Annotated in this window: 49 protein-coding genes and 2 tRNA genes (2 of these 51 cut by a window edge); 32 read left to right on the top strand and 19 right to left on the bottom strand. The window is 40.8% G+C overall.

Annotated features, from left to right (window positions below):
* A protein-coding gene (locus ACQ96U_RS07905) for a glycosyltransferase family 4 protein (RefSeq protein WP_431720702.1) crosses the window boundary here: on the top strand, positions 1–344 show its 3' end. It extends 853 nt beyond the left edge of the window; only the last 344 of its 1,197 coding nucleotides appear in the window; its start codon lies beyond the left edge, outside the window; its stop codon occupies positions 342–344.
* A gap of 5 nt (positions 345–349) precedes the next feature.
* Here the strand turns inward: ACQ96U_RS07905 and ACQ96U_RS07900 are convergent, their stop codons facing one another.
* From ACQ96U_RS07900 to ACQ96U_RS07880, 5 genes are all read right to left on the bottom strand, one after another.
* Entirely contained in the window at positions 350–700 is a 351-nt protein-coding gene (locus tag ACQ96U_RS07900) for a chaperone modulator CbpM (RefSeq protein WP_431720701.1), read from the bottom strand.
* The gene (locus tag ACQ96U_RS07895) at positions 701–1,660 is read right to left on the bottom strand and encodes a DnaJ C-terminal domain-containing protein (protein WP_431720700.1); all 960 of its coding nucleotides are present in this window, start codon (positions 1,658–1,660) and stop codon (positions 701–703) included.
* Positions 1,661–1,792: 132 nt separating this feature from the next.
* Positions 1,793–2,878, bottom strand: a complete 1,086-nt coding sequence (locus ACQ96U_RS07890; RefSeq protein ID WP_431720699.1) for a hypothetical protein — start codon at positions 2,876–2,878, stop codon at positions 1,793–1,795.
* Positions 2,879–2,885: 7 nt separating this feature from the next.
* Positions 2,886–4,586: a GNAT family N-acetyltransferase gene (locus tag ACQ96U_RS07885; protein ID WP_431720698.1), complete on the bottom strand. Its 1,701-nt coding sequence runs from the start codon at positions 4,584–4,586 to the stop codon at positions 2,886–2,888.
* A gap of 13 nt (positions 4,587–4,599) precedes the next feature.
* Entirely contained in the window at positions 4,600–6,078 is a 1,479-nt protein-coding gene (locus ACQ96U_RS07880) for a lipopolysaccharide biosynthesis protein (RefSeq protein WP_431720697.1), read from the bottom strand.
* Positions 6,079–6,845: 767 nt separating this feature from the next.
* Between ACQ96U_RS07880 and ACQ96U_RS07875 the strand changes: the two genes are divergently transcribed.
* From ACQ96U_RS07875 to ACQ96U_RS07865, 3 genes are read left to right on the top strand one after another with little or no spacing between them, the layout of a single operon-like run.
* Complete coding sequence (locus ACQ96U_RS07875) at positions 6,846–7,976, top strand: sugar-transfer associated ATP-grasp domain-containing protein (RefSeq protein ID WP_431720696.1); 1,131 nt, start codon at positions 6,846–6,848, stop codon at positions 7,974–7,976.
* Between the two features lie 53 nt (positions 7,977–8,029).
* The gene (locus ACQ96U_RS07870) at positions 8,030–9,343 is read left to right on the top strand and encodes a putative O-glycosylation ligase, exosortase A system-associated (protein ID WP_431720695.1); all 1,314 of its coding nucleotides are present in this window, start codon (positions 8,030–8,032) and stop codon (positions 9,341–9,343) included.
* A 55-nt stretch (positions 9,344–9,398) separates the two neighbouring features.
* Entirely contained in the window at positions 9,399–10,370 is a 972-nt protein-coding gene (locus ACQ96U_RS07865; protein WP_431720694.1) for a polysaccharide deacetylase family protein, read from the top strand.
* Between the two features lie 92 nt (positions 10,371–10,462).
* Here the strand turns inward: ACQ96U_RS07865 and ACQ96U_RS07860 are convergent, their stop codons facing one another.
* Both ACQ96U_RS07860 and ACQ96U_RS07855 read right to left on the bottom strand, forming a co-directional pair.
* On the bottom strand, positions 10,463–12,298 hold the full coding sequence (locus ACQ96U_RS07860; RefSeq protein WP_431720693.1) for an asparagine synthetase B family protein: 1,836 nt from the start codon (positions 12,296–12,298) through the stop codon (positions 10,463–10,465).
* Between the two features lie 954 nt (positions 12,299–13,252).
* A complete protein-coding gene (locus tag ACQ96U_RS07855; RefSeq protein ID WP_431720692.1) occupies positions 13,253–13,537 on the bottom strand; it encodes an oligosaccharide flippase family protein in 285 nt (94 codons plus the stop codon).
* Positions 13,538–14,132: 595 nt separating this feature from the next.
* Between ACQ96U_RS07855 and ACQ96U_RS07850 the strand changes: the two genes are divergently transcribed.
* The gene (locus tag ACQ96U_RS07850) at positions 14,133–15,959 is read left to right on the top strand and encodes a GNAT family N-acetyltransferase (RefSeq protein WP_431720691.1); all 1,827 of its coding nucleotides are present in this window, start codon (positions 14,133–14,135) and stop codon (positions 15,957–15,959) included.
* Between the two features lie 167 nt (positions 15,960–16,126).
* Here the strand turns inward: ACQ96U_RS07850 and ACQ96U_RS07845 are convergent, their stop codons facing one another.
* Positions 16,127–16,801: a tetratricopeptide repeat protein gene (locus ACQ96U_RS07845; protein WP_431720690.1), complete on the bottom strand. Its 675-nt coding sequence runs from the start codon at positions 16,799–16,801 to the stop codon at positions 16,127–16,129.
* Positions 16,802–17,620: 819 nt separating this feature from the next.
* Between ACQ96U_RS07845 and ACQ96U_RS07840 the strand changes: the two genes are divergently transcribed.
* Positions 17,621–18,682 carry a GNAT family N-acetyltransferase gene (locus ACQ96U_RS07840; RefSeq protein ID WP_431720689.1) on the top strand — a complete coding sequence of 354 codons (1,062 nt, stop codon included), beginning with the start codon at positions 17,621–17,623 and terminating at the stop codon, positions 18,680–18,682.
* Positions 18,683–18,756: 74 nt separating this feature from the next.
* On the opposite strand, the gene ACQ96U_RS07835 is transcribed toward ACQ96U_RS07840, so the two are convergent.
* Together ACQ96U_RS07835 and ACQ96U_RS07830 are read right to left on the bottom strand one after the other, a co-directional pair.
* Positions 18,757–19,374 carry a tetratricopeptide repeat protein gene (locus ACQ96U_RS07835; protein WP_431720688.1) on the bottom strand — a complete coding sequence of 206 codons (618 nt, stop codon included), beginning with the start codon at positions 19,372–19,374 and terminating at the stop codon, positions 18,757–18,759.
* Positions 19,375–19,597: 223 nt separating this feature from the next.
* Entirely contained in the window at positions 19,598–20,278 is a 681-nt protein-coding gene (locus ACQ96U_RS07830; protein ID WP_431720687.1) for an N-acetyltransferase family protein, read from the bottom strand.
* A gap of 375 nt (positions 20,279–20,653) precedes the next feature.
* Here ACQ96U_RS07830 and ACQ96U_RS07825 point away from each other — a divergent pair, with 375 nt between their 5' ends.
* From ACQ96U_RS07825 to ACQ96U_RS07810, 4 genes are all read left to right on the top strand, one after another.
* Entirely contained in the window at positions 20,654–20,899 is a 246-nt protein-coding gene (locus tag ACQ96U_RS07825; RefSeq protein ID WP_215818093.1) for an acyl carrier protein, read from the top strand.
* A 30-nt stretch (positions 20,900–20,929) separates the two neighbouring features.
* Positions 20,930–21,769, top strand: coding sequence for a hydrolase 2, exosortase A system-associated (locus tag ACQ96U_RS07820; protein WP_431720686.1), 840 nt, complete (start codon positions 20,930–20,932; stop codon positions 21,767–21,769).
* Positions 21,766–22,644 carry a hydrolase 1, exosortase A system-associated gene (locus ACQ96U_RS07815; protein WP_431720685.1) on the top strand — a complete coding sequence of 293 codons (879 nt, stop codon included), beginning with the start codon at positions 21,766–21,768 and terminating at the stop codon, positions 22,642–22,644. The genes ACQ96U_RS07820 and ACQ96U_RS07815 overlap by 4 nt, the downstream gene beginning before the upstream one ends.
* 445 nt (positions 22,645–23,089) lie before the next feature.
* Positions 23,090–25,564 (top strand): hypothetical protein, encoded by a 2,475-nt coding sequence (locus ACQ96U_RS07810; RefSeq protein WP_431720684.1) that lies wholly within the window; start codon positions 23,090–23,092, stop codon positions 25,562–25,564.
* Positions 25,565–25,676: 112 nt separating this feature from the next.
* Here the strand turns inward: ACQ96U_RS07810 and ACQ96U_RS07805 are convergent, their stop codons facing one another.
* Both ACQ96U_RS07805 and ACQ96U_RS07800 read right to left on the bottom strand, forming a co-directional pair.
* Positions 25,677–26,906: a pyridoxal-dependent decarboxylase, exosortase A system-associated gene (locus tag ACQ96U_RS07805; RefSeq protein ID WP_431720683.1), complete on the bottom strand. Its 1,230-nt coding sequence runs from the start codon at positions 26,904–26,906 to the stop codon at positions 25,677–25,679.
* The gene (locus tag ACQ96U_RS07800; protein ID WP_431720682.1) at positions 26,906–28,492 is read right to left on the bottom strand and encodes an acyl-CoA ligase (AMP-forming), exosortase A system-associated; all 1,587 of its coding nucleotides are present in this window, start codon (positions 28,490–28,492) and stop codon (positions 26,906–26,908) included. The genes ACQ96U_RS07805 and ACQ96U_RS07800 overlap by 1 nt, the downstream gene beginning before the upstream one ends.
* 200 nt (positions 28,493–28,692) lie before the next feature.
* On the opposite strand from ACQ96U_RS07800, the gene ACQ96U_RS07795 reads away from it, so the two are divergent.
* Complete coding sequence (locus ACQ96U_RS07795; RefSeq protein ID WP_431720681.1) at positions 28,693–29,487, top strand: S1 family peptidase; 795 nt, start codon at positions 28,693–28,695, stop codon at positions 29,485–29,487.
* Between the two features lie 7 nt (positions 29,488–29,494).
* Here the strand turns inward: ACQ96U_RS07795 and ACQ96U_RS07790 are convergent, their stop codons facing one another.
* The gene (locus ACQ96U_RS07790) at positions 29,495–29,767 is read right to left on the bottom strand and encodes a hypothetical protein (RefSeq protein ID WP_431720680.1); all 273 of its coding nucleotides are present in this window, start codon (positions 29,765–29,767) and stop codon (positions 29,495–29,497) included.
* A gap of 391 nt (positions 29,768–30,158) precedes the next feature.
* Between ACQ96U_RS07790 and ACQ96U_RS07785 the strand changes: the two genes are divergently transcribed.
* Positions 30,159–30,521 carry a hypothetical protein gene (locus ACQ96U_RS07785; RefSeq protein WP_431720679.1) on the top strand — a complete coding sequence of 121 codons (363 nt, stop codon included), beginning with the start codon at positions 30,159–30,161 and terminating at the stop codon, positions 30,519–30,521.
* 144 nt (positions 30,522–30,665) lie between these two features.
* Here ACQ96U_RS07785 and ACQ96U_RS07780 read toward each other — a convergent pair whose 3' ends face one another.
* The 4 genes from ACQ96U_RS07780 to ACQ96U_RS07765 form a co-directional block, all read right to left on the bottom strand.
* Entirely contained in the window at positions 30,666–32,072 is a 1,407-nt protein-coding gene (locus ACQ96U_RS07780) for a TIGR03013 family XrtA/PEP-CTERM system glycosyltransferase (RefSeq protein WP_431720678.1), read from the bottom strand.
* Positions 32,073–32,304: 232 nt separating this feature from the next.
* Positions 32,305–33,222: a DMT family transporter gene (locus ACQ96U_RS07775; RefSeq protein WP_431720677.1), complete on the bottom strand. Its 918-nt coding sequence runs from the start codon at positions 33,220–33,222 to the stop codon at positions 32,305–32,307.
* Positions 33,223–33,357: 135 nt separating this feature from the next.
* The gene (gene gspD / locus ACQ96U_RS07770; RefSeq protein WP_431720676.1) at positions 33,358–35,700 is read right to left on the bottom strand and encodes a type II secretion system secretin GspD; all 2,343 of its coding nucleotides are present in this window, start codon (positions 35,698–35,700) and stop codon (positions 33,358–33,360) included.
* 3 nt (positions 35,701–35,703) lie between these two features.
* Complete coding sequence (locus tag ACQ96U_RS07765) at positions 35,704–36,429, bottom strand: type II secretion system protein N (protein ID WP_431720675.1); 726 nt, start codon at positions 36,427–36,429, stop codon at positions 35,704–35,706.
* Positions 36,430–36,874: 445 nt separating this feature from the next.
* On the opposite strand from ACQ96U_RS07765, the gene gspE reads away from it, so the two are divergent.
* From gspE to ACQ96U_RS07710, 11 genes are all read left to right on the top strand, one after another.
* Complete coding sequence (gene gspE, locus ACQ96U_RS07760) at positions 36,875–38,446, top strand: type II secretion system ATPase GspE (protein ID WP_431720674.1); 1,572 nt, start codon at positions 36,875–36,877, stop codon at positions 38,444–38,446.
* Between the two features lie 14 nt (positions 38,447–38,460).
* Complete coding sequence (gspF, locus tag ACQ96U_RS07755; protein ID WP_431720673.1) at positions 38,461–39,678, top strand: type II secretion system inner membrane protein GspF; 1,218 nt, start codon at positions 38,461–38,463, stop codon at positions 39,676–39,678.
* 27 nt (positions 39,679–39,705) lie between these two features.
* A complete protein-coding gene (gspG, locus tag ACQ96U_RS07750) occupies positions 39,706–40,146 on the top strand; it encodes a type II secretion system major pseudopilin GspG (RefSeq protein ID WP_431720672.1) in 441 nt (146 codons plus the stop codon).
* A 3-nt stretch (positions 40,147–40,149) separates the two neighbouring features.
* Positions 40,150–40,710: a type II secretion system minor pseudopilin GspH gene (gspH, locus tag ACQ96U_RS07745; RefSeq protein ID WP_431720671.1), complete on the top strand. Its 561-nt coding sequence runs from the start codon at positions 40,150–40,152 to the stop codon at positions 40,708–40,710.
* On the top strand, positions 40,682–41,080 hold the full coding sequence (gene gspI / locus ACQ96U_RS07740) for a type II secretion system minor pseudopilin GspI (RefSeq protein ID WP_431720670.1): 399 nt from the start codon (positions 40,682–40,684) through the stop codon (positions 41,078–41,080). Before gspH ends, gspI begins: the two co-directional genes overlap by 29 nt.
* Positions 41,077–41,802: a type II secretion system minor pseudopilin GspJ gene (gspJ, locus tag ACQ96U_RS07735; RefSeq protein ID WP_431720669.1), complete on the top strand. Its 726-nt coding sequence runs from the start codon at positions 41,077–41,079 to the stop codon at positions 41,800–41,802. The genes gspI and gspJ overlap by 4 nt, the downstream gene beginning before the upstream one ends.
* Positions 41,802–42,971, top strand: a complete 1,170-nt coding sequence (gene gspK / locus ACQ96U_RS07730; protein WP_431720668.1) for a type II secretion system minor pseudopilin GspK — start codon at positions 41,802–41,804, stop codon at positions 42,969–42,971. The genes gspJ and gspK overlap by 1 nt, the downstream gene beginning before the upstream one ends.
* A gap of 18 nt (positions 42,972–42,989) precedes the next feature.
* Entirely contained in the window at positions 42,990–44,333 is a 1,344-nt protein-coding gene (gene gspL / locus ACQ96U_RS07725; RefSeq protein ID WP_431720667.1) for a type II secretion system protein GspL, read from the top strand.
* A 16-nt stretch (positions 44,334–44,349) separates the two neighbouring features.
* Positions 44,350–44,838 (top strand): type II secretion system protein GspM, encoded by a 489-nt coding sequence (gene gspM / locus ACQ96U_RS07720; RefSeq protein ID WP_431720666.1) that lies wholly within the window; start codon positions 44,350–44,352, stop codon positions 44,836–44,838.
* A gap of 230 nt (positions 44,839–45,068) precedes the next feature.
* Positions 45,069–45,144 (top strand) — tRNA-Val (locus ACQ96U_RS07715).
* A gap of 38 nt (positions 45,145–45,182) precedes the next feature.
* Positions 45,183–45,259: transfer RNA gene (locus tag ACQ96U_RS07710), tRNA-Asp, on the top strand.
* Positions 45,260–45,688: 429 nt separating this feature from the next.
* On the opposite strand, the gene ACQ96U_RS07705 is transcribed toward ACQ96U_RS07710, so the two are convergent.
* Positions 45,689–46,714, bottom strand: coding sequence for an AraC family transcriptional regulator (locus tag ACQ96U_RS07705; protein WP_431720665.1), 1,026 nt, complete (start codon positions 46,712–46,714; stop codon positions 45,689–45,691).
* 115 nt (positions 46,715–46,829) lie between these two features.
* On the opposite strand from ACQ96U_RS07705, the gene ACQ96U_RS07700 reads away from it, so the two are divergent.
* From ACQ96U_RS07700 to ACQ96U_RS07690, 3 genes are all read left to right on the top strand, one after another.
* Entirely contained in the window at positions 46,830–48,854 is a 2,025-nt protein-coding gene (locus ACQ96U_RS07700; protein WP_431720664.1) for an FAD-dependent oxidoreductase, read from the top strand.
* A gap of 350 nt (positions 48,855–49,204) precedes the next feature.
* The gene (locus ACQ96U_RS07695; RefSeq protein ID WP_431720663.1) at positions 49,205–50,518 is read left to right on the top strand and encodes a hypothetical protein; all 1,314 of its coding nucleotides are present in this window, start codon (positions 49,205–49,207) and stop codon (positions 50,516–50,518) included.
* A 94-nt stretch (positions 50,519–50,612) separates the two neighbouring features.
* Positions 50,613–51,554, top strand: coding sequence for a 1-aminocyclopropane-1-carboxylate deaminase/D-cysteine desulfhydrase (locus ACQ96U_RS07690; protein WP_431720662.1), 942 nt, complete (start codon positions 50,613–50,615; stop codon positions 51,552–51,554).
* 20 nt (positions 51,555–51,574) lie between these two features.
* Here ACQ96U_RS07690 and ACQ96U_RS07685 read toward each other — a convergent pair whose 3' ends face one another.
* Entirely contained in the window at positions 51,575–52,567 is a 993-nt protein-coding gene (locus ACQ96U_RS07685) for a DUF1853 family protein (RefSeq protein ID WP_431720661.1), read from the bottom strand.
* A 237-nt stretch (positions 52,568–52,804) separates the two neighbouring features.
* Between ACQ96U_RS07685 and ACQ96U_RS07680 the strand changes: the two genes are divergently transcribed.
* The 6 genes from ACQ96U_RS07680 to pepN all read left to right on the top strand — a co-directional run.
* Positions 52,805–53,686, top strand: coding sequence for an NAD(+) kinase (locus ACQ96U_RS07680; protein WP_431720660.1), 882 nt, complete (start codon positions 52,805–52,807; stop codon positions 53,684–53,686).
* A gap of 16 nt (positions 53,687–53,702) precedes the next feature.
* Positions 53,703–54,692 (top strand): metallophosphoesterase, encoded by a 990-nt coding sequence (locus ACQ96U_RS07675; RefSeq protein WP_431720659.1) that lies wholly within the window; start codon positions 53,703–53,705, stop codon positions 54,690–54,692.
* A gap of 14 nt (positions 54,693–54,706) precedes the next feature.
* On the top strand, positions 54,707–55,594 hold the full coding sequence (locus ACQ96U_RS07670) for a rhomboid family intramembrane serine protease (RefSeq protein ID WP_431720658.1): 888 nt from the start codon (positions 54,707–54,709) through the stop codon (positions 55,592–55,594).
* Between the two features lie 134 nt (positions 55,595–55,728).
* On the top strand, positions 55,729–55,992 hold the full coding sequence (locus ACQ96U_RS07665; protein ID WP_431720657.1) for a YeaC family protein: 264 nt from the start codon (positions 55,729–55,731) through the stop codon (positions 55,990–55,992).
* A gap of 90 nt (positions 55,993–56,082) precedes the next feature.
* Entirely contained in the window at positions 56,083–56,943 is an 861-nt protein-coding gene (locus ACQ96U_RS07660) for a DUF2797 domain-containing protein (RefSeq protein WP_431720656.1), read from the top strand.
* Positions 56,944–57,023: 80 nt separating this feature from the next.
* Positions 57,024–57,671, top strand: the 5' end (the start) of a protein-coding gene (pepN, locus tag ACQ96U_RS07655) for an aminopeptidase N (protein ID WP_431720655.1). It continues 1,992 nt past the right edge of the window; 648 of the gene's 2,640 nt are visible here — the first part of the coding sequence; it begins with the start codon at positions 57,024–57,026; its stop codon lies beyond the right edge, outside the window.

Raw genomic sequence — 57,671 nt, 5'->3', positions numbered from 1 at the left:
AATACTATAATGCTGCTGATGTATTGGTTTTAGCATCTCGACGTGAAGGCTGTCCAAATGTAGTGTTGGAAGCGATGGCTTGTGGAACCCCTGTTGTTGCAACCACAGTAGGTGCTGTTCCAGATTTAATTGAACCACACGTCTCAGGATACCTTTTACCTGAAAGGTCAGTAAAGAGTATTGTGACAATGGTTAAACAGTGGCAGCAAAATCCATTGGATCGCGAACAGGTTCGTAAACACACCGAGCAATTTGGTTGGGAAACGGTCATTCACTCGTTGGAGCAAATATTTTTAAATGTGTTAACAACGTATCCTCATGAGTCAATGGTTGATACTCAATAACAACACTATTCCTGCTGCATGGTTTTAATATAATGCTGCAGTTGATTTATATCCTGGCGAAGTGTGTTAACTTCATCTAATAAATCCAGAGCAAAAGCCAGTCCTGATAGGTTGAGTGATAGATCGCGCTTTAAACGTAGCGCTTTTTGTAAGCGTAATAAATCACTTGCCATAAACCGCCATTGTTCGGGTACTTGATAGTCGTTATGGGGTTCTACAATGCCATAGCTGACCATGGCAATAATCAGCGCCTGATCCACGCCACACCGTTCACATATTTCAATAAGGTTAAAACGCGGAGATGCGTCAATAACTTCTACATCAGAAATGGTGATAGGGGGATGATGTGGACTCATTTAAACTCCCAGTTTTTGTCGAGGGTTAAAGTGGGACTCTTCCTGTGCAAGTTGTTGATAAAGGGCTTTGGCTTTGTCACTGTGATGTGCTGGCTGAGCTAATTGTAAAATAGCATAGTGGTCTCCAGGAGGGGTGCCAGGTAAGCCGCGTCCTTTTAATCTGAATCGTTGTCCTGATTGAGCACCTGCAGGAATTTTAAGTGAAACTTTGCCTCCTAATGTGGGAATGGTAATAGCGCTGCCCAGTGCTGCTTCCCAGGGAGTGACTGGTACATTCAGGAAAATATCCTTGCCCTCAGCATGAAATAATGGATGGGGAGCAAGTTCTATTTCCAAGAACAAGTCACCGTTTGGACCTCCGCCAATACCTGAAGCTCCCTGGCCTTTTAGGCGTATATGTTGGCCTTGAGTCACTCCAGCAGGAATTTTAACATTTAACGTTTTTGTACGATGTGTAATAAGCCCTTGATTATCAGCTTCAGGAGCTTGAAACTGCAAGGTGCGTTGACAACCTTTATAAGCTTCCTCCAAAAATAATCCGATACGGTGATGAATATCATCTCCGCGCATTTTTATGGTTTGTTGAAATCCTTGTGAGGAATAGTGTCTTCGGGCACTGCCATGCTGACCAAAAATAGCTTCAAAAAAATCACTGAACTGACTGTCACCATCAAATGCTTCATGGAAGTGACTGGCAGACTGCCAACCTGGTGGTGGCTGAAATGAGCCATCACGTCCTCTGGCACCGAGTTGTTTTAGTTGATCATATTCAGCGCGTTTTTCAGGGTCTTTTAGCACCTCATAAGCTTCACCTATCTCTTTAAAGCGGTTTTCAGCATTATCTTCTTTACTCACATCGGGATGATATTTTCGAGCTAATTTTCGATAGGCTTTTTTTATCTCATCGGTCGCTGCATTGTCTTTAACACCGAGGATTTTATAGTAATCTTTAAACTCCATGGCTATTGCCTATGCCTAACTGTATTTGAATTTGTCCTAAAAGTGCTTATCTATAGCGAAAAACCAATACAATATTACGTTCTATCACGTACTGGTTTGTGCTTCGCTAAAAAAGTAGTGTTATGTCGTTTATTATTTACCACGCCTTGCAGACAGAGATTCTTCTCGGTGACGAACTTGCTCAATATAGTGCTTTATTTTTATGGCAAAGTGTTTGAAATAACGATATAACTCACCAAAGCCATAGAGTTCTGCTTCAAACTCAACCTGGCTAATGTATTCGCCATCTAAGATTCTTTTTAATGCCATAAGTGGAGTGTCAGACCGATTCAGCCCGGCTTCACAAGTGGTTGCTGATTGGACTTTCGCCGCGCGTAACCAAGGCCAATGTTGTTTATGCCAAAAACCGCTGGGATAGCAAAAATGGTCATAGGCTTTTGGTAAGAGTTGTTCCAAAGCGTAACGGTTTTCCAGAATTTCCCGGGTGGTGAGCTGTTGATCAATGGGTAGCTGATGACGATGGGTATGAAGCTGAATGTCAATGTTGGGTGAAAAACTTGATTGAATTTGTTGATCATTCATTACAGTAAACAGTTTTTCTTGGGTGATCGCTTCATAGTCGATGGCTAATGCTTTCGCAATTTTTTGGGCTAGCAGCTCCCGTTCCTGTTGTGATAAATGATCTTCCCCAAGCTCAATCAATGCCCACATCAATTGTTGTCTATCAAAATGTGCTGCATGACTAAGCTGCTGACTGAAGGGTTCGAGCTCGGATAAGGCAGGGGTTCGATCTTCTGCTTGCCAAAACATGTATTGGACGGCAAGTGAAAAAATGGGGGTTTGTTTTTGTTGGTAATAGGTTGTGAGGTAAATGGTGGCAGGCATATTGAATTGATTGAGTATGGGAATACCCACATCAGCCACGCTATGAAACCCATCATCAATGGTAATGACTGCATTGTAACCATGTAACTGATTACGCTTTAACAGGTCAACACCTGTACTCAGCGGTAATACGTTATAACCCGCTTTTTTCAGTGCGGCGAGCCGTTTTTGGAATGTTTCCGCTTTAATAAATAGCTTAGGAAATGCCTGGCTTTCATCTTTTAATTCGTAGGCATGGTAACAAAGTATTAATAGCTTATTACGATTTAGAGGCTTTAATAGTTTAAAAACGCCAAATCCCCTGATGACACGTAACAGGAAGACTTTAAACATAATTGTGTTACACCGGTTGTGGATGGTAAATGCTCGGTAAACGGTTAGTTTTTTCTTCTTTTCTAAAACGACGGTGATAATACAGTGAGCCAATATACTCAAATCCGTATTTTTCAATCACATGTCGAGAGACATTATTCGTCGCAGTAACAACAATGAATAACTGTTTAGCTTGATGAATAGTGAATGCATCATGAATACGCTGTTGCATACTTAATTGATGTAGCCCTTGTCCTCGAGCAGGAGGGTGAGTATAAGAATCATATAGAACGGCTGATTGGGGGGGGAAAGACATACCCTGCTGTACTTCATTAAAAAATGCTTGTTTAGCATTTGGAATTAACCAAGCATAAGACAGTAAAGTAGATTGATCAGCATACGTATAAGGAATTTCTCCTTGGTCTATCCGTTGTAAGGCCTCTCTTGTAAAGCGGTGGCGGTCTTGCCAGCTATAGCAAGGTACATATTTTAGTAAGTCATCAAGGTTATTGGTTTTAAAAGGCGCTTCGGTCAGTTCTTCCGCAGTATCTTCTGTTAATTGATAAATACGCAGTTCAGTATCTTGCAGTAAATGCTGTTTGATCTTGCTAATGATGTCTGGAGATGCAGCACGGCGAATTTTATTGATCGTTTCTTTTGCCTGGTCAGGTGTAATATTGAAGTGGGCAAGTCCTTGTTTTATGTGGCCAAGGCCTTTATCCAGACAGGCAGCAATTGGTTTGTCCCGCTGATTTCGATAACGATAGAGCTCGTAAATCGTATCGAATGTGGTTGCAAAGCGGTTTTTCCATGGATCTCCACCTGGTGTTAAGTCAAAGCAGGTTACACCTTCCTGTGCCAATAATTCACATAGCATTAATAAGTGGATTTTACCTGGGGAGTGTGTGCTGTAAAAAGGTGAATAACAAAAAATAGCCAAATGAACTTTTTTATTGTGGATAAAGCCAAGGTGAGCGGCAACTAACTCATTGTTAATCCATAGTCCAGTCAAATGCAATAAGTGGCTGTGGTGTTGGCAAAGCGCTTGGTGAAAGTTATGCTTGGTATGATCATCAAGAAAAGGAAAACTTTGGTTTATAGCTCCTTGGCGAAAGTCATATAGAGGGATCATTTGTTTGAGCAAAGCGACTTGCGCTTCTGGTACTGTTACTCGTGCAAAATGTAAATCACCTTGTCTTTTCAGACGATTTATACGACTTTTGTTACTTTTCTTTTTTAACGATTGGGCTATGGTTGCAGGGTCTAATGTATTTAATGGTCGCTGGTGTGACGTAAGCTGTATTCGATCTTTATCTGCGATACGTTGAAGTTGATCAGTCACTAGCTCAGCAGGTAAATATTTAAGGTGTAAAGCATGCTCAGCATAATAGTGATCGAGTAAATCCAATAATTTTTGAAAAAAATCTGTAGCACCTTGTTCTTGGCAAAGCCAGCTTTGGTATTCTGCTTGATGACTACCAGCCGCTACAATATGCTGATTTCGGATAGCAAGGCATATTATGGCTTGTAATTGATTATGTTCATACTGATATACGATCAGTGGCGTATAGCTATGGGCATAGTGTTGGTACCATAGCTTAATGTATTCAGGTGCTTGGTAAGGTGTTGCATAGTCATTAAGTGTGTAAAGATTTTGCCACTGCTGGAAAAATTCTGGGTCATTGATAAGCTGCCAGGCATGTTGAGCCGATGCGTGTTTAAGATCCATGTCAGGTCCATTGCTAGCGGTTTAATTTACTTTTAACAAAATTCAGGATGATGGTTTCTGCACCTTTTGGCTTGGAAAAAATAGACCAAAACAAGTAGTGCATAATTAAATAAATAACAGAACATAACAATCCCATGCCAATGACACTGATTAAGTCAAGAAGGAGCTGTTCTTTTAATGGAACCCAATGAGTGAGTGTTACTATAGCAAACATTGTAATAGAGGCCGCGAGAAAGGTTCGTCCAATTGGCGCTAACATTTGCAATAGTGGAATAGCATGTATTCTGCTAATCGTGATCAAACTAACACATGTTCGTAATGCTGATGTAACCAGTAACGTGTACAGCGCTGCTTCCAGTTCTTTATTAGCAATAAAATAGAAGAATACAGGAAGCCGAATCGTGGCTAAAAATAGTGCAATCATTGAGACTATTTTGGGACGCCCTGTCGCAAAAAATACTGATGCTGTTGCCGCGCCGATCAGATTAAAGGCTCCAGCTAAACACATAATCCGCAGCATCCAGGCTGCTTCAAGCCATTGATCACCAAGAATAATATAAACTACATATTCATTGAAAAATGCAATCATCACTGCCAGTGGAACACCCACAAATGAAATAACAGACAGGCTTCCTAAAAAGTTATTCATTAGTGCTGTTGGATTGTTGGTCAGTTTGGAGTACCCAGGAAAAAGAGCACGTTGAATAGGCCAAACCAGCTCTGCAGTGGTCATTTCTGCGATATCTTTAATAACAGAAACATGACCTAGCACTTTAGAAGGGTAATAGGTACCAATGATGAGATTCATAAGACGAGTGTTAACAAAAAATAAGACATTGTTCATTAATAGCCATTTTGAAAAATGCAGTAGTGCTGAAGCACCTTTTAAGCTGAGTTTGGGTCGAAAGGGATGCATTATATAGCTAAGGATTGTGCCTCCAAGCTTGCCAACAACCATGCCTGTTAATAATGCCCAATACGATCGAAAATAAATTGCTGCGCTAACAGTGACAATAAACGCTAAGATTTTCTTACTCACTTCGTATTTGAATTCTTTGCGGAGCTCAAGTTCCTTCCGAAAATCAACAACGCCAATATTCGTGAGTCCTTCGAGAAAAGACATGATCGCCATCATAGGAAAAACATACATAAGTCTCGGTTCGTTAAATAAATCCGAAACATAAGACATGCTGGAGAATAAGATGATTGCGATCCCGATCGTCATCAGCAGGTTCATGGTCCAAGCTGAATTATAGTCATCTCGAGAAGCTTTCTGGTTTTGAATAAGCGCCATATCAAAGTTGAATGTCGTTAGTACATCCAAAATGGCGTAAAAGCTCATAGCGAGGGCAACCAGACCAAAGTCTGCGGGTACCAATAAACGTGCAAGGACTACAGTACTGACTAAGCCTATTGCACGCACACTTAGCTTGAGGCAAACCATCCAAACTGCCCCTGAAAACATTCGTTTACTAACCGTGGAAGCATCCATCTAGCTAATGGTCCTCTAAAAAATCTACAACCTATTGTTAAGCGTATAAATTTGACGCTCAATTTGGGCGGTCATCGCCTATGTCGTTGGAGAAAAGCAGCGCATTATATGAATAAAAAGGGGTTTTTTGTTATTCCCTTAAGTGTAGTCCTGCTATTTGTTGTGAGGTGTGTCACTATAGCTGAGCTGTATTGTTGCTTATTTGGCAGGTAGCTAAGCTCGTTCAGTATGATGTTGTTGCAATTATAACAGTTTGTTCTCAGCCTGCTCTAGTGGCGGTTTCTCATAGTTTTCCTTGGCAAGAAGCTGGACGTATTTTTGTGACAACTTTATTTGTCTCAAAAACTTCATATTGCCATTATGATACACGACGTTATAAGTATATAAAGATACCTTATACTAGCAGGTTATTTAGAGGTGCCCATACCTTTGTACACAACCTCTCATAACCTATTCGCGAAACCTTTTACCCTGCATTATATTTGTTTATGCCAGGGTGAATATGTCATTAGTTGCCATACTGTCAGGATCTCACAAAAACAGAGCTTTCGTTGATTTTGTGAAGGTAATAACACTTAACGTTGCCTTTTTAAGGAAGATATAAGCTATATTCTTCTTCCTTCAACATAGTGGTATTACAAACTATTCGTTTTGGTTTATACCGCTTCACGAAAAGTTTTTATTTGAATAGCGTGCAGCAATTGTGACGATTTGCTATTAAAACGTGTGGAATGAAGGTGATCAGGTAATGGATAGTGGAGTAGAGTGTGATAATTATTAAATTCGTTTCTCGGTCACTGTCTTTGCTTCGACAAGCTGTGCATGATGTTAATGTGCATAAACAAAAGCACTCACTTGTGGGCGGCAAGTGGTATCAACATTGGTGGCAGCAATGCAAGTTAATGTTTGCGAATGGTATTACCGCTGATGACTACTATTTGTATGGCCTGTTTAGACCCGAAGTCAGTTGGGCTGAAAAACTGACGTATATGGGATGTCATGAGCGCTGGCGATGGGTTGCACCGGTTTCTCCTGAGCACTATAAATTCCTGACAGAGAATAAACTGATCTTTTCTCATTATTTGCATGCTTCACAGATTCCTGTTGCGCGTGTGTATGGAACCTATGGTCCTAAAGGATTGAGTGATGATGGACAATTACTAAGAACACCACAGCAGTTCGAAAAATGGTTAATGCAACGAGACTTGGATAATCTTTTTATAAAGCCAGTAGCGGGCACTCGAGGTGTAGGGGTTTTAAGTTTAGGGGAAAAGATAGAACCTGGGCGCTGGCAGAAGTTACCACAGGGAGAGATATCTTTACCTGAGATACTTGCGCATTTTCAGGCTCAACCCCATTTAGATACGTATTTGATAGAAGAGCGACTTAACCCACACCAAGCATTGGCAAAATTTGCTCCCAATGTTTTACACACGGCAAGAATAATCAGCAGCTATGATGAAGATGTTTGTATTCATGCAGCGATGATGCGTCTTGCATCAGCGGATCAGGTTGCGGATAACACATCATTAGGTAATATGTCGGCAGCAATAGAGCTAGCAACAGGGCGCTTGCAACATGGCTCGGTTCGTCATAATGGTATTGCACAACCACAAGCCATTCATGAGAGTAGTGGGCTGGCTGTTGAAGGTTTTCAATTACCTGATTGGCAAGAGACTTTATCTCTTGTGCATCGAGCGTCACGATGTGTTCATTTCAATGGAGTTTTGGCATGGGATGTAGCATTGACGGATAAAGGACCTGTTGTCATAGAGGCGAACTCACTGTTTGATTTGCATTGGCAGGCAACAGCAAGTCGTGGTCTATTAAGTACAACATTATATGACTATATGTGTAAGCATCATTTGGAAAAAAGAATTGGTTTTCATCTCCACTGAGTGGTTAAGGTTTTTGCAGGACGACTGCCACAGCTAAGGAAAACACAGGCAAAATGCGTGATATACTTGTTCTATTAATTGTGCTTGTGGGGATTCCAAAAATTCTGATGAATCCTCATATTGGCGTGTATTTTTGGTCATGGATTAGTTATATGAACCCTCACCGGTTAAGCTGGGGGTTTAGTTATAGCTTTCCATATGCCATGCTGATAGCCGTATTAACGGTCATTTCTTTTGTTACTTCCAAAGAAACGAAAAAATTTCCAGTGACACCTGTTACTGTTACGTTAATTATTTTTATTATTTGGATGTCGATTACAACGTTTTTTGCCCTTTATCCTGAAGACGCAAAAATTGAATATATCCGTGTCATAAAAATACAGTTTTTTACAATGTTAACGTTAATTTTGATTAATAACCAAGAGCGTATTAAGACGCTGGTTTGGGTTATTGCGCTTTCAGTGGGTTTCTTTGGTATTAAGGGTGGAGTATTTTCGATTCTCAGTGGTTTAAATTTCCGAGTATGGGGACCTCCTGGTTCTTATTTTGAGGGAAATAATGAATTGGGGCTGGCCTTGCTAATGGTTTTGCCCATGTTTCGTTACATGCAAATGACCGTTGATAATAAGTGGATCAAGCGTGCTTTGTTGGGGGCGATGCTGCTCATTGGTGTATCTATTATTACAACGTATTCCCGTGGTGCCTTTTTGGGCGCTTTGGCAATGATGTTTTTCTTTTGGTTAAAAAGTCCAAATAAACTGCCAATAGGTCTGGCTGCCGTGCTTGCGATGGCTGTGATTTTAATGGCTATGCCAGGTAAATATTTTGAGCGAATGTCAACAATCCAGTCATATGAACAAGATGAGTCTGCGTTAGGTCGAATCAGTGCTTGGACAATGGCGTTTAATTTGGCAAAAGACCGCATTACGGCGGGAGGTTATGGACCATGGAAGGAAGAAGTTTTTGCGGTTTACTCAGATCCAACACGGGTGTTTGATGCGCACAGTATTTATTTTGAGGTAATGGGAGAACAAGGATTTATTGGACTGTTTATATTCCTATTGTTGTTCTTTTTAGCTTGGCGAACGGGTAGTTGGATTATTAAAAATACAAAGGATCGAGAAGATCTGGTATGGGCACTAAATTTGGCGCGGATGTTGCAGGTAGGTTTAGTAGCATATGCTACGGGTGGCGCCTTTTTAGGGTTAGCATACTTTGATTTGCCTTATCATATGGTTGCATTACTTGTTTTAACGCGTGTTTGTGTTGAACAAACTTTAGCTGAACCCAAAACAGTTAAAGATGAAGTTGTAAAACAAAATGAACCAACAGGCTCAACAAAGGTAAAATGGCGCTGGGAGCAATAAATTATGTAAAATAATTTAACATTTAATGAATTATCTGGCTGGGAAGTTTCGTCTGATGGTTATGCACGGTTTAAAAACATTAGGAACATGGCTTTCACGGACAGATCAACAGAGTAAACTCGCAATCCTTATTTATCACCGAGTGCATCCTGAACCCTATAATCGCATAGGTTTAGAAGTTGATGCACAACTTTTTGATCAGCAAATGGAGCTAATGGCTAAGTACTTTAATGTATTGCCTCTAGCCGATGCTGCTCAGTTATTAAAAAGTAATTCGCTACCACCACGTGCTGTTTGTATTACTTTTGACGATGGGTATGCCGATAACTGTGAAGTAGCATTACCTATTCTGAATAACTGGCAGTTACCTGCAACATTTTTTATTGCCTCAGATTTTTTAAATGGCGGTTGTATGTGGAATGATAAGGTGCTTGAAGCTGTTTTTCAGTCTCCTTTAAATGAGTTAATACTTAAGGAAATAACTGAGCGTCCGCTTGCCATTGATACCAAAGAAAATAAAGAGCGCACTGCGAACTATTTGTTAAGTCAATTAATCTACCTGCCTCATGCTGAGCGTGCTGAAAAAGTAGAGTATGTGCTTCAGCAGGCGAAAGTAGAAGCATCAGATAATTTGATGATGACTGTCGATCAGCTGTGTCATATGAAGCAACAGGGAATGGATATTGGTGGTCATACCTGTAGTCATCCAATACTAGCCCGACTCTCTGAGGCTGAGGCTGAGCAAGAAATTGCGAATAACAAAGCTTATTTAGAAAGTATTCTTGGTGAGCCTTTGCGAGTATTTGCTTACCCGAATGGTAAACCTGGCAAGGATTATCAAACGACACATGTTAATATTGTAAAAAAACTAGGCTATGAGTGCGCTGTTTCCACCGCGTGGGGCGTTTCTTCTCCAGAGGCTGATTGTTATCAGTTAGCTCGATTCACTCCTTGGGATACTTCTTCAGGGAGGTTTATGTTACGGCATGTCTTGAACTACCGAAATACGTTGCCTGAAGTGGTTTAAAAAACTGTAAAAAAGCAGTTTGATTACACGACCATAGCCAAGGTGTGTAATCAAGCTGCTTTTTTATTTATTTCAATAAAATAGCCTTGGCGTTATTCTTGTAAATGCTTTTTACACCATTGGCCGAGAGTCATTAATAGCCAAATTAATTCGCCATAATAATCACTATGCTGATGTTGATGCATATGCTTAGCATTGGCTATAAATTCTGGCCGGAAAAACCCAAGTGACGCAACATGGTCTAAAGACTGATATGCATATTCTTGTAAAGGTTTATGTTCCTTAGTCCAAATACCAAAGGGTAAACCGAAGCCATGCTTAGGTTTATTGATAATGGTTTCAGGTAAAAAGTTACGCATAGCATGCTTATAGATGTAGCGTAGCTTTTGAAAGTTAACTTTTTTGTGGGAAGGAATACTGCAGGTGAGGGCAACCAAGTCATCATCTAGCATTGGATACACAACATCTACACCTGCAAGTTGGCACATACGGTTAACTTTGGGTAAATCGTTATCGGCCAGTGTCCGCTTCCAATCCAGATAGAGCATGCGGTTGATATAGTCGCCTTGTTTAGGTCTATGGTAAACATCCCGCAGGTGGTTAATAGGTGCTTCAATATCAACTTTTTGTAAAAACTCAGCAGAAAATACTTCACTAGCGGGATGTTGGTGTAAAAAGTTATAGGTTTCAAGCCGATCGGGAAGAGGAGTAAGTGCTTGCTTAATGTAACTTTGCGCTTTACTACCCAGTGGTAAACGTGAAAAAACACCACGCATAAGAATGGGTTCTAAAAGTTTTTGCCGAGCAAGCAATGGGACTTTTTGGTAGTTTTCAAAAATTATTTGTTTTTGGTAACGAGTATTTCCTGCAAAAATTTCATCACCACCATCACCTGCAAGCATGGTTGAAACGCCATTTTCTTTAGCAAGTTTTGCACAAAAATAGGCAGGTAACACTGAAGAGTTACCAAAAGGCTCATCCAGTGCACCAATGATGAGGTCATAAGCCGCTAGAATATCTTCCGGCTGAATGAAATATTCATGTTGCTCTGTTTTGAAATGCTTTGAGGCGATACGTGCGTAATCAATTTCATTGTAGGCGGCAACAGGAAAGCCAATAGAGAATGTTTTTACGGGGTTAGAACTAACCTGACTAAAAAAGCCTGCTACTGTTGAACTATCAAGTCCTCCACTTAAAAATGCGCCAGGATTAGGCTGCTCACTGGCTCGGAGCACTGCACTTCGTAGTGTGTCATATACTAAATTACCTAACTCATCATCATTAAAGCTTGTATAGTCACTAAAATCAGGAAGCCAGTAGGTGTGGTGTGATAACTGACCATGTTGTATTTTGATATATTGAGCGGGTTCTAGCTTCCAAGTATCTTTATATACTGTGCCTGGACTTGGAATCATGTGGAAATAAAGGTAATTGAAAATAGCCTGTTCAGATAGTTGGCAATGGGTATTAGGGTGGCGCTTTATCATTGCAGCACTGGAGCCAAATGCCAATAAATGTTGTTCTGGTTGCCACTGATAATAAACAGGTTGACTGCCAATTCTGTCAGTACCCAAATAAGTTACTTGTTGGGTATGGTCAACTATGAGGAAATAAAACTGGCCTTGCAAGCGATGTAGGCAGGTAATACCGTCTCGCAGGTAGGCATGTTGTAGAGTATGTGCATGTGATGATTTTGAGGCATGAAGCGCTAGTTGTTCATCATTCCACCGAGGGTAACCGCCGACGAGTACTGTCGTGTTACTGTCTTGAACAAAAAAACTGTGATCTGTTTGGTTAACGGCTACCGCATGATGTGTGCCTAGCTGTCGTTCACAGGGATCAGTGCCCAGCATATGGTGTAAGATGTTGTCAGCTTCGTTGGCATTGAGTGGTGCATTTTCTTGTATCCAACCACAAAATGGAATCATGGCGTATCCTTCATTCGTGACATTTTTGTGTTCAAAAAACGACTGTTGCAAGTGTTAAAGCATCTGACAACGATACCTCTAGTGTAGAGGTTTGCTGTTCCTTTAAACGCTAGATTATAGTGTTTTCCCAACATTTACACATGTTTATAAAATGACATGTATTGTAGGCGTTCTTATAGAACGCACCAAATTTATAGCAACGTTGTAAAGCGTTGAGGACATCAGTAACGTACTATAGCTTTCGCTGTGGGATATCATGCATGAATTTCTGGAAAAAATCTTTGCAGTGTATAGAGTTATCAAGCTTTTTTACTTATTGTTTCGTGATGAAAAGTATATAGGCATTACTGGCAGGCGGGTATGCGTCTGCGTAAAAGTTGTATTAAAAGGGAGTTGGATGATTAGAACCTGGTCCTGGTTAATATTTAAGCTTTCTTGCTCAAGGATATACTTGTTTTAAAATGAGTGGGCTAATGTGTGTTTTGGTGTAATAGGTACTTTGATCGCTGTTATGAATTTTTGGGTTCATATGAATTAGTTTGTTTACTCTCCTTTATAGCGTACTGTTTCCGTTGTTTCTCCTAAATTGATATTTAATAACTGGTTTTTTTAAGCTTTGCAATGGATAATTTTTAGCGTAGGTTTGTTGAGTATGCTCATAGGCTTTATCGCACTGTTTTAATTTTAACTAGAATAAGCCGATATTTTAGTGCAGCTTGGGATTTTTCTAGGGCTTCTGTATATTTTTACTTTCAATTTATTAAACCGTCTTAAATATAAATCGCCTACATCTGGGCTGCATAAGAAATTTTCCATGTTTAATATATCAATATCTTCAGTGCTGATAATGAAGTATTTAAATGGGTATGAGTGGCTTTATTACATGATGGACAATGAGTGAATCCTGTGTACTGTTTAGTATCGGGAAATAAAGCTCAATTTAATTGGGGTTCATTAATCGGGCTTTCGATAGGATAACAACCAATCAGTAAGCTTATTGCGATGAGTACTCCTTAAGCTCCAGGCAGTATTGTAGTCGTCTTTGGTCGCTTGCTGATTTTGTAATAACGGTAAGTCGAAGGTAGTGACAACATTTACAATTGCATAAAAGCTCATAGCAAGCACAACAATTCCATAATCTTCAGGGGTAAGTACCCTTGTAATAATTAACAAACTAACAATGCTTAAGAGGTGAACACCTAGTCTTAGAGCTACTATCCAACCTGCCCCTATGTTCATTTTTTTGTAATTTTGCTGTTACTCATCTGTATATAAATATTTCATGTTGTCAGTTTTTATGGCTAAACGAAGTTTTGATAAACTATACACCTAGTATGAGTATTTTTTAGGTGAGCTCATCGAGCAATGAAGCTGTATAATCGTATAAATAATAGCTGCTTATAGCTAAAAGCGACGAAAATAAAATCTAAGAATAATGGGTTTTGGATATAACATAAGATTAATGTTTTATAGAGTATTAAGCATTATAGTAAATCCATACTATTCATTCCTTTACCTATTAATGAGTTGTTTCAGATAATAAATTTTTTCCTGATGTTTTTTCTGTTCGAAGGATAAAGTTAACTTCATCCCATCAGTCTATTTTTTATCTACTAATACTAGTTGTTATATAATAATTGGAGGAATAACAATTTTGTGTAATAGGTTCTAACTGTATTTTTTAACTTATTTTTATGATAATTTGTAACTTATGTGACTCCTGGTTGAGAGATACAAAAACTCTATCAGCAGGCTTCTCTAATACCAATTGCACTTATTGAAGGTGCGATATAAAGAAATTTAGTGTTATAAATATTAGTAAGTGAGGCTACCAATGCAACTGCAGGGGACTTCTAGTACAATAGAGGGAAAAAGAATATTAGTTTTACCTGGACAAGCATTAGGTAATATTGGAGTTATTCGTTCTCTTGGAACAGCGGGCTGCAAGGTATTTGTTGCTTCTTCCCAACCTCGAGCTTTGGGGTTCTACTCCAGTTTTGTTTATAAATCAACTGTTGCACCTGAGTTCAGTTCAGCAGGATTTATATCCTGGTTTTCCAGATACGTAAGCTATAACAATATCGAATTGGTTATGCCTTGTGAGTCACTAATCTTAGCGTTATTGCCTGATTGGAACTCTTTTAAACATTTGTTTGCAGTTCCCCATGATCAAGTTCTTTTAAAAAGGGCTTTTAGTAAAGCTCGAACAATAAAGCATTTTATAGATAGCGGTGTGAGTGAGAACCTGCCTGAGTCAAAAGTAATTTCATCTATAGACGCTCTGGTGTCAGATTCTGAGTTGGCACATTTTAGGTATCCTTGCTTTGTGAAAGTTGACGAAGTTGACCTAATTAAAAGCAGGTCTCAAACTGAAGATTCCAGTCTTGTACGGCGGTGTTCAACTTATGCCGATGTTGTTAATGTAGCTCGAAACTTTTTACAAACGCATAAGCATGTTTTGATTCAATCATTTGCTCCAGGGAAAGGGGCTGGTGTAAATGTATTGATATGGAAAGGTGAGGTTATTACAACACTTGTTAATGTTTGTGATCGAGAGTCACCCTATACTGGTGGGTTGGGTGCAATCAGATCAGTTATTAAACACTCTGAAATGGAGTCCGATGCTCTCGCTAAGCTGAAGGCTATGGATTGGCAGGGAGTTGCTATGGTTGAGTACCGACTAGATCAAGAAACAGGGAAATTCTTTTTTATAGAAGTTAACGCGCGTATTTGGGCTGCAATGCATTTGGCTTTGTTTGCAGGAGCTGACTTCCCAAGATTTCTGGCTGAGTGCCATTTTGGTGCGAAACCTGAAATACCAAGTCAATACCCTTTAGTTCGTTGTCGCTGGGATTACCCAGCCGATTTAGGGCATGTTGTATCTGTATTAAAGAGTAATGAATTCACTGTATGGCAAAAGTTGTGTTCTTTTTTATCCTTTTTTTATTTATATTTTGATCTAACATTACACCATGATTTAATCTTTCCAGGCGATAGAAAGCTGTTTTTGCGTCAAAAATGGGAAATTATTCGAAGCGGACGTTTAGGAAAACTGTATTTTCAAGGAGTTCAACTACTACATATTCTGTTGAAACAACCTGTATTATCATGGATTTTCCAGCGTCATGAGCTTGCGGTTTATCGCTTAGAGCTAACTAAGGAAAAAGCCAGCTTTCAAAGTACCTCAATTGTGAAACTGCTTAGTGAGGACGAGCTTCAGTTCCTTGAGGCTTGGGAGGATTGGCAAAATGTTGAGGAATTAAGACAAGATTTTCAAAAGCGTATGAGTGAAGGTGAATTAATGTTTGGAGTTATTGAGGATAATAAAATTATTGCATTTGCCTGGTTAATCCCTCAAGCAGAAACCTCAATATTTCCAATGGTCAAAAAGCATTTTCACTATCCTGAAGGCTCTGCAGTAATATACAACGTTTATACTTCTCCAATGGCTAGGGGAAGAGGTTTATACCGAGCGGTATTACATGCATGTATCTCCTATTCCATCAATAAACCCAACCTAAAATACATTTATCAGGCAATCGAACCCGCAAACAAAATACCAATAATGATGGCTGATAAAATTGGCTTTCAAGAGCAAAAACGATTTAACTACCTTTGTTTGTTGGGGGGCGAAACAGTTAAGGAAAGATCGCTAAATTAGCTTTACTGCAAGCTTGTCAATTGTAATGTGTCCCCTAGTAGAGTATGTAGAGCCAGAAAAATTAGCTTTACACGGTTGTCGAGGGGACATGGTATTATTACCGCCTGTTTAAGAGTGTCCTTAACTCGTGCTATTATGGATTTTGGGAATCATATGAATTAGTCTGTTTACTCTCCTTTATAGCTTACCGTTTCCGTTGTTCCCCCTAAATTGATATTTAATAACTGGTTTTTTAAGCCTTGCAATGGATAATTTTTAGCATAGGCTTGTTGGGCATGCTCATAGGCTTTATCGAACTGTTTTAATTTTAAGTATAATAAGCCGATATTATAGTGAATTTCAGCATTGCCAGGTTTATATTTTAGTGCTGTTTGGTATTTTTCAAGGGCTTCTGTATATTTCCCCCTTCTGTGTAAATAAATGCCATAGAGCATATGGACGATACCATCGTCAGGTTTAAATCTAAGCGCTCTTTCTAGAAAGCATTCGGCACTCCAATGGCGTGTTTCTTCATTCCTGATGTTTAATAACGTGTAATATCGAATTACGGTAAATAAAGCGCGATGGTGATTGGGAAAAGCACGTAACGTGTAGGTAAGGTCGCCCATAATATTACTTGACATTCCAGACTGAAGGTATTCGATATTTTCGTTAAAGTGATATTGTTCAACGATAGGTAAATTTTCTTGGTAGTGTTTCGGGTTTGTATAATCGAATGGACCATAGAAGTTTTTAAGATCACCACAGAATGACGAAGCCATAACGCTATTGATTAAAATGCTGCTATAGCCAATAAGAATAAATAAAAGTATATTGATGATGGTTTCTCTTTTTATAATCATAGTGATTGTCCTTAGACTGTAAAAATACTTTTTTCAGAAAAATAAGATGGTTTTTCTGGGTTAATAAATGCTTTGTTTTGTAGATGTTGTTGATGCCTGCTTAATAGTGTCCTTAACTTGCGGGCTGTTTTTGTGTTTAAAAATATTTAAAAATTATGTTTTGGTTTGGTGTTTATTAAGTTGGTTTGTGAAAAAATATCCTCTATTTTTAAGGAAGATTTATGGGGTTGTGAATTTCGCGCTTTCTTATAAAATCTGTTAATATAATTTGTTTTTTTGGAAATAAAGTGAAGCCTTTTAAGTTAATGTTTTTTTAATGGGTGGTTAAGCTGTAAGTATGTAACAGAGATATATCCATGGTTGTGCTGTGGTGGTGATATGTCCGTTTAATACAATTTAGCCCGGTTGTATTTATAACTTTATTTAAAAAAGTTGTTCTCTGGTAAACGCTGGGCGATAAACATTGAATTTTTCGAAAGGCATATCTGTGCTGTTGTAAATTATCCCAAATAATATTTTTGGATCGAGTTGAGTACGCGGTTTTTGTGATGTGATTCTTATTTGGGTGAGAATTTCTTCATTAGCAAAGGTGGATTGATTAGAATTAATAATGTGAATAGTAATAGAGTGCTAGTTTGGTGTTGTTGGTAAATTGTGGGCAATCAGCTAAATTAATTAGAATGATGAGATTGCTGAGAGGTATTCAATAAAGCGGTTAATGGTAAAGCTGATCTTGTGAATGCGTTATTGTATGTTATGAAAAAGTATAAAAGCTGTTAATAAGTATTTTTCATTTTGTTAGTAATTGAGTAGTAATTTATGAGTTTTACAGTTCAGGTTTTTTCAGCATTTGATGCTGTTCCCTCTCGCTTTCGCGAGTCAACTTCTTTTCGTACTTCATCTTGCTCATTGTTCTACTCCTGGGAATGGTTTGAAAACTTATTCAATAATGCTTTGGTGCATGAAACGGAAGAGCCGCGTTTTTATTTTGTGGTAGACAGTGATCAACGGCCGGTCGTTGCATTATTTTGTCTTGCTCAACCAGTGAACAGAAAATTAAGGAGCATGACAAACTTTTATTCATTAACTTATGGAACAGTTGTTTTGCAAAATGATCTGGCACAGCAAGCTACTTTGGCTTTGGTTGAGCATATAACAAAAGAACAACCACGCTGGCAAAAAATTGACTTAATGTTGACTCAAGCCCATGATCAAGCAACGACATGGTTTGTGAAAGCATTAAAAGCACAGCAGTTTTATACTAATACGTATTTTCAGTATGAAAATTGGTTTTTGAAATTAAAGGATGAAGATTTTTCTACTTACTATCAAAGCCTTTCTTCCAAGTTACGTAATACGATTAAACGTAAAGAAAAAAAGCTGGCAAAAGAACATAACTATGAAATTAAGTTGATCAAAGGTGGAGAAGAGCTTGAACAAGGGATTAATGGTTTTGTTTCTGTCTACAATCAAAGCTGGAAGAAACCAGAGCCATTTCCTAATTTTATGCCAAGTTTTATCCAGCTTTGTGCTGACTTGGGTATTTTACGGTTAGGCATTTTAACGATTGATCAACAGCCTGTTGCTGCACAATTGTGGATTACATTTCAGTCGACCTCCATTATTTACAAGCTGGCCTACGATGAAAACTATAAAGTTTTTTCTGTAGGCTCAATACTTTCTCATTTTATGTTTAAGCATACGATTGACGTCGATAAGGTAACACTCATTGATTATGGCATCGGTAGCGAAGCTTATAAGCGGGATTGGATGACTGAAGTGGAGAAAATTCAAGGCGTAGAAGCATTTAATATGAGAACGATGAAAGGGCTGGTGATGGCCTCTAAGCAAAAAGTCACTAGTTTGATAAAAAGCAAGTAAAAAATCATAGCGGAGTCAACGCTCCGCGCAGATAAAATTGACTCACTTGTATCTGTTATGGGTGAACAAACAGTTCATCGCCAGGCGTTAGCACGTACCAGTCGGTTTTTTAAGCCTTGTAGTGGATAGCCAGATTTATAAGCCTCATGGGCATGAGCCAGTGCTTTGTTATATTGTTGCATATCAGCATAAAGCAGGCCCATATTGTAATGTACTTCTGCTTTGTTCGTGCTTAGCTTCAAAGCGGTTTCATAGGACTTGAGCGCTTCATCGTATTTTTTTAGGCGGTGCAGATAAATACCGTAAAGCATATGGACAGTACCGTCACTTGGTTTAAAGCGAATCGCTCGATCAAAGAAGCACTCAGCAGAAAAGTATTTATGGGTGTTACTAGGTCGATTCACTTGTGTGTAATAACGAATCACTGTAAATAATGCACGGTGATGGTTCGGAAATGCTTTGAGTGTATAACTTACATCACCCATTGCAGCCCCAGTAATCCCATGTTTTAAAAACTCGACATCAGAGCTAAAGTGATGGCGCTCGACAATAGGCAGGCGTTTTTGGACATGAACGGGATTGGTATAGTCATAAGGACCATAATGGTTTTCTAAACTGCCACAGTCAGATTCGCCAAATGCTGTTATTGGTGTAATGAAAGCCGCATAAATGATAAACACAATGATGCGCATAGTGGTTATGCCCTCTGAGTATTAGATTACACAGTTAATGGGCAATATCTGGTAAGCATCTACTACTCATTTGTAAGAATTCTTACAAATGCCCCTTTCCTTAGGTTCATTAGCTGAGGGCATTACTACAGCACCACAGATATCGCATGTGATTATGAGTTTAAAATAACACAATAAATCTCTTTGCGAATAGTTTTTCCGTATTTACCTTGTGTCCTTGAAGTTAAGTAGCTGCTACACGGAGTCTTGGACCTTGTTTAAAAGAAATATAAATCCAAGGTGCGTGACTGGATAGCATTAATTGACATTTGCCTATACAAATAAACGTTGCTGAACCAACCCGTTTTGCGCCAAGCCGTTCATGAGCACGTATTGATTCTTTGTTGAATGCAGAAATACGACTTAACGTCCATTTTACATTATTGCTTCTGTGGTGAGCGCATAAGGTATCCCATAGTTTGGGAAATGCTAAACTCATACGGGCATGAGGAACAATATAAACATCAAAATCCCATACAGAAGTTTTTGCTGGAAGTGGCTCAAAGAAACATCGTACTTCATCTTCCTGATAGGTACCGGGTGTATACCAAATATAGCCTTGAAATTGATTATTTTTATAGGCTGCAAAGCATCGAGCATGTTGATTGAAACGATAATGTACAACACGTTCTGGACAGGGAAAATCCGGCCAGTGCTGTTGATCTGATGCGGTGATTTCTTGAATATTAAACTGTTTTCCTCGGCTCTCGGGGAGGAGGGCTTTGGTACTTATAGGTTGGCTGTAGAGGTAGTATTTAATAATTCGACACCGGCGGTGAAGCTTATTGATACCGCGGTGGACACTATAAAGAAATGCATTTAGCCAGCCTAATTCATGGACTAAAAGCTGAAATTTGCTGTACATATCCCATCCTGGTCATTAATAGCAAGGGTTTGCCATGGTAAGGCACGTTTTTACACAGGAGTGTGTTATTATCTAACTCATGTCCTAACATGTAATCCTGCGACTGTAGAAGTACTTGCTTCACTGGGTGTAATGCTTTTGCAACAGAAAAGCTATCAATCCTGTCGCAATGCTTTATTTTCAAAGCATCAGTTGATACTGACTGCCTGCTTAATAAAGCAAATGGAGTACCACGGTCATTTTTAATAGGGGTACTTAAGTACATCGTGCTGAAAGTACGCTAGTTTATAATGAACAGACGCACAACTAGTATAGTTAGTCTGTAAGTATACGTTAGTTTAAGTATATGTTGGTAAGTTCAATGGAGCACAGTGAATGGATGTTCTAAACGAGGTCAAACAGTTATTAGCATCTCAACTGCAACTGGATCAGCAGTTGGCCGCTGCCGATGAAAATACACCTTTGTTAGGCGCAATTCCTGAATTTGATTCTATGGCAGTGGTGTCTGTGATTACTGCCTTGGAAGAGCATTTTGGTTTTATGGTCGATGATGATGAGATAAGTGCTGAGGTGTTTGAAACGCTAGGCTCTTTAACTCAGTTTGTGCAACAAAAGCTCTGAAATTCTTCTAGGCAACATGTATCAAGCATCATGAATATTATACCGGCATTTATTCCTGCTGAGTCAGGTGATTTATTTTCTGTATGCTACAAGCCTACAACAGTTGTGGGACATATTTTATATGTTCCGCCATTTGCTGAGGAGATGAATAAATCTCGGCATATGATTACTAGGCAAGCATGCGCTTTGGCTGAGGCAGGATGGCAAGTGCTGGTATTTGACTTTCATGGGTGTGGAGATAGTCAGGGGCTTTTGGAAGAAGCTGACTTGTCTTTATGGCGATCGAACCTGCTAGCTGCATATCATCATTTAACTCAAGGTGATACACAACTTCCAGTTATGCTCTGGGGGCTTCGGTTAGGTGTTCCTATCGCTGTTGATTGGATGGTAAAACATCCTGAGTGTCCTGTGGCTCGATTACTTGCCTGGCAGCCTGTGACGAGTGGTAAACAGTTTATGCAGCAGTTTCTTAGACTCAGGTTAGCTGCAAGTATGGTAAGAAGTGATTCTCCGCGTCAGACTGTACAGCAGTTGAAGGAAATCATCACTAAAGAAGGCGTCTTGGAAGTCGCTGGATATAACTTACCCGCTTCATTACTCAATGATTTGGAAGGCTTAGACTTGTCAGCACTTATACCAAGTGCTGAGATGATGGTTGGTTGGATTGATGTTGTTAGGGATGAACAGGCTGGTGCTGCACCGGCTACGCGTAAAGTAGTGGACATTTGGCGAAAACAAGCTATTGATATTGATTTACAGACAATGGTTTGTGAGCCATTTTGGGCAACACAAGAGTTGGTTGATGTGCCTGACATTGTTGCTCTATCACTACAGTGGGTTTCGCGGGTTAAGGAGCAGGCAGTTGTATGAGTGTGAGTAGTGAAGTTCCTGTTATTTTCCCCTGCCATCAACAACGTTTGATGGGGATTATTCATAAAACAGCTGATGAAAGAGTTTCTCGTGGGGTACTCATCATTGTTGGAGGGCCTCAAACCCGGGTAGGAAGCCATCGGCAATTTGTGTTATTAGCGCGTTATTTAGCTGCAGCAGGTATACCTGTAATGCGCTTTGATTATCGTGGTTTAGGCGATAGTGAGGGTTCACGTCCCGGCTTTGAGTATATTAATGATGACATTCAAGCGGCTATTGATGTTTTCTATCAACAAGTACCTCATTTAAAAGATGTTGTGCTCTGGGGATTGTGTGATGCCGCTTCTGCGGCACTGCTGTATGGTTTTCAAGATAAGCGTATTGCTGGATTAGTACTACTTAATCCTTGGGTGCGTTCTGAGGCTGGTTTGGCCAAAGTTTATGTTAAGAACTACTATTTAGCGAGATTGATAAACCCTGACCTTTGGCGAAAAGTACTTTCAGGAAAATTTGGTTTTACACAAGCGTTTAGTGACTTGTGGAGTAATGTAAAACACGTTTTATTTCCAGAACAATCTTCTCCAACCACTAAGCCGAAAAGTAATGGTAATGCTGAGGCTGCAGTGGACTTTGTGACAGGGATGAGACTCGGTCTTGAGCGCTTTAAAGGGGAAATCTTAATTATTTTAAGTGGTAATGATCTAACCGCGGATGAATTTCGTGAGTTGTTAAATGCATCTAGCCCCTGGAAGCAAGTGATCAATCAACGTCATGTCGAGCGTTATGAAGTCAGTGGTGCGACTCATACTTTTTCCTCTGCTGCATGGCGAGATGAGGTGGCTGAGAAAACACTTACCTGGTTGAAGTCTTGGTAATGCTGGTTGAGACTTATTTTTTGATCAAAGGCTGATTAATCCCTTCTAACTTCTCATGCTAGCCCTTCATTCTATAGGGGGTAATATTCTATACACTACGTTTTGTATTGACTGAGTTGGCAACTGGCGTGTGTGTTTTGTCAGCTTTTTGCATCCCTCTTATTTGCTTTTTTGTTTTTTTGAATTAGCAGTTATAGCGTTGTAAATCTCCCTTTTAAAATAGCCTCTTTTGGAATACTCACTTCATTTTGCATTGTTTTTTAGCTGGTAGTGACTTGGCCTTAGCAATAATAAGTCAAAGTGAAGGTATACAGAGTGTCATAGGTGTTTCACCAAAGTGAATTAAGTATGTCGTTACACTTTGAATAACTGTGTGGTGCTGTAAATCCGGTTGTTTTATGAAAGGAATGTAGGGAACGACATGCAATATATAAAAGGATAGGGAATGGCTAGTAAAAAGAAACAGCGTGTTTTAAAGGGAAAACAGCCACGAAAGGGTGTTAGCGTTAGCTTAATTATTGTCTGCCTATTAACAACATTTGCCGTCATTGCTGATCAGTTGGCAAGCCACTGGCCTTTGGAGTTTTCACCAAAAGTGCTAAATGATGAGGTTGATCAGCGTAGTTTATTGGCAGGTGATTTAGTACAGGGAAAAGCTGCAACAAAACTTGATGGTCAATTAAAATCTCAGCATCCTCGAATTTTTTTGCCCTTTTTAGCAGGCTGGGATCCTGCAGCAGGCGTTCATCCTACTTTAAAAACACGTTTAGCCATCTTTAAACAGCGAAAAGTATCCTCAGTTAATCCTTGTGTTTACCAGCATGTCATGGCTCGTGCAGCCTGTTGGGTTTTGGCCCCAACCACGGAAAATGGCAATTTAATGGTTAAACGAATGTTTGATTTTTACCTAAAATCTCCTGAGGAGAGTGGTTACTATGGTAATGCTTGGAAGTTAGCATTTGCTTATGATCTCGCTGTCTTATATCCAGGGTTTTCTGCTGAGCAGCAACAAGAAATCCAATCACGCCTGAAAAAAGAGCTTAAAAAATATATTCGGTTGTTGGAAGGTGATGATTTATCACTTTGGCATGGAAGAGCATCAATGGCGGCTAATGCTTTTCTGATTGCAATGATTCTTGATACTAATACTGATGATCATCAGACGCTGTTACTGCAGAGTCAGCGTCATTTTTTGGATGTTATGGCAGCGCTTGAACTTACAGAAGGATGGCCAGAAGGGTATAGCTATTGGATTAATAACCGGGCGCTGGTACTGGCTCTTGCTGCAGGGGCTTACCTGAATGGGTTGAATGATGCAAAAGAAGCCGCTCGTATTAAAGAGATAATGCGACGTACAGGGCACTGGCATATTTATGCAACACGTCCTGATCATCGTATTGAGCATGTGGGTGATGAAGGTGCTCGTGTAGACTTAAAAGACATTACTCGCCCTTACATTGACTTTGTCGCTCAAATAACAGGAGACCCATTTTTAGCAGCCTATTCTCAGTATTTATTTCAGGCATATGGTGGTTCCAGTTATCACGATAGTTATCGTTGGGCCTTTCGGTTATTTAATGAGCCTAAATTATTAACGCGCTTTATTGATAGTCCATCGTTAAAGCATGTGGGGCAGGGGTTACCACGATTTGATATTTTTGGTAAGGGGGCATTTAATTTAGGTTACATTCGTTCAGACTGGACGAATAATGCAACCTATATCAGTTTTCGGGCAGGACATAACTTTACACATCATGGTCATTATGATGCTGGACATTTTACCTTGTTTAAAGGTGAACCTTTAGCTGTAAACAGTAGTAGCTATACGCTGTTTGATAAGCCAAATCGTCTAAATTATGCGTTACGTACGGTAGCTAAAAATAGCTTGTTAATTTTGCGTCCTGAAGAGCGTGTACAGCCTAATCGACTCTTTAAGGAAAATATTGCAGCAGGTGGTCAACGGCTTACTATGCCGACGGGAAGTGCTGTACGAAATATTAAGGATTGGTATCAGAACCTGTACCAGGGAGAACATTGGGAAGCTGGGGTTATCTTGCAACAAGAGAGCCAAACAGACTTTGATTATGTACTTATGGACTTGACGGCAGCATATAACAATACACATTTTGATGATAATGGTAAGCAGGGAAAAGTATGGCGTGTTACACGGGAACTGTTGTACTTACGTCCTCAAGATCGTTTATTAATACATGATTTTATTCATGCGGTTAAACCAAACTATCGAAAAAAATGGCTTTTACATACCCTTGTGAAACCTGAAGTGAGTTCAGGGAAGGTCATTAAGGGGAATAAAAATGATGGCATCATGTTGAGCGATGATAGCCAGGTGTTGGTAAAAGGTAAGGTCGCTCAACTAACCGTTGACCGTGTTTTTCCTATTGATGCGAAGACAGAAGTCATTGGTGGCCCTCACTATCGGTTTTATGCTGATACAGATGGCGATGGCGCTACCTATGATGGTAAAAACCAGGCCGATGGTGCTTCCAGTAAACCATGGTTTGACCAGGCGCAGTGGCGGTTAGGGTTTGTTTCTTCTGGTCAGCAGGAAGTTGATCAATTTTTAGTATCGCTAACGCCTCGTTTAAAACTTAAGCAAAGTGATTATCCAGCATTAAAACCACTGTTAGCTGTAGGGCAACAGGCAAGAGCGGTACTTTCCGGCGATCGTGCTGTGGTGTTTGTTGCACATGAAATGGCTGATGTACTTGCGATTAAGCAAGCTGGTCAGGCAAAACAGTTACTGATTGTGGGTTTGGCAATGGCTCAATCTGTTGATATTCAGGTAGGCTCAGAGAAAATAACAGTGATGGCAAATAATGCTGGCATCGTGACAACCAAGTTACCTCAGTCAGCAGAAAAAATTCTAATTTTTTTCAAGAAACAGAGAAAATCAAACTGAGTAAATAGGTATTTAATGAACATGACAGCACGACTAAAGCCGTGCTGGTTTTACATGTTGTTTTATAGGCTAAATAAAACAAGTAACCTATGTTTTTACAATACCTATGCTTTTACAGTAGTAGCTCTGTAACCGTTGGATGACTTAAAAATTGTTGGGGACTGGCTGTGGGACCATAAGCACCGGATTGGGTGATGACTATAAAATCGCCTACTTGAGCTGCTGGTAGCATGACTTTGTCACCAAGAATATCGAGTGGAGTGCATAGCGGACCAACAACTTGCACTGGTTGAAGAGCCGTTTCACCCATTCGGTTAGCAAGGTATACAGGGTAGTTTTTCCGAATGACCTGACCAAAGTTTCCTGAGTTAGCTAAGTGGTGATGTAAACCACCATCAACAATATAAAAAGTGGATCCTCTGGACTCTTTAATATCAATGATTCGGCTGATATAGACGCCAGCTTCACCTACAAGATAACGCCCTAGTTCAATGACCAGTTCGCAGTGATTTAAGGCTTTATGGTGCTGTGTAATTAACTTCTGCAGGTTGTCACGGATGGGGGCCAAATCAAGGCGGTTTTCGCCAGGAAAATAAGGAATACCCAAGCCACCTCCAATATTGAGTGTAGAGATAGGGGTAGGGGCAAATTGAGCTAGGGATTCGGCTAAGGCAAAGGTTTTTGATTGAGCATCGATAATGGCTTCAGGGCGGAGATTTTGTGAGCCAGAAAAAATATGGAACCCACAAAACTGAACTGATTTAGGCCAGTTTTTCAAAATATCGGGTATTGATTCAGCATCAATGCCGAACTGTTTAGGGCCGCCGCTCATTTTCATGCCAGACGTTTTTAACTCATAGTCAGGGTTAACCCTTAAGGCCACACGAGCAGTACTCTGTAGTAGTTGGCTGATTTTTACAATTCGTTGTAGCTCATTGGCTGACTCTACATTAATTAAAATGCCAGCAGCTATAGCTGACTGTAACTCATGGTCTTGTTTTCCTGGACCTGCAAAGCTGATATTTGTGGCAGACATACCACTGTTAAGTGCTGTGTGCAGTTCTAGCTGAGAGGCGACATCCAAGCCATTAACAATACTCGCCATATGATTCACAACTGCAGGCATTGGATTTGCCTTGATTGCATAATGTAACTTTAGTGGACTAGGTAAATATGCTTTTAGCTCATTGACTCGTTTAGACAAAAGCTGGCGATCATAAAGATAGAATGGTGTCCGGCCCACAATAGCGGCCACTTCAGAGATAGGACGTTGGGCTATCATCATTTCATTATTGTGTATCGAAATGCCCCACAGTGGAGCGTGTTGGGGTCTTTTATCCATTAGTCGTTAACTCCGAATAATGTTTGGAACTGACTGGTAAGTAGTTTGCGGTCAATTTTACCATTTGGGTTCCTAGGAAGCGTTGCCAAACATTGCAGCTTAAGTGGAACCATAAAACCTGGAAGTTGAGCTTTACAGACATTGATGACTGCTACTTCATCAACGCTCGTATCTGGCTCGTTTGTCGTTACGGCTAAAAATATTGCCTGGCCCAGCTGGGGATGAGGAATACCTAAAGCAGCAACTTCTCCTACAAGCCCTGAGGCATACACGACCTCTTCAACTTCAGAAGGGCTGACTCGATAGCCTGAGGTTTTGATCATGTCATCGTTGCGTCCAATAAAGTAGAGAAAGCCATCTTCATCTTTTTTGACGATGTCCCCTGACCAAACGGCTAGCTCTTCTGTGGGGATGCCTGATAGTTTTGTTGGCGATGGACGAAAACGAAGTTCTGTTTTTTCAGGGTCATTCCAATATCCCATAGCCACAAGGCTGCCACGGTGAACAAGCTCACCTGGTTCATGAGGCTCACACTCTTCGCCTGCTTCGTTAATAACGAGTAATTCTGCATTGGGAATGGCTTTTCCCATAGAGGTTGGACGTTTATCCAGTTCATTTGGCGGCAAGTAACTGGAACGAAATGCTTCAGTTAAACCATACATCAAATATGGTTGGGTTTCTGGAAGTGATGTTCTTAGCTTATTTAGCGTAGCCGTTGGCATCGCCCCACCCGAGTTTGTGATGTAACGTAAAGACGCTTTTGCCTCATCAGGCCACTCAAGTTCAGCAAGCTGCACCCATAGTGGTGGAACTGCAGCTAAGCCAGTAATTTGGTAGCGTTGAACCGCACGAATGACATCTTTGGGCAGCAGGTAATCCATGAGATAACAACTGGCACCACGACTAAATGCAGTAGTGATCTGGCTTAGTCCATAGTCAAAGCTCATGGGTAATACGGCTAATAAACGGTCTTTGGCGGTATTTTGTAAATATTGAGCAACACTGTGGGCACCTGTCACCATATTACGGTGAGAAAGTACGACACCTTTAGGGCGACCAGTGCTTCCTGAAGTATATAAAATAGCTGCCATGTCAGTATCTATGGATGCTGTAGTGATGAGTCTAGGGCTTATATTAAGCCATTGTTGCCAACTGATGACAGGACAGGGTAAGTGGTGTTCTTCAGGAACGTCATCAACACACACCACTAAGCGTATATCATGGCAGCGACGAAGTTCATCCATCAACTGTTGTAAACGTGCACGTTGGGTAATGAGCACTCTTACATTACAATCTTGTAGTATGTATTTTACTTGAGCGGGTTTGAGGATTGGGTTGATGGGTACAAATGTACCTCCTGCCATGGAGCAGCCAAAAAAGGTAAATACTGCTTCAGGAAGTTTGGGTAAGTAAATAGCAACACGCTCAAATCGTCGTAGATCGGCTTGATGTAATGCAGTTGCAGTAAGCTGGACGGCTGTCTCTAATGCTTTGTAGGTGATTGTTTGTGTTTTAAATCCCAAAGCGACATGATCAGGGCTTTGTGTTGCAGCGTGTTGATAGAGTTCGTGAAGTAGTTGCGTCATTAGCAGTTGCTCATCCTTAAGTAATCAGTTTAAGGTAGGTGCTTTGAGTTTCATGGTTAATAAATGGCTTTAGCGGCTTTATACTTTTGCTGAGTGGTAAGCTTGCGATAAATATTGTGTTTTCATTACATGGAAACCTATGTTAAATCGCTTGCTTTGGGTATAAGCATAGCTAATTAGAGCACTTGGTTGGTTATAAAATGAATGGAATCTTTTTGCAATTACAGCAAACCGCTTTTGTGGTGTTAGCCTATTTTCTATTGGCCATAAGCCAATTAAGTTATGGTGCACGTTTTCCTGATGTGGTTGCCAAGGTTAAACCATCGATTGTCGGTGTTGGAACCTATGATGTTACAGCATCACCTGCAGCACAGTTAATTGCTACAGGCTTTGTTGTACACGATGGCTATCATGTTGTCACAAATGCGCATGCTATTCCTGAAATATATTCTGCTAAGTATCAAGGTAAGCGCAAGTTGGTTATCTTTGTTGGGCAGGGGCGTCGTCCGGAACTACGTGAAGTACGAGTTTTACAAAAAGATACTGATCATGATTTGGTATTACTGCGGATTAAAGGCGCTCGCCTACCGGCATTAATGTTAGGTCAAGCCTCACAGGCTAGGGAAGGGGAAGCCATAGCATTTACAGGATACCCTATTGGCGCTGTGCTAGGTTTATATCCTGTTACTCATCAGGGTATTATTTCCAGTGTAACGCCAATTGTAATACCTGCCGCTAATGCAAGACAGTTGGATATTCAGCATATTAAGCGTTTAAGGCACCCTTATAATGTATTGCAGTTGGATGCGACAGCTTATCCAGGGAATAGTGGAAGTCCAGTTTATTTAAGGCAAACTGGAAAAGTTGTAGGTGTAATTAATAAGGTATTTGTTAAAGAAACAAAAGAATCAGTTTTACAAAAGCCGAGTGGAATTACTTATGCTATCCCTGTAAACCATGTTAAAGATTTAATATCAAAGTTAACAAAGAATTAGCATATTATTAAAATGGTGTGCGTCGATCAGTCTGTGAGCGACGCTCTCCTGTAACGACAATACCACTTGAATCTCTAAAGGGAAAAAACACAGGTTGTGTATTGGCTCGACGATCGCCTGCCTGTCGTCTTTTTGTAAAAGCCTGCTCCATTTTTCCTGGAGGAGGTGTGTTATCGGATACCTGTTTAGAGACGTACTGTCTTGCAGCGGCTGCAAAAATGTAGGTAAGCAAAATACCTACAAATATAAAACCTAATAAGTAAAACCATACATGTGCCATTTTAAACTCCCTTATTAACAGATCAATAAGGCGATAGTGTTTAAATATTAAGCAAATGCTAGGCCGTTTTTTTTAACCAACTGAATAAACAAGGTTATTCATTTTTATTTGACGTAATTGTAGTATTACTGTAATGATTTCTGACGTTTGTTTTAAAGGTATGTCTTGATAAAGACTAGGTTTTGGTACAATTCTTTCAGGGATTGTTGAGTGTGTTTTAGTTATCTTGTATTAAAATATGGCTATGAACTGTGCTGCTGATGGTCGTTTCTTAAGCAGAATTTTTAATATTGAAGATAAACTGGAATATTTTATCTTTATTTTTAACTTGTGAGTTACAAGTGTAAAAAATAATCAAATTCTTTAGGTGTTTGATGAATCAGAGGATGTTATGTCTGGTTGGATAGGGGTTGATCTTGACGGAACGTTAGCCCGTTATGATCACTGGAGAGGACCCGAACATATTGGTGAACCTATAAAGCCAATGTTAGAGAGAGTAAGAAGTTGGTTGATACAAGGACAAGAGGTTCGTATTTTTACAGCAAGAGCTTCAATTCCAGAGTATATACCTTTTGTTGAGCGTTGGTTGGAAAAAAATGGCCTTGCTGGATTAGAAATAACCAATGTAAAAGATTTTAGAATGATTGAATTATGGGATGATCGATGCGTACAGGTTGTGACTAATAAAGGTAAGCCCATTCGATCGAAAAGTTCATGGAAGATTGGATTAAGAAGGTTTTTAGTAAAGTTGTAAATCGGACCAACATTACCACGACGGTAGATAGTTATTGGATGTTGTCTAACTTATTTATATAAAAAAGAAAAGGGCCTATGATATCAGCCCTTTTTATATTTGCGATAATTTTTTTGCTGCTTAATGGTAAATACATTACAGCAGTTAGCGCGCTCCTTTACCAAATAAAATCACTTCTACTGTTTGGATAAGGATTAAAATATCCAAAAACAAACTATGGTTTTTTACATAGTAAAGGTCATATTGTAACTTATGTAGAGCATCTTTATCGGAGGCTCCATAGGGGTAACACAACTGAGCCCAGCCTGCGATGCCTGGTTTGATACGGTGGCGCTCATTATAGTAAGGAATCTTGTCAGCTAGTTGGCTTACAAATTCAGGTCTTTCAGGTCTAGGACCTACAAAACCCATATCGCCTCTTAAAACATTAAAGATTTGAGGCAGCTCGTCAACTCGGTATTTGCGAATAATTTTGCCTACGCGAGTGACTCGTGGATCATTTTGTTGGGCCCACTGTGGTTTTCCTTTTTTCTCCGCATCTACACGCATGCTTCTGAATTTAAGTACGTTAAATGTGTTACCGTTAAGTCCGACGCGCTGTTGTTTATACATGAGAGGTGCTTTAAAACCTTCTTCTAACCAGATAGCTAGAATGGTGATTGCAATGAATGGCCATGCAAAGGCTAAAAGAGTTAGGCTAGCAAGGATATCAAAAGCACGTTCAGAATATACACGTAGATTGCTCTGACCAAAGCCATCAGAAAAAATAATCCAGCTTGGGTGAAGTAAGTCAAGCTCTATTTTGCCTGTTTCTCGTTCAAAAAAAGTTAATACATCAACAACATCAATACCACTGAGCTTACAGTCAAGCAATTCGTTAATGGGAAAGTTTCTGCGTCGATCATCAACCGCAACTACTATCTCATCAATATTATGAGTATTGGCAAACTCTACCAGTGATTGTTCAGTGTTCAAAATAAAGTCAGGGTTTACGACATCTTCTTCATCTGCAATGTGCATATAGCCGACTATATTGAAACCTCTCCGGTCTGTTCTTCTGCGTAACCGTTGAGCAATATTATTGGCACGATGCCCTGCACCAAGTACTAATACCTGACGCTTTAAAATATTTTCATCCACTAATCGGGTAAAGAAAAAGCGAGTAATACCAATAGCGACAAATGTGAAAAGCACAGTGAGTATAAAGACACCACGCCCTATTAAAAGGGTAGGGAATAAGAAGAAACACAGTGACAAGATAATACTGCCGAAAATAAAGCTAATTGCTGCTCTAATGAGCATACCTGTAAAGCCTTCTCTAAGCCTTGCTTGATAAAGGCCCATAGCAATCATGCTGATAATGAAAACGGCACCTAGTAGTATGGCTCTGAATAAGAGGGGGCTAGTTGGTTCTGTATGGACAGGATCAAAGGTACCAAACCTAAAGTAGGTGCCAAGGTATGTTGCAAGTACAAAAAGGCATAGCTCAAATATACCTAATAGGAGATAGGGGACTCGCACATGATGTTTGAAAATACGAATACTGCTCACCGAAACTCCCTTTTATTACACATGGTAGTTATCTTAACTTTGTTATAAATAAAGGCTTTTTATAACAAAAGCCTTTATTAATTTAACCAAAATTTATTGCAAATTCCCGCAAACTTGAGCTGAGTTATGCAGCAGAAAAAAGAAAGCGAGAATTTAATAGATGGTTAAGAAAAAATCAGTTAACAAATTCAATATTTTTAAATCCTTTTGTCACTTAAGCATTAAAAATAAGCTAACTGGGGCTTGCTTCAACTTCTTCTACTGTGGTTGACGGTGCAAACTGGCTAACAAGTAAACCTGAAAATACAAGTAGTACAGCCATAAGCTGTTGGTGTGTTAACTGCTCTCCAAGAATTATAAAAGCTAATAATATAGTAAATACCGGAATTAGGTTAACAAATACTGATGCTTGTGTTGCAGAAACATAGCTGAGTGAAATGTTATAGAGTCCATAAGCGCCCAGCGTCACAACAACCCCCAAGTAGACAATGGCAAGGGTAGGTGTATATGGAAATTCTGTTGGTAATTCAGTTAAAAACAGGGCTGGGGAAAAAAACAATGTCCCAATAAATGCCTGTGTTGCTGTTAAGAATAAGGCTGAGTATCGTGAACTCAATTTCTTTACGACTAAGGTATAGCCCGTTGCGCAAATCATCGCAAGGAATTCAAAAAAGTTTCCCAAAAGAGGGTTTGGTGCATCTGCAGATGACTTACCTGAAACACTTAACCAACAGGTTCCTATAAGCGCGATCACTAACCCTATACCAACTTGCTTATTAATTTTTTCCTTCAAAAAAAAGGCTGCAGCGATAGCAACAAGAAGAGGAAGCAGTGCGGTGATCATTCCTGCCGCAGAGGCTGTTGTATTTTGTAACGCATAAGTCTCACAAAGAAAATACAAGCACGGCTCAAATAACCCCAGGAGCATTAAGTATTTCCAGTCACCCTTTTGATACTGATAGCGATTGGCATATTTCCATATAAACAAAAAGCACAAACTGGCAATCAGCATACGCACGAAAATCACAAGCAGGGGAGGAAAAGAGGTAAAGGCGATCTTGAGAGCGACGAAAGAGCTACCCCATAAAAACATCGCACAAACCAATAACATACTAGCCAGTAAGTTTGGCCTTAAACTCCAGTTGCGCATTGACACTTCAACCTTATGTTAAGGGAGCTATTTGTATTATTAGAGGAGGTTAGTATAGCTGAAGTGAATTAGTGTGATAAGAGCACCAACAGAGAATACTGTTGGTGCATAATGGTAGCTGAATACTGTGTAAAATTAGTTATGAATATCTAAGCAGCCTTGCTTAGCAGCTTGTAATTGCCTGCACAGGGTTTGAGCCTGGCGACGGTCATTTAGCCCGCTAAAGACAACACGGTAATAAACCCCCTTGCTGCCCATATTTGACTCTTTTACTTCTGGTGTCAGGCTGCCCAGCAGTTGAGCGTGCTGAGATTGGATTTTGTTTGCAGCTTGTTGGGCTGCAGCAGAAGAGCGGTAAGATGCTAGCTGAACCCCCCAACCTGGACTACCACTGGCAACAGGAGTATTACTTTGTGCTTGAGCAGAAGGGCTACCGCGACGTGCTGCTGGTGCAGGTTCTTGCCAAATGGTTGGCTTATTACTTGAGCCTTGCTCTTGCTGGCGCTTTTGAGGTGAGTCGAACAAGCCACTGGCATTTTGTGGAAGCACTCGGTTAAGGTTAAATTTCTCTGACTTTTTATCAAGCTTATTGCGAACCATTTTAATTGAAGAAAACTTGTCTTCAGTAAGATCTGCATTTTCTTGTTCATTCAGCACAATAGAAGTTTTGATAAAGACCATCAAATTTCTTTTAGTATGCGTATCTGTATCATTCTCAAAAAGCCGCCCTAAGAGAGGAATAGAGCTAAGAAAAGGAACAGCACTTTCAGACTGATTTACATCATCTTGAACTAAGCCTCCAAGTACAATCGTTTCATTATTGTTAACTTGGATTGTACTTTTTATAGTTCGCTTATTGGTAACCAAACCATCAACACCACTTTCAGAGCTTGGTACCACAGCAGAAATTTCTTGATCGACTTCTAAGCGAAGTGTTTCACCTTCGTTGATGTGAGGTGTAACTTTTAAACGAACACCAACATCTTTTCGTTCTGTCGTCGTAAAGGGGTTACTAGAACCTGAAGAGTCTGTAGTATAAGAACCTGTTTCAAAGGGGACTTCCTGACCTACCAGGATTTCAGCTTCTTCATTATCCAGTGTCATAATACTGGGGGTGGAGAGTAAGTTACTGTTAGCTGTAGTGGTTAGTGCATTAACGAGAATACCAAAGTTAGAGTTACGAAGTGCAATACTGCCAATCTTAATATCTTTACTCTCTAAAATTGCCCCAGTGACTGATGGTTTAGCGCTTCCTTCTCCTCCAGAAGATGTTTTTGTTCCGTCTATCCCCCATTGAATACCAAGTGCCTCATTGATACTACCGGACACTTCAACAATGGCAGCTTCTATTAGTACTTGTGCACGTCGAACATCGAGTTTTCGAACGATATTTTCAATTTCTCGCACAAGTTCAGGCGCTGCAGCAATAATGAGAGCATTGTTATCAACATCTGCTTTGACGGCAACTTGTTTGGATTCTTTGCTATCTTTGCCTCCTGCAATACTTCCACTCAGTGATTTAGTTAAGTCAGCTAGCGTTTCTGCCAACTTTTCTGCGTCTGCATGACGTAAGTGGATAACGCGAGTTAATGAAGTCGCTTCAGAGGCTACATCCATTGCTTTTGCCAAGCGGCGTACTTGCTGACGAAATTGAGATTTACCAGTAACTAAGAGGCGGTTAGTGCGTTCATCAGCAATAAGTTCTCCACTCAGTTTACGGTTTTGCTGTTTGCCAAGTAAGCTTTCTTTAATCACTTTAACCAAGTCGCCCACCCAGGCATTTTCAAGCTTGATGATGTCAAAGTTAGTACTTTCAGCCATATCCATTTCTCGGATGAGTTTGGCTAGCCGGTTTACGTTGCTGACATGGTCACTGATGATGATGGAGTTACTGGAAGCAATTGCAGCAGCATGACCATACTGAGGGATTAAAGGACGAATTACAGGGATTAACTCAACAGCGGATAAGTTTACCAATTCCACCACACGGGTGATCATTGTTCCTGCGTTGGGTTTGGTGTTTGGTAGAAACTCTGGGGCATCACTTTTGGCGCGGTTGATAGGAACAATGTTTAGTGTTTTACCCTGAGGAACTGCAGTAAAACCATTGGCTTGCAATACGGAAAGGAATACATCGTAAATTTCATCTCTGGATAGCGGCGTTGATGAAACTACGGTTACGTTATTCATGCTTTTTATTCGCGGGTCTATGATGATAGTTTGTCCCGTTATCGAGGCAACCTGAGCAATGAACTCACGAATATCTGCATTTTTCTGGTTTATGGTCCACTTCTTCTCTGTTTCAGCATTATCTGCTGCATAACTATGTATTGGCATTGATGCGCAAAAACAGAGTAAAGAGGTATTAATTACAAGCCGGGTGAAGCGGCCAAGTTTAGTTTTTGGATGTTGGTAAGGCATGAGTGTTTTCCAAAAGTCCCGACACTTTTCCTCGTTCTTGACAGTAAAAGGCTGCATGCTTTAACCCTCTGTGGAGTTGTTTTCGAGAGCACGCATCCTTTCTCTGAGCTCTTGCATTCGTTGTTTTATCTGAGATTGATCGTAGCTCGGTGTATAAATAGGTGCCTTTTCCTTCTCACGTTTAACGGGTGCTGATGGTAGCAATGATGTGGGTTCTGGAAGGGAAAAAGCGGAATCTTGAGTAGTTTGTGCAGGAGTTTTGGGTAATTGGGTTATGTTAACGTCAATTGCCTGGAAACGACTTTGCCCATGAGCTTCTGGAAAGTAAAGTGTTTCAAGGACTCCATTTCGAGAAATTACAATATGATCAGAATGCACCTTATCAAGCTGTGCATTGCCTGGTAATGTATCACCTACATAATAAAGCGCCGTTCGCCGGTCACTCCCCTCAATAATGGCACTGGATAACTTGTCATCCGCATTAGCAAAAGCGCCTTTAAGTATTAAGCGTAGGTTGGTTTTAGGAATGTTCTTTTGGACCGTCTGAGGATCCTCTCCACGGCCAAATAGGAGAGCAACATTGGCGGGATTAATAGCAGCCGTCTGATACTGAGAAGGTTGTCGAACAATTTCCGGTTGTACTGGTTCAGCAACAAGCAGGGTATAAACTGATAGTCCTTGGGAAGCAACTGTCATCCCTATTATGGTTAATAGGACGAAGGTGAGCACCGTGATATTTTTAGGGTGCCCCCAGATAAGATAAGGAGGTAGTGAAGCTGCTTTCATTACTGATTATTCTATATTCTATAGTGAGCGTTTGTTTGGCCAGTTGTTGAGTAAGGAAATGTACCACAACAAACGTATTATTAATGACATAATAACAGCAAATGCTTGAAACGGGTCAAGCAAGTAGCTGTAAGACTGTGAAATTTTTAAAAAATATTATTCCCTTAACGGTTTAGTACTCAAAAATAAAGTGACCAATTATCCAAAATAGGTCTATGACTAAATAGTCTAGTTATAGATTGTTTGCACTTGGTTCACAACTGATGTAAACCATTGGGAACTGTTGGCTTTGTTTAAGACCTAAAAGGAAGCAAATGGTTCAAAGCAGCAGGTGCTCATACTGGCCTTATCACTAACGATGCCAGGTTAGTGAAATTGGGCATAGATGCTAGTGGCTATCCCAGGCATAATCTTATTATTGATAATCATAATTTCGGGTGGGTAGATGACTGCGCAAGTACAAATAAAGTCAGTCCAAAAAGAGGCTGCGAATGGTGAAAACAAGGAAGTATCGTCGCAGCCAGAGCTAACAAATCAAGAAGTTTCTTTTGAGGAAAAGCGCCTACCTTTTGCGTTTGCTAAAAAATATGGCGTACTTTTTCAAATGCAGGAAGATGGTCATGTACGGGTGTTTCATAAAAAGGGCTTAACCCCCATGATTGCCGCTGAGCTTAGGCGGTACACTGCTTCCAGCATGAGTTATGAATTAGTAGATGAAGACCGTTTTGGTGAGTTGCTTTCAGTTATTTACCAGAGTGATAGTGGTGCATTACAAAATGTTGCGGGTATTGGTGATGACATGGACTTGGCCAGCTTGGCTGATCAGGTGCCAGAGTCAGAGGATTTACTTGAGCAAGCGGATGATGCCCCCGTTATACGATTGATCAATGCTATTTTGTCTGAAGGCATCAAAGAGGGAACATCAGATATTCATATTGAAACTTTTGAAAAGCACTTAGCGGTGCGTTTCAGGGTTGATGGTGTATTGCAGGAAAAACTTCGACTTAAAAGACAGCTTGCACCACTGCTAACTTCTCGTATTAAAGTTATGTCTAAGCTGGACATTGCAGAAAAACGTGTTCCACAAGATGGGCGAATTGCTTTAAGAGTAGCGGGCAAAGAAGTCGATGTCCGGGTATCGACATTACCTTCCAACAGTGGTGAGCGGATTGTAATGCGTCTATTAGATAAGTCTGCTGGACGCTTAAACCTTACCCACTTAGGCATGTCGGCTGATGATATGCAACTGATGAAGACAGTGCTTTCCCGTCCACATGGGATTATTCTGGTTACAGGGCCAACAGGGTCAGGTAAAACGACTTCGCTTTATGCTTCCCTTGCTACGCTAAATGACCAAACCCGTAATATTCTTACTGTAGAAGATCCGATTGAATACAATATTGAGGGCATTGGTCAAACACAGGTTAATACTAAAGTTGATATGACTTTTGCCAGAGGCTTGAGAGCTATTCTCCGGCAAGACCCTGATGTTGTCATGGTTGGGGAGATTCGTGATACTGAAACGGCTGAAATTGCTGTACAAGCCAGTTTAACAGGACACTTAGTACTGTCTACCTTGCATACAAACAGTGCAGTAGGGGCTATAACCCGCTTGCAGGATATGGGAGTTGAGCCTTTTCTGTTATCTTCAAGTTTGGTGGGAGTTGTTGCTCAACGTCTGGTACGACGGTTATGTCAGAGCTGTAAAGATCCATATCGTCCAGATGAGGCGGAATGCCTAAGGTTGCATTTAAATGTTGATGTGCCTCCAGAAATTTACCGGGCAAAAGGCTGTGTCGAGTGTAATTATACTGGCTACAAAGGGCGAAATGGGATTTACGAAATTATTCCAATTGATAGTGAAGTTCGGCGGTTAATTCATAACCAAGCAGGTGAGCAGGAAATTATTGAATACGTTCGTATCAATCGGCCGAGCATTCGTGAAGATGGACGGCGTAAAGTGCTTGCAGGATTAACTACCTTGGAAGAAGTTTTAAGGGTAACGCAAGAAGATTAGCATAAGGTTTAAGTGTGGCCGCTTACGAATATACAGCCCTGAATGCGAAGGGAAAGCAAGAACGTGGTACAGTAGAGGCAGATAGTGCTCGACAGGTTCGACAGCTGCTTCGAGAAAAAAAGCTAACACCATTAACGGTTGAAGTTGCCTCGCAACAAGAGCGTAAAGCGAAGGGAGGAGGAAGCCTTCTTGCAGGAGGAATATCTACCTCAGCACTTGCACTGCTTATTCGCCAGTTAGCAACATTAATTCAAGCCGCATTGCCCATTGAAGAGGCCCTGCGGGCTGTTGCTGAGCAGCAGGAAAAACAACGTATTAAAAATATTGTGCTTTCGGTTCGTTCCAAAGTACTGGAAGGTTACACGTTAGCACAAAGCATGGAGTGCTTCCCAGGCGTGTTTCCTTCAATGTATTGTGCGACAGTTTCCGCAGGAGAGCATGCAGGCTTTTTGGATAAAGTACTTAATCAGCTGGCTGATTACTCAGAGTCTCGCCAGCAATCTCAGCAAAAAATTAAAATGGCTTTAGTCTATCCAGCCTTGTTAATTCTAGCGTCGTTTGGGATTGTTGCGTTCTTATTAGGCTTTGTTGTTCCTGATATTGTTAAAGTCTTTATTGATAGTGGTCAGGAACTTCCTGCACTTACCACAATCTTGATATCATTGAGTGATGTCTTTAAGGACTTCTGGTATCTCATTGTGCTTGCCATCATTGGTTTTGTGGTGACTACCCGTTACCTGTTAAGCAAGCCACCCGTTAAGCTTCGTTTTCACCGTTTTATTTTGCGGGTGCCATTGGTTGGTCGCTTGAATCGGCAGATGAATACTGCACGCTTTGCTAGTACGTTAAGTATTTTGACACGAAGTGGAGTGCCTTTAGTTGATGCGTTAAAAATTGCCACAGAGGTGGTTTCTAACCTTTATATCAAACAGGCATTCAGTATTTTACCTCAGCAGGTGAGTGAAGGAATAAGCTTAACAAAAGCGATGGAGCAGACAGGTCACTTTTCTCCCATGATGCTGCATATGATTGCAAGTGGAGAGGCCAGTGGGGAACTTGATGATATGCTGGAGCGAACAGCGCGAAGTCAAGAAACTGATTTAGAGAGCCGAATGGCCGTTATAGTTGGTTTGTTTGAGCCGTTGACGCTCATGTTTATGGGGGGGATTGTGCTGATAATTGTACTTGCAGTGTTGTTACCCATCCTCAACATGAACCAGCTTCTAGGTTAATACAACGAGAATGTAAGGAATGAAACTGTGAGAAGAAATGTTGCAAGGCCGAAGCAGTCAGGCTTTACCCTTATCGAAATTATGGTTGTTGTGGTGATTTTGGGTATTTTGGGTGCGTTAGTTGTGCCTAAAATAATGAGCCGTCCTGATCAAGCCAAAGTGACGGTTGCTCGATCTGATATCGCAAACATTAAAACAGCACTGGAAATGTATAAGCTTGACAACCATAACTACCCTAGCACTGACCAAGGTTTGGAGGCTCTCGTTCGTAAACCCAGTGGACAACCTGAAGCGCGTAACTGGAATCCTGATGGTTATTTAGAAAAAATTCCAGTAGATCCATGGGGACGCCCTTATCAGTTTCAGGCTCCAGGGAATCATGGCAAATTTGACCTTTACTCTTTAGGTGCTGATGGTAAAAAAGGTGGTGAAGGTTTTGATACAGACATCACTAGCTGGGAAAGCTAACGAATGAAGTTAATGCCCTCCAGAAAGCCGTTGTCTAAAGGGTTTACGCTTGTTGAAATATTAGTAGTCATTGTCATTATTGGCACATTAGTCGGTATAACAATGGTGAGCCCATTAATGCGTGATGGGGGGCAAAAAGCATTACAAGACGAGTCCCGACGGTTACAGCAGCTGTTTCAATTGGCTGCTGATCACGCGCTGTTAAAAGGCGTTGAACTTGGATTTAAGAGTGATGGTCCTCGTTACGAATGGTTTCAGTTTAATGAGGATGATAATGCCTGGCAGCCTATGGAAGAAGGGCATTTTCAGCAGTATGAACTGCCTGAAGGGTTGATTTTGGATGTAAAGCCTGAAGAGGATCCTTTTCTAAACAAAAAATCAACCACGACTAAAGGCAAGTCTAAGCAGAAAAAAGATAAAGGAAAAGTAACGCCTGAAATCGTTGTCTATAGTGATTCTCAGGTTACACCCTTTCGTATGACTCTCTCCGATAACAACTCCAAAACACCTTATTATTTAGTCTCTGATGGTTTCAATGGCATTGAAGTTAAAACGGAAAAGTAGGGGATTTACGCTGCTGGAAGTCATGATTGCATTAGCGATTTTTGCTTCAGCTGCAGCTGTGGTTGCGATGTCAGGATCAACTGGGGTCAAGCAGGCAGCTTATCTTGAGGATAAGATCCTTGCTGGCTGGGTTGCTGAAAACTATCTAAATCAATTAAAACTTTCTCGTGAGTGGCCTGATACAGGAGAAAAGCAAACCTCCGTGCGTTTTGCTGAGCGAGACTGGCACATCATCGCAGAGACAAAAACAACGGGTCAGGAGGGATTTCGACGTGTTGAAGTCGCAGTGATTCCTGAACAAGGTGGTAGTGTTAATAAAGAGCGAAGTCTTTATCGCATGATTGGCTTCTTAAGGAAGCAAAGCGAATGACGTCTTTAGTAACTGCTAAAATAAAGAATATGACGCGTAGTGATGGCTTTACCCTTTTAGAGTTGATGATCGCCATTGCCATTTTTTCGATTGTGAGTATGGCGGCATACTCGCTATTTCATACAACTGCACGAACGCAAGCCGTTACCGAAAAAAGCCTTAAACGTCTTAATGAGGTACAACGGGCTTTTTTGATTATGGAAAAAGATTTTTCCCAGTTGGCTCCTCGTCCAATTAAAAGTGAATTAGGGGAGGCTCTCCCTGCTTTTGTCGCTAATCAAGGTGGTTACTTAGTTGAGTTTACTCGGCAGGGGTGGCGTAATCCTGCCCTGGCTAAACGTAGCGAGTTTCAACGAGTCGCTTACACACTTGAAGATGACAAGCTAATTCGGCGATTTTGGTTGGTATTGGATCGTGCTCCTAATGCACCTTATAAGGAACAAATCATTTTAACTGGAGTTAATGGCATTAGTTTTCGCTTTCTCAATCAAGAGCATAATTGGGTGGAAGACTGGGCTGTGGCAAATAACAACTCTGGAGCTTCAAACCCCCTTTTAAATAATAACGCTGATCCTAAAGAGCTGGTGCCTGGTGGGGTTGAATTGTCTCTGGATGATCCTCGATATGGACGTATGGTAAGGTATTTTGTGGGTGTAAATACTCCAAAACCGCAGCAGAGTAATAACCAGATTCCTGGAGCTACTGGAAGAGGAGGGTTTTAATGACTGGTAAATATTATGCTCCTCAGTTTCCAAAGCGTCAGCGTGGTGTTGCACTAATTTTTGTGATGGTTATTTTCAGCCTAATCAGTGTGATGGTGGCAAAAGTAGTTACAGAGCTCCACTTTCAGACTGATCGTACTTCCAATTTTTTAATGCGAAGTCAGGCTCGAGCATACGCTCTGGCAGCAGAAGATTTAGTTGCTCAATTATTGTTAGCTGATTTGGAAAAAGATAAAAAAAACCAGCCTGCGGGATCAAATCCTCCTCCAGGCACAGGTAGTCCATCAACGTCTTCTACTGTAGACCATTTAAAAGAAGCTTGGAGTTTAATTGATCGCTACTACCCCTTAGATGAAATTGAGTCAGGTGTGATTGGAGAAAGTAAAGATAAAGACAAGATTAAAGAAGGTGATTACATTTATATTAATGTGATTGACTTGCAAGGCTATATCAATGTGAACTGGCTAGGTTCTGTAAGTAAGCAGTCTAACAATAATACAAATAATAATGGTACGAATGGAAATACGAATCCTACTCCTAGTAACTCAAATAAATCAGGTGGTAAAGACTTATTTAAAAACTTAGTAACTAAACTGGGTCTTAGCGTGCCTACTCAACAGATAACTGATTGGGTTGATGAAAATGATCAAACCACACCTGGTGGCGGCTTTGAGGATAACGAATACTTGTTAAATGAGATGCCGTACCGAGCTGCAGACAGACCAATGACGTCTATTTCTGAGTTAATGTTTCTTCCCAAAATGAATGCCAAGCTTTATAAGCAACTGGCGCCTTACCTTGTGGCCTTACCTGCAGAGAGTAAGTTAAACATTAACACAGCCCCAAAAGAAGTTTTGATGTCATTGTTGCCGAATATGCAGGAAGCTCAAGCTGAAGAAATCATTCGCCAACGAGGTGATAAGGGATTTGACTCAGTCAGTAAGCTCACTTCACTGTCTATGTTTGCAGGGCAGGGCAATAAATTAAGTGATGATGCGCTTGCTGTTTCCAGTAACTATTTTTTAGCAGTAATCACCGTAAAGTTTGCTGATGCACGTTATCATATGCTCAGTTACTACAAGCGTGCAGATAAACAAGTTGATGTTATTGCCCGGGCAGAGGGCCGCTTGCCAGCACCTTTAATCCAAAATAAACCAAAAAAGACATAATTTAGGCTGTTAATTGGTATGGACCATCACCTTTTTGTACGGATTTTATCTCTACCTAGTGAAGACCCTGCAGACATTAATACCGAGTGGCTGTTGTGCTCCAGTGAAGGTGAGGTTATCAGTGGCCCTGCTAAAGGAAACTTATTATCAATTCAAGAAACACTTACAGAAGAAAATGCCTTAGCTCAGGCTAAGACCGTGTTTATTTTGCCCGGTGATCAAGCGCTTCTTGTAAAAGTACCTGTCAGTGAGGCCCAGATGAAACATATAAAGCAAGCGCTGCCTTATATGTTAGAAGATCACTTGGTAAATGATATCGATGATATGCACATTGTCACTAATAGTCAGGTGCATGAAGAAATGCTCCCTGTAGCGGCTATTGCCCATGAGTCAATGAGTAAGCTGTTTGCTGCTATTTCTGATTTAGCACTGAATCCGTATCTTTGTATCTCTGAAGCTCAGTTAGTCAATACCACTTCTTCAGAGGTTATACAAGTTGTTGTTGAGGGTGATAAAGCTTTAATGGCTATACCTGAGGACAACTACTTTAGTGTAGACACCTCAATTCTTCCAATGACATTGCAAACTGTATTAGAAAATCCTGCTGAATATCGCATGATTGATGTAGAGGATGATCCAGCATTAGCGATGTCGGCAGGTTTTACACGGTTAAAAGTAACAGTCGCTAAACCTGTTACCTTAGAAATAAAACGGTTACTAAAACAATTAGAGCAGCAACTGCAGCCATACCAAATTGAACTAGAGTTTTCTGCGTTAAAGGGGGCTACTTTCCACTACTTATGCCGTAGTTTTTTGCAAAGTCAGAACCGCAATAAATTTATTAACTTATTTCAAAGTCAATATGCTGTTAATGCAGATAGCAGCGCTGGGTTTGCGAAGTGGAAAAGTGTTATTTACTTGGCGGCGGCATGGGTTGTTGTGACGTTAGGTCTGCATTTGGGGCAGGCAATATATTTTGGTCAGCAAAGTGATGCCCTGAATCAGCAAGCGGAAGAAATTTTTCGCTCAATATACCCTAATGCGCGAAATGTTTTTGATATTAAAGATAGTATGACGAGTCGGATGAAACAGAATGCTTCTTCAGGTGGAGAAGGGGTTTTTATTAAGTTACTGGTTGATGTTTCATCTGTTACTCAGCAACTGGGAAGTCAGCAAATAAAGCCAAAAAGTCTAGATTTTAATAGTTCTGGTAATTCGTTAATGCTTGAAGTGAATGCAAAGAGCTATGAAGTGTTGGATGCTTATGTCAATCAATTAAAGCAGCGTGGTATGAGTGCCAAACTAGAAACAGCGAACCAAGAAAAAGAGACTGTTCTAGCACGTATTAATATTCAAGCATAGAAGGTAGATTGATAGTATGGCATCACCTTTCGTGGAAAAAATAACTGCACAGCTAAATGCAATGCCAGAGCGGGATCGGCGTGCTTTGTTAATTATGGTTGTTGCTGTGACTTTAACGGTCGTTTATATGTTGATTTGGGATCCTGTAATGCAGTGGTCCGAAGAGTCACGTAAAGAATATCAGTCAAACATGGATACGCTGGCTTTTATTCAGGCAAATGAACAGGCTGCTAGGCAAAGTGCAAGTCAGGGCGGTCAGCAAGTCTCTCAGGATAAACTTTCGGCTGTTGTCACTGGTGCTGCTAGACAGCAAGGCATTAAGTTAAGTCGAGTTCAGCCCTCTAATGAAGGGGTGACAGTATGGATGGATAAGGTCGCCTATCAAAAGCTGTTAGCCTGGGTGATTAATTTACATAATCAATATCACTTTACGATAGAGAAAATTAGAATTGATGCTCAGGATGAGGCTGGAATGGTTAGGGCATATCTGAGTATTACGTTGTAAAACGTGTAAGTATTTGTTTTTTCCATCTAGTTGGCTGTTTGTGCCAGGTTAGCCTTATTTGCATGAATGGTTATGTTATCACCATTTTTTGCATGTAAGGCAATTGTTTTATAATGCTGAGTATTAAACTGGTGGCGTAGCTTAGTCGTTTTTTTACCATTGTTGGTTGTATCGCAACATATAAGCTATTGACTCTGAAAAAAATACCAGTAGAATGCGCATCACCTGTCGGGCAGGTAGCTCAGCTGGGAGAGCATCGCCCTTACAAGGCGAGGGTCGGGGGTTCGAACCCCTCCCTGCCCACCACGTCAGGAAAAATAGAGTCAGTCACAAGATAAAAATATGGAGCGGTAGTTCAGTTGGTTAGAATACCGGCCTGTCACGCCGGGGGTCGCGGGTTCGAGTCCCGTCCGCTCCGCCATATCTTCCTACACTTAAAGTGCAACAAAAAGTACTTGACACACCCGTCGTTAAATCAAAAATTTTTTACCAATATTTGTAAGAGTTGTTTACCCGTCCAATTTGCTCCTTAAATCTTAATTATCGAAGTTTCCTTCCTTAGGCTATTCTCAACAATGGCTTAATTATTGCTTTACTTTATCTGCTTATTTCCATTTAGGAGTACTTATTACGTCTTTAACTTACATTTTCCTTCATAGTACAACTAATAATTATGGATGAAATGTAAAGCGTAGAACGTATTCCTGAAGAACAGTCTTAAATTTTTTGCACTAATAGAGGGCGCATGAATGGAAGATTATGTTGAGGAATTGTTGGAGCAACAACAGCAAACAGAAGACTGGTTTGAGCTAGCAGAGCAGCATGAAGCACCTGTTGATGACCCTTGGGATTATGAAGAGTGATGTAATTCTATTTGACGTACTTGACCTGGCGTTTTTGTGGTCCAACGTTTAAAGGCTCGCTGAAATGCTTCTGGCGATGAAAACCCTAATAGGTAAGCGATTTCTGCAAAACTGAGTGGTGTTTCTTTTACATAATTAAGAGCTAAATCCAATCGAGTTTGATTAAGTAGTTTTTGAAAGGAAGTGCTTTCCTCGTTAAGTTTACGGCGAAGTGTCCATTGCGATAGACCTAGTTGGGCTGCTGTGAACTCTAATGTGGGCTGCCCCCCATGCAGTTCTCGTGAAAGAATACGCACTACACGTTCTTGCCAACGCGCAGAAAAGGTGAGTTGTTTTTTCTTTTGCTCACAGGTTGCCAGTAGAGAGTTATACATTACTTGATGTTTAAAGCGGTTACATTTTGTAAGTGATGATGCAGAGATGACTAATTTATTAAATGGTTGAGAGAAGTGAACTGGACACTTAAAAAATGGCTTAAATTTGTTGGCATAGGCTGGTGCTGGAAACTCAAAAAAAACCTCTGCTTGAAGCTGTTCAGGCTCCGCCAACCAACGTAAAGTCTGTAGCCAGCTAAGTAAAACAGATTCAACAATAAATAGGTTATAAACAGTATAAGGTGAAATACTGTAAAAATTTATATGACAACTGTTTTCAGTGTAATCAAGGCTTGATTTTCCACGTACACTTTCACTGGTTAAACATTCATAGTCGATGAGTGCGGTTATAGCTGACTTCATGTTAGGTGCACTCAGTGCTAATAAGCCTGCCAGCCCCCACTGCTGGATGGGAGCATGCTTTCCCATAAGTAAGCCAAGACCAGGCTCCTGGGTTAACGTTATTGCTGCTGCACCAAGACGCATAAACCGAGCAATACTGACTTGCTGCTGTTCATCACTAAGTTCAGAAAGGATGAGTCCAAACTCTTTTAATAAAGGCGCTGGGTTTATTCCGCAGCGATGAATCGCATTTGCCAGCGTTTCTATATAGGTCACTGAAACATTGCCTAGCTTCATCAGCATCTGCTCATCATGGTCAATAAAGTGTCATTCTTAATCATTGTCGGCATTATAAGACAGATTTATGGTATGCCGCAGAAAAACGATTATGAATGCCTAATTAGGAGTGATCATGAATCAACATTACCCCCACTTATTAAAACCACTTGATTTAGGATTTACCACATTAACGAATCGCGTATTAATGGGGTCAATGCATACAGGCTTGGAAGAACGACCTAATGGTTTTGAGCGTTTGGCAGCCTTTTATCGAGAGCGCGCATTAGGTGGAGTAGGGCTAATTGTAACAGGAGGCATCAGTCCAAATGAGGTTGGTGCTGTGTTAAAGGGAGCAGCCAAGCTAACTAATGCTAAAGAGGTGAGCCAGCATAAATTGATTACCCAAACGGTCCATGAGGTGGACGGTAAAATATGTATGCAGATTCTTCATGCTGGACGTTATGCATACAACCCAGACAATGTTGCTCCCTCCGCTATACAGGCACCGATTAACCCCTTCAAGCCTCATGCCTTAGCCTCAGAAGAAGTTGAGCAGCAAATTACTGATTTTGTTCAGTGTGCTCAATTAGCAAAAGAAGCGGGATACGATGGCGTTGAAATTATGGGGTCAGAAGGTTACCTGATTAACCAATTCATCGTTGCAGAAACCAATCAAAGAGAAGATGAATGGGGTGGTCCTTTTAATCAGCGTATTAAGTTTCCTGTTGAAATTGTTCGGCGTACTCGTGAAGCAGTAGGAGAAGACTTCATCATTATTTTTAGGCTGTCCATGCTGGATTTAGTACCAGGAGGCAGCCAGTGGGATGAGGTCGTTATACTTGCACAAGCAATTGAACAAGCGGGTGCAACCCTAATTAATACAGGCATTGGTTGGCATGAGGCAAGGGTACCAACAATTGCAACTATGGTCCCTCGGGGAGCATTTTCCGAAGTGACAGCAAGACTACGTCCTTCTGTGACTATTCCAGTGATTGCAACCAATCGAATTAATACACCTGAAATAGCAGAGCATATTTTAGCCAGTAACCAGGCTGACATGGTTTCTATGGCGCGCCCTTTTCTAGCGGATGCAGACTTCGTGAATAAAGCGGCTGAAGGACATTCAAATCTTATTAATACCTGTATTGCCTGCAACCAAGCCTGTCTTGATCACACCTTTCAAATGAAGCTGACTAGCTGTCTAGTGAATCCACGCGCTTGCCACGAAACAGAGCTGGTCATTAGGCCCGTGAATGGTGCGGCAAAGAAAATAGCGGTGATTGGTGCTGGCCCTGCAGGTCTGGCCTTTGCCTGTACTGCAGCAGAACGAGGTCATGAGGTAACGCTTTATGAGCAAAGTGATCAAATTGGGGGACAGTTTAATTTGGCAAAGCAGATACCTGGTAAAGAGGAATTTCATGAAACATTAAGGTATTTTGCACAACGCATAAAGCTGGCAGGTGTAAGCGTGAAAACAGGAACGCTTGTTAAAGCCGATGACTTAATCGCACAGCAGTTTGATGAAGTTATTTTAGCCACGGGGGTATCTCCTCGAACGCCTGAAATTCCAGGTATCGATCAACCTCTGGTGATGAGTTATTTAGATGTAATAAAAAATCAGAAGCCTGTGGGTAATAATGTGGTCATTATTGGTGCAGGTGGTATAGGTTTTGACGTGGCAGAGTACATCACTCACAAAGCCTCAGAGGATGTTGAACCTCAGGCGTTTTGCCATGAATGGGGAATTGACCTTTCAGTGAGCAAGCGAGGAGGTATTTTAGCTTCAGATCATCCTCTCCCTGAGTGTAAGGTCTTTTTGTTGCAGCGGAAAAAGTCCAAAGTGGGTAAAAACCTAGGTAAAACAACAGGGTGGATTCATCGAGCTCAGCTTAAACAGCGTGGTGTTAATATGCTGAATGATGTGCAGTATGAGCAAATTGACGCTAATGGTATTCACATAACTGTGGGGGGGAATCCATCGTTTATTCCTGCTGACTCGATTATTATTTGTGCTGGCCAAGACTCTGATCAAACTCTTTATCAACCTTTAACATCTGCTGGCATGAGTGTGCATTTAATTGGTGGTGCAGATAAAGCCGCTGAGTTAGATGCTAAGCGTGCGATTGCTCAAGGGACAACATTAGCTGCCACATTATAGAACTGCAAATAAAGATTAATTAAAACAAAACGTTAAGACACTTGTTTGAATTATTTACCGTTTAGCTGTTGATAACTGGTTGTTTTTTAAACGAACTATTGCTAAGGAAGTCACATTTTTTGTGCAGCAGTTTCACTACAATGAGGCGAACGTGCAAAGCTAACTATTTGAAAAATAGAAATAAATTTGCATATCGTTATTTCGATTGGTTCTCAGGGTGACTGAGAACCAATCATTAAAAATGGATGGCTTGATGTTTTTTTAAACCTAGTCATTTCATTAGCGTAGTGAAACAGTATGATAACAATTTGGTATTACCTACTTTTTGTACAAGGTAAAAGGAGTTCGCCTTGAATAAGTTCGCTGAAGCAGTCGTGTTTTTCAACACAAAAGGCATTTGCAAGCAAATGCTTATATCTGAGTTTGATGCTGTTCTTGATGGTGTTGTTCATTTAGAAGAATTTAAAACTCAAACAGTTAAAGGTGCCTATGTGCAAATTGATATTAATTTGCATGTAACAGCAGTCGTATTGTTTCTTTTGGATTTTGACCGAGAGGGCATGGCTGACCGTAGTTGGAATGTGCCATTGAAGCACATGGCATCAGTGGCTGATAAAGGTCCCAACTTAGGGGCTGGACCAATTCGGTTAGCAACTCGTACCAACTGTCCAGTAAACTGGCATCATTCAAGCCTGTGGGATTACCGTCAAAATGCTTCTGTTAATGAGCTGGTGCTGATCAAAGCTGCTGCTAAACGCAATCGGTTGCGCCTTTTTACAGATACAAATAGCACTCCTGTTGTTAAGTTGGTTCAAAACAATGAACTAGAGCCTACTCAGTTGGCGGCTGCCCGTGCTATCAAGGCAGTAAAGCTACATGAAGAAAAACTGGCTAAATTGACAACGCAGAGCAAAGAAGAAATTGCTCGGTTAAAACAACAATTTAGTCATGAACTTGCGCGCTATAAGCAAGAACTGGCATTAGCCAAGCAGGCTAATGAGCAGCTGGCTAATAAGAACCGTGCATTGGTCATGAAGCTGGAAAATCAAAAGCAACAGTTTCAAGAAAGCCGCAATGAAATGACCCAACTGCTAAAAGAAATTGAGCAGCAGAGTCGTGCAGAGCTGGCGACGATGCAACAACAATTGGAATTTCAGATCAGGACTAAAGTACGTTCTGCGACGCAAGAGCTAAAAGAGCAACTTCGTGCTAAAGAGGTGGAGCAAGAGTACTTAGAAGAGCTTGATAAGCAGCAGCAAGCAGAAATAAAAGATTTACATAAAGAGATTGCGCGTTTACAAAGTGGAAGTCCTCACCAATTGCTTGATCAATTGGCTACAAAAGGGGTGATATTTGTTGCGTATCATCCAGGCGTAGGGCATGTCACTATTCCACTTAACGAAGTGGAACGCTACTTAGAAGACAATATTGCTTATGTGGCTGCAAAGTGTTTTGTAAGCAAAGAGCACTATTTAAAGTGGCGTCGTCATTATGAGTCTTCACGATGTGAAGCCGTGGGTGAAGATGGTAAGAGTTGTGGTAAACCTGTCAAGCGTATTGATATGCCAGGACAATTTATTGATGGTGACTCAAACCGTTGTGAAACCCATAAAAATGATAAGGATTCAGTACCTAGTAATGTAACGGATTTACAGTTGGCTTAGCTTAGGGATATATAACGAGCCAGCTTTTTGAGCGTACTTTTGGTAATACAGATTGCAGTGCATATAATGGGATATTTACAAAGTTAATCCGGTTATGTGCACTGATATTTTTGACACTCAATTTCCCTCAGTAACCCCTCATATTCAGTCATTTCCTCACCCTTTAGCGATCGAAAAAAATATTCAACTAGCGGTACTGCGTTTGGACTTAGTGCACCCACAGGTTTCTGGTAATAAATGGTATAAGTTGAAATATAACCTTACGGCGGCAATGGTGAGTGGTGCTGATTGTGTTGCAAGTTTTGGTGGCGCTTATTCAAACCATATTCATGCTCTGGCTGTTGCAGGTTCGTACTTAGGGATTAAAACGGTTGGATTTATTCGTGGTCAGCAACCTAAGGTGTTATCGCCCACCCTTAAAGATGCGACAGAGATGGGGATGCAGCTTATTTATTTGGACCGGCAGACTTACCGTGAAAAACATCAGTTTGAAATGCAAAAAGTGCTGGAAAGTCAGTTTCTTAATAATACAAATTCTGTTTACTGGGTACCGGAAGGTGGAAGTAATTTACTGGCTATAAAAGGTACACAGGAAATTGCAGAGTATGAGCCAGTAAAACAGTTTGATTATATTTTTGCAGCCTGTGGTACAGGAGGGACTTTAGCGGGTTTAATTAGAGGTGCTGTGGATCAACAACAGGTGATTGGTGTGCCTGTACTTAAAGGTGGGGGATTTCTTCAGGACGTTGTCGAAGGATTTTTACGAGATTCAGGGTTCCGAGACAAAAAACAGTGGCAATTATGGTTAGATGGTCACTGGGGAGGCTATGGTAAAATAAGTGATCAGCTTCATCAGTTTATTTTATCGATAGAAAAAGACTTTTCTTTGCCATTGGACCCTATTTATACAGGTAAACTTGTTTGGCGTGTACTTGAAGGCATAAAGCATGGTGAAATACCTTCGGGAAGCCGAGTACTGATGATACACAGTGGTGGCTTGCAAGGGCGCAGAGGGTTTCCACAATACTATAAATGATGTTTTTTTACCGTCTCCTTTTACGTTTCCTGGGTAGCGGCCACTGCTTTATCTGGCCAGTGGTCAGCAACAACAAAAAAACGTCTTACCTCATTAAAAAAATGACGATCTTGATAGCAGGCTGCGATTAACTGTGGTGGTTGAGCTAGCGCAAACCGTTCTTGCATTGATTTTTGTAAAGCGATGTTACTCATAAAACCTTTTACTTCGTTAATAACTGGTCGATGAACAGGGGAAAGCCACTCTAATTTGGTGAGAGGAATATACACCAGTTGTCCTTTTATTTGGTATGACTCGGTAAGGCTAGTTAAATAGTCAGTTAATTCGCTTTCAGTTACCCAGTCTCCATTGAGGTGATGAGTATTAGCATTCACTGGCGGGGGGCAATGCTGTTTAAAAGGATAAAATAAATAGCCTTGTAATACGCCTTCTTTTATAGGCTCTTTTCCCTGTATCGTGTTTCCTGTCGCAAGGGTTAATTGATTTAAAATTGACTTAGCTTCTGGATATTCACTCAGCCTTAACTGCTTAGTCAGCATTTTATTGACTTTTATATCGAGCCTATCTTGACAGTTAGGTCCCACCCATTGATGCCATGCGCTTATTTTTTGCGTTGACTGGCTAGGTAAACCTAAATAAAACTTCACGGCAAGCTCACGATGTATCCAATGATTTACTGTTTGATCAACGTAAAGTAAATCAAACTCACCTAAGGTTCGGCCTGAAGCATGGACTGGAATATTATGTTTAAGGAAGGAAACTTCAGGATGGCTTTGTAATAACACATGAACCAATGTTTCATAATAATGCCCAAGTCGATAGTTTTGTTTTTTTTGTAATGTGAACTGAAGTACTTCAAGTTCCTCCTGTTTCCAAGTAATGGGTTTATTCCTAAAAGGTGTTTTTACTAAGTATGGGCTTGTTGTATTAATGTGTTCAGAGGGCGCTAGAATAACCGGGGATTGATTAATCCACTGTAAATCTTGATATAGCTGGGTGATTCGGTAGGTCATGAGTAGTCATTTAGGCTGGTAGGTTGTGATGCCCAGAGCACAAGCATTTATGTGCGAAGAGTATATTATGCATATGTTGTTTATTTTGCCTATAGATTAAGAATACTTCGCAAAGTAAATGCATTAAACAAAGCGTAATATTTCAGGTTTTGAAAGCAAGTAATCCTAGACTGTAGACATTATGCGCTAAGCCAGTAACAATCAGTCAAAACAAGCAGCCTGTTATCACGGAGTGTTATGGAGCAATTTAAGCATGTCGGTGTTATTGGTCGCCTAGGCAGTGCAGAGGTCGTTGAGACACTTAAACGATTGAAAAAATTTCTGCTGTCTGAAGGGGTTCATGTCATTTTGGATAAACCTCTTGCTGATGTTTTACCTGGACATGGGCTTCAAGTGTGTAGCCACAATATGATGGGTGAGATCTGTGACCTTGTCGTGGTCATTGGTGGTGATGGTAGTATGCTGGCGGCGGCAAGAGCTCTAGCGCGTTACCGTGTACCTGTACTGGGTATTAACCGGGGGCGTTTGGGCTTTCTGACCGATATTCACCCTGATGAGATCGAGCAGCGTGTTGGTGAAGTACTGGCGGGTAAATACATCATGGAGAGCCGCTTCTTATTGCAAGCGGTGGTTAAACGTCAAGGACAGCCAATCGGGCAATCAGATGCATTGAATGATGTAGTACTGCACCCTGGTAAAGTGGCTCGCATGATCGAGTTTGAGGTCTATATAGAGGGGCAATTTGTCTATAGTCAGCGAGCTGATGGCCTGATTATTTCGACTCCCACGGGTTCAACGGGCTATTCATTATCTGGGGGGGGCCCAATCATGCATCCCAAGCTGGATGCGATTGTAGTGGTACCTATGTTTCCTCATACGCTAACCAGTCGTCCATTAGTGGTTGATGGTAATACCGAAATAAAAATTGCTATTAGTGGGCATAATACAACCTACCCGCAAGTCATTTGTGATGGCCAAGTGCATATTCCAACATCACCCTCTGACACTATTACGGTGGCTAAAAAACCACAGCGTCTAAAACTCATCCACCCTTTGAACCATAATTATTATGAAGTGTGCCGACGTAAGTTGGGGTGGGGTAATCGCTTAGGAGAGTGATGAGGTATCAATTAGTATGAGTTGGATTATGGCAGATACTGCTGATGGATATGACTTAATTGGTGATATTCACGGCTGTGCCCGCGCATTAGTATTGTTGTTAAAAAAGTTGGGCTATCGTCATTATCGTGGTTGTTTTCGACACCCTCGACGTAAAGTGATTTTTATGGGGGACATTGTGGATCGTGGTCCCCGTATTCGTGATGCCTTACATATTGTCAAAGACATGGTTGACCATAATCAGGCTCACATTGTTATGGGGAATCATGAATTCAATGCCTTAGCATATTGTACCCCAGCACTTGAAGGCAGTGGTCGATCATTCTTACGTGAACATAACCCTCGACACCACCGGTTGATTGCGGAAACTTTAGAACAGTTTGCCTGTCACCCTAAAGAGTGGCAGATGTTTTTACAGTGGTTTAAAGAGTTACCCTTGTTTTTAGAGTTTGATCGATTTCGAGTGGTACATGCCTGTTGGGATCAACGACTTATAGAGGCTTTTTGGACTCGCTATCAGTGTGCAACCATTGATGATGACTTTTTACATCAAACCATTATTTCACGAAGTTTTGCAAAGTACTGTATTAGTCGTCTTATTCGAGGCATTGATATTCCCTTGCCTAAAGGTGTAAAGATTGAAAGTAAAGATGGCTATGTACGCAGTCGGTTTCGTGCACACTTTTGGCATCCAGCCCCTGAAACTTACCAAGATGTTGTTTTTCAACCTGACCCATTACCACCTGCGGTAGCCGAAGAAGTGCTCTCTGCTGAGGATAAAAACCGGCTATTTGTTTATGAGTTAAATGAAAAGCCTTTATTTGTCGGCCATTACTGGCAGATGGGAGAGCCTCATCCCATTCGTCCTAATATCGCCTGCTTGGATTACAGCGCGGTCAAATACGGTCGGTTAGTGGCTTATCGGATGGATAATGAAACAGTGTTGGATGCGAAGAAGTTTGTGTGGATTGATGTGGAACCGCGAAGCCCTTTTGTGCCTCGCTAACAGGAAGAGTACTTATGTTGCGACTGCTTGAAGTCCCTGCTGAACAGGACTTACGTTCATTCTCGCTGTATTTATATCACCAGGGGGTGAAGCACAAAATCACTGAAGAGTCAGGGCAACAAGTATTGTGGCTGGTGGCAGAAGATCAGCAGCAACAGGTCACTGACTGGTTCCAGCAGGTTCAATGTGGTGAGTTAGATTTATCTCGCTATCAGGCAGTGATTGATAACCCGCAGGCGTTGCGTGCTCAGAACCATCAGCACTCAATCAGTCAGATAAGTCATTTCCCAATGACAGCCTTCTTTTTAGTCATTAACTTATTTGTGGCGGCAGTGACCGGACTTGGTAGCAACTATCAAATGGTGTCGTGGCTAACCTTTGTTGACTTTACGCTCATTGGTAATCATGTATTGGCTGCATCATTGGGGGATGTTTTTACCAGTCACCAATACTGGCGCTTACTGTCGCCTATTTTTTTACATTTTGGCTGGCTCCATATTATCTTCAATATGCTTTGGCTTTACGTATTAGGCCGGCGTATCGAAACTAAAGACAGCAGCAAGCTTATGTTTGGCTTAGTGCTATTTGTCGGTTTTCTTTCTAATCTTGGGCAGTATTTAATGTCGATAGACCATCCTATCTTTGGTGGCTTTTCTGGCGTTGTATACGGATTGCTGGGTTATTGTTGGGTGCGTGAAAAGCTGGCTAATGTTAACTTTTTTATCCCACAAAGCATCTACATGTTTATGGTCGTCTGGCTAGTGATTGGTTACTCTGACATCTTAGCGGTTGTGGGGTTTGGCAATGTGGCAAATACCGCTCATACAGTAGGCTTATTAGCGGGTTGCTTGTTTGCAGTATTTCGTGGCCGGTATAATCCAGATAATGCACTGCGCTGTTAAAGCAGATCGAATTGATAATACTTAAGATAATACGTTAAAAGTATAGTGATACCCTTTATTTTGTTAAGGGTATAGGTATACAACAAAGAGTAAAAAGACAGAAGCCTGATAGTGTGTAATACCTGAGAGAATGTATGGACTTTTCGCAACTCCTTGACCAAATTGATGCAGAAACCTACCAGCGGCTAAAAACTGCAGTAGAAATCAGAAAATGGCCTGATGGTCGTGTGCTGACGCCATCGCAAGTTGAGCTATGTTTACAAGCTGTTATTGCCTATGAACACAAGCACCTACCTGTGGATCAACACTCAGGCTTTATCAGTCAACAATGTGCTAGCCAGACTAAGCTAAATACTGAACAAGAGGATAGTAATCCTCAACCGGTCAATATTATATAACGTATTTTTTCCCTGTGATTACTATACCTCTGAAGGTTATAAAAACCTGAATAATGGTATAAAACCTGTATACAAAAGGAATAGCCTGTTTTGAGTGATGTTTTATCTCAGTCAGTAACCTCCCAGTCACCGATCGTTGGCCAGTTACAAAAAATGAAATCACAACTTGCTGACCCAGTGGTATATCAATTACCCGTTGGTGAGCAATTGGTTTCATTAAATGTGTTGTTGGGTAAGCAAATAACGCTGAAGTTTTTAGGTGCGATTAATTGTATTGCATGTGGTCGGAAAACTAATAAAAGCTTTAATCAGGGCTATTGCTTTCCGTGCTTTAAAAAATTACCTCAGTGTGACAGTTGTATTATGTCGCCCGAAAAATGTCATTATGAGCAGGGAACGTGTCGAGATGCAGCCTGGGGTGAGCAGTTTTGTATGACAGACCATATTGTTTATCTGGCAAATTCCTCTGGAGTAAAAGTCGGTATTACCCGCTTGTCACAAATTCCAACACGCTGGATAGACCAGGGAGCCACGCAAGCATTACCTATTTTGCGTGTGGCTACACGACAACAGTCGGGACTTGTTGAAGCGGCAATGAAATCTTTTGTGGCAGATAAAACAAACTGGCGGACGATGTTAAAAGGCACATCAGATGAAGTCGATTTAGTCAGCAAACGGGACGAGTTGTTTGCTCAGTGTGCCGAGACCATAACATCCCTTCAGCAGCAGTTTGGTGTACAGGCATTGCAACCCGTAACGGATACCAAGCCACATGCCATTACCTATCCTGTTCTCCAATACCCCGTAAAAGTAACTGCGCTTAACTTTGATAAGCAAGCAGAAGTAACGGGTACGTTGTTGGGTATAAAAGGCCAGTATCTCATTATGGATATTGGGGTGTTAAATATCCGCAAGTTTACGGCGTATAACGTACAATTCAGCAGTACATAATATATATGCTTCGCAATCAGTATAAACTTTAGAGCTACCCAACAGAAAGCTATAACGAGAAGACTCTAAGAGAGAACAACATGAAAGACGCTCAGCCTCGCACTATTTATTTAAAAGATTACCAAGAACCAGACTACTGGATTGACCAAACAGACTTAACCTTTCATTTAGGTGAAGATCACACAGATGTGACTGCCGTATTACAGGTACGGTTAAATAAAAATAAACAACACGAGCATTTACCTAACCTGGTGTTAGATGGTACCGATATGCAACTGCTGTCGGTGAGTATTGATAATCACTCACTCGACAGTAGCCAATACGCATTAACCACAGAAAACTTAAGTTTACCTATTAATGCGGAACAGTTTACGGCCACCATTCATACCCGGATAAAACCTCAGGAAAACACATCACTTGAGGGGTTATACCGTTCGAATGATATGTTTTGTACCCAGTGTGAGGCAGAAGGGTTTCGTAAGATCACTTATTATTTAGACCGTCCTGATGTGATGGCTAAGTTTTCAACCACGATAATTGCTGATCCTAAAAAATACCCAGTGATGCTATCGAACGGTAATTTAGTGACGGATGAGCAATTAGATGATGGCCTACGCAAAGTTAAATGGGAAGATCCCTTTAAAAAACCTTGCTACTTATTTGCTTTGGTAGCAGGGGATTTGGCCTGTGTTGATGATGAGTTTGTTACCCAGTCTGGTCGTAAAGTC

Source organism: Zooshikella sp. RANM57, from assembly GCF_050749885.1.
Classification (GTDB): domain Bacteria; phylum Pseudomonadota; class Gammaproteobacteria; order Pseudomonadales; family Zooshikellaceae; genus Zooshikella.
Note: the sequence above shows the minus strand (reverse complement) of the source record. Positions and strands in the feature narration are given on the sequence as shown.

Bases quoted from the DNA above. Each gene is read 5' to 3' on its own strand.
- ACQ96U_RS07680 (WP_431720660.1), top strand. From the start codon at position 52,805: ATGGAGCAATTTAAGCATGTCGGTGTTATTGGTCGCCTAGGCAGTGCA.
- ACQ96U_RS07675 (WP_431720659.1), top strand. From the start codon at position 53,703: ATGAGTTGGATTATGGCAGATACTGCTGATGGATATGACTTAATTGGT.
- ACQ96U_RS07670 (WP_431720658.1), top strand. From the start codon at position 54,707: ATGTTGCGACTGCTTGAAGTCCCTGCTGAACAGGACTTACGTTCATTC.
- ACQ96U_RS07685 (WP_431720661.1), bottom strand. From the start codon at position 52,567: ATGACCTACCGAATCACCCAGCTATATCAAGATTTACAGTGGATTAAT.
- gspM (WP_431720666.1), top strand. From the start codon at position 44,350: ATGGCATCACCTTTCGTGGAAAAAATAACTGCACAGCTAAATGCAATG.
- ACQ96U_RS07885 (WP_431720698.1), bottom strand. From the start codon at position 4,586: ATGGATCTTAAACACGCATCGGCTCAACATGCCTGGCAGCTTATCAAT.
- ACQ96U_RS07890 (WP_431720699.1), bottom strand. From the start codon at position 2,878: ATGTTTAAAGTCTTCCTGTTACGTGTCATCAGGGGATTTGGCGTTTTT.
- ACQ96U_RS07870 (WP_431720695.1), top strand. From the start codon at position 8,030: ATGCGTGATATACTTGTTCTATTAATTGTGCTTGTGGGGATTCCAAAA.
- ACQ96U_RS07810 (WP_431720684.1), top strand. From the start codon at position 23,090: ATGGCTAGTAAAAAGAAACAGCGTGTTTTAAAGGGAAAACAGCCACGA.
- ACQ96U_RS07865 (WP_431720694.1), top strand. From the start codon at position 9,399: ATGGTTATGCACGGTTTAAAAACATTAGGAACATGGCTTTCACGGACA.
- ACQ96U_RS07900 (WP_431720701.1), bottom strand. From the start codon at position 700: ATGAGTCCACATCATCCCCCTATCACCATTTCTGATGTAGAAGTTATT.
- ACQ96U_RS07895 (WP_431720700.1), bottom strand. From the start codon at position 1,660: ATGGAGTTTAAAGATTACTATAAAATCCTCGGTGTTAAAGACAATGCA.
- ACQ96U_RS07880 (WP_431720697.1), bottom strand. From the start codon at position 6,078: ATGGATGCTTCCACGGTTAGTAAACGAATGTTTTCAGGGGCAGTTTGG.
- ACQ96U_RS07705 (WP_431720665.1), bottom strand. From the start codon at position 46,714: ATGAAGCTAGGCAATGTTTCAGTGACCTATATAGAAACGCTGGCAAAT.
- ACQ96U_RS07700 (WP_431720664.1), top strand. From the start codon at position 46,830: ATGAATCAACATTACCCCCACTTATTAAAACCACTTGATTTAGGATTT.
- ACQ96U_RS07795 (WP_431720681.1), top strand. From the start codon at position 28,693: ATGAATGGAATCTTTTTGCAATTACAGCAAACCGCTTTTGTGGTGTTA.
- ACQ96U_RS07800 (WP_431720682.1), bottom strand. From the start codon at position 28,492: ATGACGCAACTACTTCACGAACTCTATCAACACGCTGCAACACAAAGC.
- gspE (WP_431720674.1), top strand. From the start codon at position 36,875: ATGACTGCGCAAGTACAAATAAAGTCAGTCCAAAAAGAGGCTGCGAAT.
- gspH (WP_431720671.1), top strand. From the start codon at position 40,150: ATGAAGTTAATGCCCTCCAGAAAGCCGTTGTCTAAAGGGTTTACGCTT.
- ACQ96U_RS07785 (WP_431720679.1), top strand. From the start codon at position 30,159: ATGTCTGGTTGGATAGGGGTTGATCTTGACGGAACGTTAGCCCGTTAT.
- ACQ96U_RS07765 (WP_431720675.1), bottom strand. From the start codon at position 36,429: ATGAAAGCAGCTTCACTACCTCCTTATCTTATCTGGGGGCACCCTAAA.
- ACQ96U_RS07840 (WP_431720689.1), top strand. From the start codon at position 17,621: ATGAGTTTTACAGTTCAGGTTTTTTCAGCATTTGATGCTGTTCCCTCT.
- ACQ96U_RS07825 (WP_215818093.1), top strand. From the start codon at position 20,654: ATGGATGTTCTAAACGAGGTCAAACAGTTATTAGCATCTCAACTGCAA.
- gspJ (WP_431720669.1), top strand. From the start codon at position 41,077: ATGACGTCTTTAGTAACTGCTAAAATAAAGAATATGACGCGTAGTGAT.
- ACQ96U_RS07855 (WP_431720692.1), bottom strand. From the start codon at position 13,537: ATGAACATAGGGGCAGGTTGGATAGTAGCTCTAAGACTAGGTGTTCAC.
- ACQ96U_RS07665 (WP_431720657.1), top strand. From the start codon at position 55,729: ATGGACTTTTCGCAACTCCTTGACCAAATTGATGCAGAAACCTACCAG.
- ACQ96U_RS07690 (WP_431720662.1), top strand. From the start codon at position 50,613: ATGTGCACTGATATTTTTGACACTCAATTTCCCTCAGTAACCCCTCAT.
- ACQ96U_RS07860 (WP_431720693.1), bottom strand. From the start codon at position 12,298: ATGATTCCATTTTGTGGTTGGATACAAGAAAATGCACCACTCAATGCC.
- ACQ96U_RS07845 (WP_431720690.1), bottom strand. From the start codon at position 16,801: ATGATTATAAAAAGAGAAACCATCATCAATATACTTTTATTTATTCTT.
- ACQ96U_RS07820 (WP_431720686.1), top strand. From the start codon at position 20,930: ATGAATATTATACCGGCATTTATTCCTGCTGAGTCAGGTGATTTATTT.
- ACQ96U_RS07835 (WP_431720688.1), bottom strand. From the start codon at position 19,374: ATGCGCATCATTGTGTTTATCATTTATGCGGCTTTCATTACACCAATA.
- gspK (WP_431720668.1), top strand. From the start codon at position 41,802: ATGACTGGTAAATATTATGCTCCTCAGTTTCCAAAGCGTCAGCGTGGT.
- ACQ96U_RS07815 (WP_431720685.1), top strand. From the start codon at position 21,766: ATGAGTGTGAGTAGTGAAGTTCCTGTTATTTTCCCCTGCCATCAACAA.
- ACQ96U_RS07790 (WP_431720680.1), bottom strand. From the start codon at position 29,767: ATGGCACATGTATGGTTTTACTTATTAGGTTTTATATTTGTAGGTATT.
- gspD (WP_431720676.1), bottom strand. From the start codon at position 35,700: ATGCAGCCTTTTACTGTCAAGAACGAGGAAAAGTGTCGGGACTTTTGG.
- ACQ96U_RS07850 (WP_431720691.1), top strand. From the start codon at position 14,133: ATGCAACTGCAGGGGACTTCTAGTACAATAGAGGGAAAAAGAATATTA.
- ACQ96U_RS07830 (WP_431720687.1), bottom strand. From the start codon at position 20,278: ATGTACAGCAAATTTCAGCTTTTAGTCCATGAATTAGGCTGGCTAAAT.
- gspL (WP_431720667.1), top strand. From the start codon at position 42,990: ATGGACCATCACCTTTTTGTACGGATTTTATCTCTACCTAGTGAAGAC.
- gspI (WP_431720670.1), top strand. From the start codon at position 40,682: ATGGCATTGAAGTTAAAACGGAAAAGTAGGGGATTTACGCTGCTGGAA.
- ACQ96U_RS07805 (WP_431720683.1), bottom strand. From the start codon at position 26,906: ATGGATAAAAGACCCCAACACGCTCCACTGTGGGGCATTTCGATACAC.
- ACQ96U_RS07775 (WP_431720677.1), bottom strand. From the start codon at position 33,222: ATGCGCAACTGGAGTTTAAGGCCAAACTTACTGGCTAGTATGTTATTG.